Origin of the sequence: Methylomicrobium album BG8 (assembly GCF_000214275.2) — a bacterium.
Classification (GTDB): Bacteria; Pseudomonadota; Gammaproteobacteria; order Methylococcales; family Methylomonadaceae; genus Methylomicrobium; species Methylomicrobium agile.
This window is the reverse complement of the sequence record NZ_CM001475.1, coordinates 1717580-1775250: the sequence shown is the minus strand read 5'-3', so window position 1 is coordinate 1775250 and position 57671 is coordinate 1717580. Positions and strand designations below refer to the sequence as shown.

Genomic DNA, 57671 nt, shown 5'->3' with positions numbered 1-57671 from the left:
TATTTGAGTATATTGAGGTCTTTTACAATCGCGAGCGGCTCCATTCCGCCAACGGTTATATGTCGCCCGTAGATTACGAACTGCAGCTAAAAACTGCTTAACTTTGTGTCCGGTAAGGTGTTGACACATCAGAACCGTACTTTGATTCGCTAAAACTTGGATGTTGAAAGTGTTCCCCACGAGCGCGGGGATGAACCGTTCCATCGTGCATTGGATATGCGGCTGTCAATGGCCAATAATTTTGAGCCAGTTTCGGCCATTAAAATTGAGCCACTTTACCAGGATTAAGATGGCTGATTCAGTTTTGTTTTGAGTCGGTAACTTTCTCCTCCGAGCATAAAAATGTGGGAGTGATGGATAATGCGGTCGACGATCGGCACGGCGACGTTATCATCGTGGAAGAATTCGCTCCACTGGGTGAAGTCCTTGTTGGTGGTCAGGATGATCGACCGGTATTCATACAGCGCATGGATGAGCTGAAACAGGTTATGCCGACCTTGCTTGTTCATCGGTAGATACCCCAGTTCATCGATGATCAGCACATCGAACTTGAGCAACTGGTTGATCTTCTTTTTTAATTCGCCTTTGAGTTCGGCCACTTCCAGGGTTTCCATCAGGCTGAGGGCGGTGTGGAAGCAGACTTTGTAGCCGGCGTCGATGGCTTTCAGACCGATGCCGATGGCCAGATGGGTCTTGCCGACGCCGGGCGGTCCGATAAAGACGACGTTGTCGCGGTTGTCGATAAAGCCGAAGTCGAGCAGGCTGTTGACCTCGCGTTTGCTGATCGTGGTCTAGAACCGGTAATCGAACTCTTCCAGGCTTTTGTGCAGCGGAAAGCCGGCGCGTTTACGGTTTTGCTCGATGCGCTTGCCGTTGCGTTGTTGCTTTTCGTGCAGGACCAGGCTTTCGGCAAAATGCAGATAGGAGCTTTCATGGGCTTCGGCTTGGTTCAACAGTTGTTCCAGAGCGTCGGCAATACCGGCCAGGCAGAGACTGCGGTACTTCTGGGCGACGCTGTTAATGGACGCTATGGCTCACTCCCTGGCCAGTGGGGTGGCCATGCAGGGCGGCATAACGGGCCAGGACGGCCGAGCCGGACTGGTCGCCGGCTTTACCTCGGCCGGTGTGATGCGTTCAGGGTGTTGCTGGTAGGCGGCCAGCCGTTCCTTAAGGCCGGTGGCGGTTAGGCGCGGCGTGTCGAGGAGCCGTTGCCAGAGCGCTTCCGGCAAGGCACCGTGGCAGCGTAGGTGCTCGGCCAGCACCTGTTTGGCGCCCGCCAGCTGGTCTTTGTAGATTTTCGGCGAAGAGGCTTTCAGCACCGTGCAGAGCGCCAACGCCCGATCGGGGTGACCCAACAACTGTTGCAGTTCCTGTTCCAGCGCTTCGACGCGCAGGTCCCTGTCGCGGTAATGATGGGTGTTCTTGAGGATCTGCCCTTTGTCCAGACACACGCCATGTTCGGCGATCACTTCGCCGCTGCTCAAGTCGCTGATGCGGAGCTGGCCGTCTTGTTCGCAAACGCCAACCCGCGCATTTTGATACGCCATCGGCACCGAGTATTTATTCGATTGCCAGGCGATCAGGCCGGTCTTGTCGGCTTTACGCGTCACCACGACGGCCGCTGCGGCATCGAGACAGGACGGGGGCAGATACGGCAACATCCTGGCTTTTTCCTCACGCGCATACAAGGCACGCGGAGACTGGCCAGTGCTGCCGTGGCGGCGTTGATTGGCGGTGCGGTCCAGCCAGTCGGCCACATACTGCTCCAGATCACGCCAATCGACGAAGGTCTCGCCGTACAGCCCGTTGTGTTTAACGTATTTGACCCCGGCTTCAACCTTGCCTTTGCTTTCCGGATCATAACCTTCACAGGTCCGGATATGAAACCCGGCGGCCGTCGCATACTGATGGAAACGCTGATTCAAGGTTAACTCCCGGAAAACCTCATTGATCACCACCCGCTTGGTCTGATCGTACACGCATTCCTGCGGCATGCCGCCAAAATAGCGGAAGGCCGCATCGTGCTGGTGAATCAACATGCCGGTATCGGTCGGGCGCTGGGATACCGATACATGCAGCAAGCGCGAATAGGACAGCACGAATACCGTGAAATACACCGTGGTTTCTCTACCGCCGATCATCACCCCGCGCAGCTCGCCGCCGTCGACCTGGCACTGCTCGCCCGGGATCATATCCAGCACCGGTTCGTAATAGCGGGACTGTTTGAAGCTGATCTCCTGCTTCAACGCCTGGATATAGCGCCGTACCGACCGGTCGGACACCGCCATATCATCGACTTTGGCCTTCAACTTACGCAGCACTTTCACGGCCGACAGGCCCGGATAGGTTTGCAGCTGTTGAATGATGTAGTCGCGGTGATCGTCCAGTTTCTTGACGCGGTCCGTGTCGGACAACAGGGTCGTAATCGCCGGTTCCGGTAGCTTCAAATACTTGCTGACGGTGTTGCGGGAAATCCCCAATGCTTTGGCAATCTGCCGCTCCGATAAGCCATTGCCATGGTTGTATAACGCTTTGATCTGATGGATCACGATCCACTCCTTCATGCCGGTCCCTGAACAAAAATCAGGGACTGTGGCAAATACTTTGAGAAAAATAAAGTCTGAAAAAGTGGCTCAAAATTGTTGGCCAATTTGGCTCAGTTTAATTGGCCATTAACAGCGGCCATGGCGGTGTTCCCCACGAGCGTGGGGGTGAACCGCTCAGTGGCTTTTATTCATCTAAATTACTGTAGTAACCTTTGGTGCTAGCTAAATGGTAGGTGGGCCATGGAGAAGGTCTAAAGAGTGTTAAGTGTTTGACCATAACCAGGCATCGCTTTGGCCAAGCGAACTGGTGACCATTGGTCTGTTGTTCGCTCTCAAAGGTGTCGGCAGTCGTGCCTTCTACCGCTGGCTGACACGCAATTGCACGGCTTGCTTTCCCACCCTGCCCGAGCGTACCCGCTTGTTTCGCCGCCTGAAGACGCATTGGCAGTGGGCTCAGCTGTTTCTTGCCCAACCCCGTCTGCTCGGCGTCATCGACAGCTACGGCATCGAACTGATCCACCCGATACGCCGGGGCCGCAACCCCAAGGGTTGGGGGGAACCGGGTATTTTCAACCACCGCTGGATCGTGGGCGGCAAGTTATGCCTGGCCCTCAACCATTTGGGCCAAATCATCGGCTGGGCCTGGGCGATCGCCAATGCTCACGATACGTGGTTCCATCCGATCGTTGAGGTCTTTAAGGACCGTTGCGTGATGTTGGCTGATACCAGTTTCCATGCGGCAAAAGGCGATCCGCCCAATCTCAAGATCTGTCCCCGAGTCCAGTGGAATGGCAGAATGCTAGTGGAAACCGTTTACTCGATGCTCACCGTCGTTTCCCATACAAAAAAAATGCGCCATCAAACGGCCGACTATTTTCAGGCCCATCTCGCCATGGCGGTAGCGGCTTTCAACCTCTTGATCGCTTGGGACGGCTTGCCTGCGCTGAACGATGGGTTCGTTCCTCTATCCATCGCGGGGTTCAATCTTTAAATAAAAACCAGCACCAAAGGTTAATAGACAACTGTTACAGTGTCCAGCGCCACCTGTTCAACGGCGTCATTGCCAGGTTTATTGGTATTCTTATGCCTACTATGGCGCATTTGAACCCAGAATTTCAGGCTGACGTCAATGCGTAACTTCTATGTAATATTTTAATTTCCTGCAGCAAACTAATGAAATTGAAATAATTACCCTATGCCAGCAAAAAAATATCGCGTAAAACTGACTGAAACCGAACGAAGGTAGTGCGGGGCAATTCGTCTTTCCCACAAACGCCATGGCATCACCTGCTCCATTTCCTGTAGAAATCGTTGACGCCGCGTTTGCTTCGGCTTCTTCACAAACAGCGTAGCGCTCAGGCCAAGTTGCTTTATGCGGGTATCCTCTCGAAAATGGCGGTAAGGATATCTTATCGCAGAGGTTGGACTTATTCAGAGTTTCCTTTAGCCATCCCGACACCGTGTCTCGATCGACCGCAAAGGTATCCGCTAACTGGATTAAACGGTAGCGCTTACCACTCAAAAGCACCGCATACGCCCGCTACCAAAAACGCGGCCACGAGACATAACGAGAAGCCTCCAACAGCGGGCGCTGCTCCGCTTCGCTTAATCGATTCACATACTTCATTGATCGCTCTACAACCTGCCATCACATACCCTGATTTTACCCGGTTTTTTATGCATACCTACTTAGAGAACAAATGACTTGATATTTTAATTTAATTTTAATATAAAGAACGATTAATAAATTTTTTACGTCTAAAAATAGCACTCAATTAATGTAATCTTAATTTTTTACTGATATATTAAAAATTGAATGATATATGGCGTTTGTTTTAAATTGATGACCTTGTAATTAAGCCTTTGTCTATCTGTATAACCAGTCTTAGGATTTACTTCTATTAATTTAATATTTTTTTATAAATCCAACAAATAAGCTAGGCCGGTTTGCATTCCGAATGCTTTCTTCCCTTTCGGTGCCCTCTGCAAAAACCAATACAAAAGCTTGGTTTATTAATCAATCTATTATATCCGAAGGTATAAAAGCCAAAAAACCGGAATGGTCGAATAACTATACATTCCAGACTCTATGCGAATTTTTCAAAAACTTCACTTGGAGAGTTACCATGCCCAGACCTCCTAAAAATTCCGCACGGGGCGGCTCCGGAAAACGTACCGCCGAAATTCCGAAATCCTCTTTCGAGCACATACCCGATCCCGATCTGGAAAACCGTCTGATTGACGAGATTGCGGATGTTCTAGTCAAACTGCTCGAAAGACATTGTTCGCTTACCGGGGAACAACGGAAATTTCTGAGCGAGGGTTATCCGGAGTCTGCCCGGCTACTTCGAGACGTTCATCCCAAATCGCACGGCTGCGTAGAAGCAGTCTTCCAAATTGATCCTGAGCTGCCGAAGGAATATCGGATTGGTTTGTTCGACAAGCCCGGAAAACGCTATGAATCCATCATCCGGTTTTCCAGTACGGTCGCCCTGGTAAGTCCGGATATCGACAAAACCGGAAAGCATGGATGCCGCGGCATGGCGATCAAAGTGTTCGATGTCGAGGGAAACGTATTGAGCAAAGATCAAGGAGAGAACAACCAGGATTTTTTGATGATCGATCAGCCGAATTTCACGTTTGCGAATATCGAGGATTATCATCGGCTGCATCGGATTCCAGGCACGCACAATGACAGGCCGGCAGTTTTTTTTGCCCCATGCTGTCTCCGGGATCCGAGGCTGGACGATATCGAGAAAAAAGCAGTCATGAAATATATGGAGGAGGAAAAGATCGAGTCCGACGACATTCAGTCCATCCTGTCAACCTTCAAAATCGTGCAGTCGATCCAAACCACGCCGATAGCCAATCCGTTAGGCGTTTCTTATTTCAGTGCCGCGCCGTTTCTTTTCGGGCCCGACCGCGTGATGAAGTTTTCCGCCCGTCCTCGTATCGAAATACCGCCGACCAGAGTTCCCCACCCGTCCGCAGACAACTATCTCCGCAATTCGCTCATCGAGTCCCTGAAAGGAAACGAACCGCTCGTTTTCGATTTTCGCGTCCAAATCAGAAACGATGTATCTGAAGCCGATATTGAGAATGCCACAACGGTATGGGACGAAAAAAAATACCCGTTCGTCGAAGTGGCCAGGATTACGATCCCTTCTCCGCAGGAGATCGACAGTCCCGAAACGATCGCCCGTTGCGAACGATTGGCGTTTACTCCGTGGCACGCCCTGCCCGAATACCAGCCGATCGGCGGCATCAATCGGCTACGAAAAAGGATTGATGAGATTTCGGCGCAATACAGGCTGAACAAATAACTCAATAATTCCCTTTTGGGGTTCCCGCGCCCTGCCCGGGAACCCCATTTACAACCTCGGCGAGCAATCGCCGCCACTCTCCTTTATAGAATTTTCAAATATTCCAGCAACGCGGCCTTTTCCTCTTTCGACAGCTTCGTACCGAACTCATGGCCGCAGCGGCTGTTGCCGGATTTGGCGTTGGCACCTTCGCAATCGGTCGTTTTCAGCACGTAATCGAATTTGCTTTGCTCGACCGCCAGCCCGACTTTTTCGGGATCGTAGGCCGGACCGATTTTGAACTCGGCAGGGCGGTTTTCGACCGGTTCCAGCAGCGCCGCCAGCGTCGGCACCGAACCGTTGTGCAGGTAAGGCGCGGTTGCCCAGATGCCCTCCAGAACGCGCGATTCGTAGGCAATCGCAGGATTCGGATCGGTGAATTTATCCTTGCAGCGGTACCCGTCGGTTGGGGCCTTGGCAGCCGTCGGCATCGAATGATACATGCCTTTCAGCACCGCATTTTCCGGGGTGACCATGTCCGCCTGTTGTTTCCGCAGCTGATCGGTAATTTCCTTAAGTTTGCCGTTCTTGACGTCGCCGGCCAACCGCTCGACGAGTCCGAGCTTGGTTTGCGCCTTCAATTCCAGATCGAGCGCTTTCGGCGAGGCGGTATATTGCAGGAGCGTTCCCATACCGACCAAGCTCAAGACCTTGACCGCATTTTCGCCCTGTGCCTTCAGCGGCTGTTCGAGGAACGGAATCTTCGCTCCGGCCAGCACGCCGGTATCTACGGTCAACGCAAACAAGTCGAACTCTTTCGCGTCGGTGCCGACATAACACAGCGGCGTCGCCCAGGTTTTATTCAAGGCGCGCGGCACGCCATCGCGAATGCCGTGACAGGCCGCGCAGCCGCCGTTTTCGGTCTGGGTTTTGCTTTCGTAAATCCGCTTGCCCCGAGCGGCCAGTTTCGCATCGACCGCCCACTTTCCGGTTTTCCAGGGCCATTCCGGCGGGCCGATTTTCTTGACTAGGTTTTCGACCGACTTAAGCCCGTCGAAATTGGCCGAATTGTGCCGCAGATAATCGTAGCCGAGAATCCGCCAGGGCACCTTTTGCGGATAGAAATCCGCAAACACGCCAAGTACTTCGCCGTAATTGCGCGATAATCCCAGTAATGCATTACCGTTGTCCGCAAAGCCCGGCCACTGGGTCTTGTCCTGGATTGGGGCGTTCCAGACGAACGGATAGCGCACCGGCGTGTCGGCCAGCCGGATATTCGAGCGAATGATATGATCCGGTGCCGTGCCGATATCCAGCCCGGTCAGCCGGTTCAGGATCATCGCCACTGCATCGAGGCGCACAGGCCCCCAGGGCTTGTCCTTCGGCAATGCGATGCTCATGATCGTATGATAAGGCAGGTACCAGGTCTCGACGTTCTGCCGCAGCTTCGACTTTTGCTCAGCCGAGGGAACGCCGCCCAACACAGCGGCCGCGAAATCATCGAAGGATTTCTGATCGTCCAAGATCTGCCCGACCGCGCTGTCCAGATCGGCCGCGAAACTTTGAAAGTCGGCGATGGCCGGTCCGCCGTCGATCCGGTAGCCCTGGCCGTCCACCTCGATTTCCCGGGTATGGCAGGCGGAACAGGTCATCCCGACCGAACTGCCGTTGGTCGTAAAGCCAACCGGTAAGCCCTTGATCTTGCCGGCGGGATTCGGCAAATAACCGTAGCGGGACAGGCTGTCCTCCAAAAACGGCTTGCCGTTCAGCTGTTTCAGCGCCTGGAACCACTGTAGCGGCATGACTCTGGAGCCCTGATCCTGGGAATAATATTGCAGGCGCGCCGCCGCAGTCCACTGCTCGCCCTGCTCCGCATAAATCGGGCCGGGTGCGGCATTGGCCGGCTGTAGTCCGGGCAATAGGCAAGCCGCGGCCGTTAACGTAACGGAAGAAAGATATTTCAATCTGAATAGCTGGTGTCGCATTGTCATGGAATTTTCCCCCTGTCGATCAATAGGTTGTTATTGTTTTAGCGGACGAGAAAGCCGTTCCAAGGCGCTTCCTCAAGAAGTGTTGCCGGCCGAAACCGGTTCGTTGAAAACGCTCAGCATTATACGTCAGCTCGCGCTCGGGGTAGGAAATTTATCTAGTAAACGGCATAAGGAAATTAAACCTTAAGGATGTGGCTAAAAATAACCTCCCGGCATGCCGTCCGATCATTCCTGTTTTCAGTCGTAGGGTACGTTGCGCGTACCCTGAGGAATTGAAAAGGTACGCACTCGGCAACTGCTTCATGCGTTGCCCTAACTCCCGCATCCCTGCAGTCGAGCGTACCCTGCAACGGTTTGTGCTCTTTGAGGGTATAACCCAAGCCGGGGATATGACGATAAGTGCTCGGCGGGGGAACGAGAGGGAGTGATGTCGACCAAATCCTAAGCATAAAGCGCGCGGTAGATCACAGTACAGTAACTGATCTCGTTCAAAGCCAATGCTTACCCAGAGTGGAACCGGAAGGGATTATTTTCGAGTGGATTCGGCAGCGTTCCAGCACTGAAACCATACCGGCGTGCCCGGCTCGGAAACAACGACAGCGCCAAGCGAGCGTTGCCGCCGGTCTCCGAACTTTGTAAATGAACAAATTACTTCAGGGTATTATTTCCTGTCGTCCGCGGTCATCAATCTCGCAGCCAGCGCATGATCGGAAAACCGCTCCAGCGCATGACCGACTTCTCGGCAAACGCCGCCCTGCGCTTTATAATCCCGGCTGAAATCGTGGATGAAATCCATCACGGTATGATCGATCAGATAGCCGTCCGTGAAATCGAAAATGACGGTCTTGCCTTTTTCCAAACCTTCCACGGCGTGTTTCAGCGGCAGATAGTTCGAAAACAGGGCCGAACCCGACAATTTGACGACAATCGTATCGGTTCCTGTCTGCCGGATGGAGAAATGGATTTTGAACATGTTTTTCAGCCACACCCCGCGCACAAGGTGGATGACCAGTTTAGCGGCGATGCCGAGCGTGACGCCGATCAGCAAATCGGTCGCCAATACGCCGATCATCGTAATCAAGAACAAACCCAACTGCTCGGCGCCGATTGCCCAGACCTGGCTGAAAGTTTTGGGCGAAGCGAGCTTGAAGCCGGTGTAAACCAGCAGCGCCGCCAGCGACGCCAGCGGAATGTTATGGATCAGGTGCGGAAACAACACGACGAACGCCAACAGGATCAGACCGTGGAAAAAATTGGCCCAGCCGGTCCTGGCGCCGTACTGGATGTTGGACGAACTTCGCACGATCTCGGCGATCATCGGCAATCCGCCGATAAAACCGGCGACCGTATTGCCCAGGCCGACCGCCGCCAGATCGCGGTCGAGATCGGACTTGCGCTTGTAAGGATCGAGTTTGTCGACCGCAGTCGCGCTCAGCAGCGTTTCGAGGCTGCCGACCAGGCAAATGCTGAGCACCGCACCCCAGAATTTCAGCGTCAGCGCCTTAGAATAGTCGGCAAGCTGGAAAAAGGACGACCATTCGTCCGGAATATCGACCAGAAACCGCGGCGCGATCGCATGCGCATGGCCGGCTTGCAGCTCCGAGTCCGACAGAAAGGGATGCCAATGCTCATGTTGCACCCCGAAAATCTGCCCCAGCCCCATCCCGGTCAGCAGCACGACCAACGGGGCGGGAACCGCTTTCAATTTCGGCTGTTTGAGCCGCGGCCAGAAAATCAATAGGGCCAGTCCGCTCAGGCCGATGAAGGCGATCACCGGATCGGGATTTAAGAGGCTGTGCGGAATCTGCGCGATTGTCGCAAAAATGCTTCCCTCCGCGGGGCTGGTACCCAGCATGACATGGCTCTGTTTGGCGATGATGATGATCCCGATCCCCGCCAGCATCCCGTGCACGACCGCAGGCGGAAAAAACGCACTGTACTGGCCGGCCTTGTACACGCCCATCAGCACCTGCAAAGCGCCGGCCAGCATGATCGCGGCCAGCGTATAGCGGTAGCCGGCCAAGGGATCGCCATCGCCCAGCGCTTGCGCCGCACTGAAGATCACCACGATCAAGCCGGCCGCCGGGCCATTGATCGTCAGATGGGAACCGTTCACCCGCGACACCAGGAGCCCGCCGACGATGGCGGTGATAATGCCCGCCGACGGCGGGAAGCCGGAGGCGATCGCAATGCCCAGGCACAACGGCAAGGCGATCAAAAACACAAAAAAACCGGCGAGCACATCGCTGCGCCAGTTCGTCTTCAAGGCATCCAGGCCGGATGATGGCGGCATTCCAGATTGCAGGGTCATTAAATAAAGAACCTCGTTAAGGTGAAATAGGATAGCCTTTTACAGCGCTGCAAAAGGCTGCATCTTTTACGATCGCTCTTTTAAACGAGCAATCATCACATCCGCAAATTCGCTGCATTTGACCTCGGTCGCGCCCTCCATCAGCCGGGCGAAATCGTAGGTGACCTTTTTGCCCGCGATCGCGGCGTCCATCGCCCGAATCACCGCGTCGGCCGCTTCGGTCCAGCCCAGATAACGCAGCATCATTTCGCCGGACAGAATCAGCGATCCCGGATTGACCTTGTCCTGATTCGCATACTTCGGCGCGGTGCCGTGAGTCGCCTCGAACACCGCGGCACCGTTCTGATAGTTGATATTGCCGCCCGGCGCGATGCCGATCCCGCCGACCTGCGCGGCCAGCGCGTCGGAAAGGTAATCGCCGTTCAGATTCAGCGTGGCGATCACGTCGAAGTCGTCCGGCCGGGTCAACACCTGCTGCAGCGTAATGTCCGCGATCGCGTCCTTGATCAGCAGCCGGCCCGCTGCCAATGCGTCGGCCTGCTCCTTATTCGCGGCCGCTTCGCCCTGAGCCGCCCTGGTTTTTTCCCACTGCAACCAGGTATAAGTCTGCTCGGGATATTCCCGCTCGGCCAGCGCATAAGCCCAGTTCCGGAACGCGCCTTCGGTAAACTTCATGATATTGCCTTTGTGCACGATCGTGACGCTTTTACGCTGATTCATCAGCGCATAAGAGATCGCGGCCCGCACCAGGCGCTCGGTGCCTTCCTGCGAAACCGGCTTGATGCCGATGCCCGAGGTGTCGGGAAAACGGATTTTCGCATAATGCTTCGGGAAATGCTCTTGCAGCAAAGCCAGAAAACGCCGGTTCTCTTCGCTGCCCTGCTCGAATTCCAGCCCCGCATAAATGTCTTCGGTGTTTTCCCGGAAGATCACCATGTCGACCGACTCGGGCTTTCTGACCGGCGACGGCACGCCTTTGAACCAGCGGACCGGGCGCAGGCAGACGTACAGGTCGAGCAATTGCCGGAGCGCCACATTCAGCGAACGGATGCCGCCGCCGACCGGCGTGGTCAGCGGCCCTTTGATCGACACCCGGTAATCGCGGCAGGCCTCGACGGTCGCATCCGGCAGCCAAGTGCCGAACTCGCGGAAGGCTTTTTCGCCGGCAAAGATTTCGAGCCAATGGATTTTGCGCCGGCCGCCGTATGCGTTCGCGACCGCCGCATCCAGCACGCGCACGGTCGCGCGCCAGATGTCGGGCCCGGTGCCGTCGCCTTCGATGTAAGGGATGATCGGATTGTCCGGAACGGCCAGCCTGCCGTTCTGCATGGTAATCGGAACGCCGCCGGGGGGCGGAATCAGCGTGGGACCTGTCATAGGCGTCTCCTTTGCAATCGTGGGCTGACGGGACCGCCGCATCAAACGGGATCTGCGGCGTATTGGAATCGCTTTGGCGGCATCATAACAAAAAGCGATTGGCTTTGTCTTAGCCGTTGAGGTATCTTCGTACCGGCTCCTTTCGAAGCTTCGGCAGAGGCGGCGGATTCGTCCCGAAAGAAGGACCGCGAAATGGACTCGCAAAAAAGTTGTCGACAGTCGATAAGGGATTTCACAGTGCACACACCTCGGAAAAAAGGCGGGAGATCACGCCATTGAAACGCTTGTTTTTTGCCCTCTGGCCCGTCCCTGAAATCCGCGCAAGATGCGCGGCGGTCTCCGCCGCGCTGAAAACCGCCGGCCGGCCGGTGCAAGCGGATAACCTGCATGTGACGCTGGTTTTCATCGGCAGTGTCGACGAAACGGTCGAAGCGAAGCTCATTGAGGCGGCCGGAACGGTGGACTTCGCGAAGATTTCAATCCGTTTCGACGCGCTGGATTACTGGCGCAGGCCCCAAATCATTTGCCTGACCGGCAAACCGGAAGATACCGCAGCAACCTCGCTGGTCGATGCATTGAACCGGATCGCCGCCGCGCTGGAAATCCGTACGGACGACCGGCCTTATCAGGCGCACGTGACGTTGCTCAGAAAGGCCAAAGCACTGCCTCCGCTGGCCTTCGAACCGATCGTCTGGCAGTCCGGCGCTTTCTGCCTGGTCGAATCCCGCTCGACACCGGAAGGCGTCGTCTACCGGGTGCTGAAAACCTGGCAAACACCGACAAAAGCCGGAGCGGAAACCGAACCCCGTCCCGGATTAACAAATCCGGACGGCGGCATTATAATCGGCGATAACGCCTCCACCCACCGCCCCTAAAACGCCATGCCCTATCTGAAACTGAACACGAATGTCGACGTCGACAACGCCAAATCCCCCGAACTGCTGAGCCAATTGTCGCAGTTGGTCGCCGCCGAAACCGGCAAGCCCGAACGCTATGTGCTGGTCGAACTGAACACCGGCAAGGCGATGCTGTTCGCGGGCAGCGCCGAACCCTTGGCCTATCTCGAATGCAAAAGCATCGGCCTTTCGGCCCGTCAGGCGAAATCGCTGTCCGCTGCCTTGAGCCGGCAGCTCGAAACGGCCCTGGCGATTCCTGCGAACCGGATCTATATCGAATTCGGCAATTGCCCGGCCGAATTCTGGGGCTGGAACGGTTCGACGTTCGGCTGACGGGAAAGCACTTCACCGGAGAAAACCCACCATGAACGACAAAGCATTGGTCGCGCAGCATGCGGCGCAGAAAATCGAAGACGGTATGATCGTCGGTCTCGGCACCGGCTCGACCGCGAATTGCTTCATCGAAGCGCTCGCGAAGCGGCATCAGGAGGGATTGAACATCAAGACGATCGCCAGTTCCATGGTCAGCGCGATCAAGGCGCGCGAACTCGGGCTGCCGCAGATCCCGATCGAACAGTTGTCCGGCCTCGACGTGTATGTCGACGGCGCCGACGAAGTTACGCAGGATATGATCTTATTGAAAGGCCGGGGTTACGATCTGATCCGCGAGAAACTCCTGGCCGGCGCGAGCCGGGAATTCTGGGTGTTGATCGATCCGGGCAAGCGCGTCGGCCGGATCGGCGAACGTTATCCGATCCCGGTCGAAGTGATTCCGTTCGCCTGGCGGCTGGTGAGGGAAAGCCTCACCGCAGTCGGCGGCAAGGCCGAACTGCGGCAGACGCCAAACCAGGACGGGCTGGTAGTAACCTCGCACGGCAGCCTGGTGCTGGATACGGTTTTTCCTGAAGCGTTCGACAGCCGCAAGCTGGATGCGGTGCTGAATGGGATTCCGGGAGTCGTCGAACACGGCATTTTCAGCCGTCTGGCCAGCGCGGTGTTTTGCGCCCAGGATGGGCAGGTGGAAGAGCAATGGGCTTGAAATAGGGCGATCCCGTTCCCGCGCGCCTGCGCGGGAACGAAGCGCTTCGATCAGAAACGCTCTTTTTCGATGATTTTGCCGTCGCCGCCCACCGAGACCGCCCACCGGGTACCGGAGACATCGAGGGTAAAATCGAATTCCTCTCCCGCCCCGTTCGGATTCGCAATTTGAATCGCTTCCTCGATTTCGTGGTTCGGGAATTCGGCCTTCAGATTCTCCAGGGTTCCGGGCGGCAACAAGCCGGAGGGGTCGATGACCGGCGCGCTGACGAAGAAATGGCCGTTCTTTCGATAATATTCGATCAGCGATTCTTCACCGTCCTTGAAATGAATCTGATACAGTTCTTGATTGAAGTGCTTTTTGGGCAGCACACTGATGTCCGCCGCATTCGGATGCTTTTTATACAATTGATCGACGACCGGCGCCGGCAAACCGTCTTTGCCTAACACCTCCGCATGAACCGGAAACGCCGCGAACGCCGCCGCAGCCAGCAATGAACCCAGGAAAAATTGACGCATGATACTCTACCTAATCAGGAATTTATTGTAATTATCGATTTGTTGCGGCATCGGAGAAAGCAGACCACAACGCCGCTTGTTTATCGTTTATAAAAAACGGCCGAAATTATAACCAATATTCGCCGGTTATCGGATAAGCAATATCTTCAAGACGCCCACTCACTCGTTCTTAAGGACAGATTTTCGAAATCCCGATGTCGAAGTTCTCGCATGCAAAATCATCCCCGTTCGGTTCCGAACAAGGAATAGCTTTGTTAAGTCTGGCCGGCATCGGCACTCACCTGTGGCTCCGCTATGCATCCGCTGCCGGCGGCCAAACCTATCGACTATCACTTTCGGCTTCGTTCGGTCCCGAGCCTGAACCTGTCTTCCGTTACGGTTTCGACGCCGCCATTGCGCTAATGCAGTTCCCCTTAATCTCTGTACTCGTTCTGGGCGGTGTCCCGTTGCTTTACCGCCTGCTGGCGAAAATGCTGCACGGCGATCTGGGCGCCGATCTGTTGGCCGGCACATCGATCGTCACCTCCGTGTGGCTGGACGAGTGGCTGGCCGGCAGTCTGGTCGTGCTGATGCTGTCGGGCGGGGCGGTGCTCGAAACCTATGCGTTGCGCAAAGCCTCTTCGGTACTCGAAGCGCTGGCGAAGCGAATGCCGTCGATCGCGCATAGGAAAACCGGCGAGGCGCTGGCCGATGTCGCGGTCGAAAAAATCCAGGTCGGCGATACACTGGTGATCCTGCCGCATGAAATCTGCCCGGTGGACGGCACCGTGCTCGAAGGCACGAGTACGATGGACGAGTCCTATCTGACCGGCGAACCGTACTTGATGTCAAAAACCGCGGGTTCTCCGGTTTTGTCCGGCGCGATCAACGGCGACGCCGCGCTAACGGTACGCGCCGATAAACTGGCGGCGGACTCGCGCTATGCGAAGATCATGGAAGTGATGCGCGCGTCGGAAAACTCTCGTCCCAAAATCCGGCGGCTCGGCGACCGGCTCGGCGCCTCGTACGCGCCGCTCGCGCTCGCGATTGCGGCGGCGGCCTGGTATTTCAGCGGCGACGTGGCCCGCTTTCTGGCCGTGCTGGTGGTCGCAACCCCCTGCCCTTTGCTGATCGGGATTCCGGTAACCCTCATCAGTTCGATCTCGCTGGCCGCTAAGCGCGAAATCATCATCAAGAACCCGGCGGTTCTGGAAAATCTGGGCCTGTGCCGAACCGCCATTTTCGATAAGACCGGCACCTTGACCTACGGCCGTCCGTCCCTGGTCGCGATCGAGACCGATCCCGCCTTCGACGAGCGCGAAGTCCTGGCGCTGGCGGCAAGCCTCGAACGCTATTCGAAACATCCCTTGTCGGGCGCGATTCTGAAAGCGGCAGAGAAAACGGCGCTCCCTCTGCGGCCGGTCGAGCAAATCACCGAGCGGCCGGGTCAAGGCATTTCCGGCCTGGTCTCGGGCAAAAAAGTGGCGATCACCAGCCGCAAATCGTTTATCGCCCGTTCTCCCGATGCGCTCGCGCGTTTGCCGGAAATATCGGGCGGCCTGGAATGCATCGTGCTGGTCGACGGGCGGTATGCTGCAACGCTGCAATTCCGCGACGAAGTCCGCGCGGACAGTTCCTCGTTCATCAATCATCTTCAGCCGAGCCATTTGTTCGACAGGGTGATGCTGGTTTCGGGCGACCGGGAATCCGAAGTCCGTTATCTGGCCGAGCGGGTCGGGATCGATCATGTATATTCCGGCCAAAGCCCGGAACAGAAACTGGCGCTGGTCAGGGCCGAAACGGAGAATGCCAAAACGGTGTTTCTCGGCGACGGAATCAATGATGCGCCGGCCTTGACCGCCGCGACGATCGGGATTGCGTTCGGGCAGAACAGCGACATTACCGGCGAAGCGGCCGATGCGGTCATCATGGACAGTTCGCTCTTGAAAGTGGACGAACTGTTCCATATCGGCAAAAGGATGCGCCGGATCGCCCTGCAAAGCGCGATCGGCGGCATGGTATTAAGCACGGTCGGAATGGGAGCCGCCGGGATGGGCTATCTGAGCCCGGTCGCCGGGGCTCTGGCGCAGGAATTGATCGATGTGATCGCGATTCTGAATGCGCTGCGCGCCGCGCTGCCGCCGAAATCGCTGTCGGATTTCTGAACCTATTACGCAAACGTTTAGCGATAAAAACGATTGCCCCCGTAATAGCCGCCGTTCTGCTTGAGGTCGCGAATGTCTTCCGAAGCCCGCGTGAGCTTTGCCTTCAGGATCTGTCTCTCCCGCCAGTCCAGACGGCCGTCCCGTTTGAAGCGCTGTTCGACTCGCTCGATATGCTGCTGCTGACGCGCCAACTGCTGATATTCGCGAGGCGTCAACTGTCCTCTTGCCAACCCGCTTTTGATGCGCTGGCGCTGCTGCCACTGGTCGGCGTTGATTCTGCCGCTTCCCCTCTGGCCGTAAAAATCCGCCCCGCCATGATAATCCTGGGAATGCGCCTCTGCGGTGCCGATCAGGAACAAGCCGCACAACACGCCCAAAATTTTTGTCTTTTTCATGATCTGTCTCCTTTGTTGATGACGGCGACAGATTAACCTCGGCAAGTTGAATCCGAACTGAACGATTTTAAAAATGATAGAATGCCGCGCCATGAGCGCAATCACCCTACAACCCCGAATTTATACCGTCTCGGAACTGAACCGCGAAGCCGCGCTTGCGCTCGGCGAACATTTTTTGATGGTCTGGGTCGAAGGCGAAATCTCCAATCTCAGCGCGCCTTCGTCAGGCCACTTGTATTTCTCGCTGAAAGATGCGGGCGCGCAGGTGCGGTGCGCGCTGTTCAAGAATCAGCAGCGCGGACTGCGCTGCAAACCTGCCAACGGGATGCAGGTCATCGTCAGGGCCGAGGTCAGCCTGTACGAGCCGCGCGGCGATTACCAATTGATCATCGAGCGGCTGGAAGCGGCGGGCGACGGCGCCCTACGGCGGGCTTTCGAAGCCTTGCGCTGGAAACTGTCCGCCGAAGGCCTGTTCGATCCGTCCCGCAAAAAACCGCTGCCATCCCTGCCGCGGGCCATCGGCATCGTCACCTCGCCGACCGGCGCCGCATTGCGTGATATTCTCAGCGTATTAAGACGGCGCTTCCCGGCCATTCCGGTGATCGTTTATCCGGCCTCGGTCCAAGGGGCCAATGCCAAACTCGAAGTGGCGGCGGCAATCGATACCGCCAACCGGCGCGCGGACTGCGAGGTGCTGATCGTCGCGCGCGGCGGCGGATCGCTCGAAGACCTGCAGGCCTTCAATGAAGAAATCGTCGCGCGCGCAATTGCCGCGAGTTCGATTCCGGTCATTTCCGGAATCGGCCACGAAACGGATGTGACGATCGCCGACTTCGCGGCGGACCTGCGCGCCGCCACCCCGACCGCCGCCGCCGAACATGCCACGCCGGACCGGCAGCAGTGGCTCAACGGTTTCGTGCAATCGGAAAAACGCCTCGAACAATTGCTGCAGCGCAAACTGACAGGCGCGCACCAACGCCTGGCATGGCTCGATAAACGCCTGAAACAGCAACATCCCGGACAAAAGCTCAGACGCAACGCGCAGCGGCTGGACGAACTGGCGCTGCGCCTGACGCAAGGAATGCAACGCAAGCAGCAACAGCATCTTCATCAGCTTGCCGCCGCAAACGCCAAATTATGGCGTTTCAACCCGGCCGCGCGGATACGCAGCCAGCAGCAGCGGCAACAATATCTGGTACAGCGCCTGCAGCTCGCGATGCAAAACAAACTGGAACAAAACCGGCTCAAACTGGCGAACACCCGCCAGACCTTGCACGCGGTCAGCCCGCTCGCGACCTTGAATCGGGGCTATGCGCTGGTAACGGAGGCGGAAAGCGGCAGCCTCGTGCGTTCGGCGCGGCAGCTCGCGGTTGGCGACAGAATCCGAATCCGGGTGGCGGACGGTCAATTTGTCAGTGAAATCGTCGATCGCTGAGCCAGCCGCTGGCGGCAAAATCCGCAGCCGCGGTTATTTTTTCCAGAATTCGGGCAAGAATAGAATGATGATCGAAAAAATCTGCACCCGTCCGAGCAGCATCGCAAAAGTGCATACCGCGGTCTGGAAATCGGTCAGACTGGCATAAGTGGTAGCCGGCCCGACCTGATTCAAGCCGGGACCGGCGTTGTTGATACTGGAAATCACCGCGGACAGGGCGCTGATGAAGTCCATCCCGCTGAACAGCAGTGTGAACACCAGGATCACGATGCACATGAAATACAGGAAAATAAAGCCGGTCACCGAAGTCACGATCGAATTCTTGATGATCTGCTCGCCGATTTTTAAAGGCCGTATCGCATGCGGATGAATGAATTTGAACAATTCGAGGCGCGCCTGCTTCAACAGAATGATCGTCCGGATCATCCGGATGCCGCCGCCGGTTGAACCGGAGGAAGCCGAGATACAGCTCAGAAACAACATCCACATCGGCACGAAAATCGGCCACTGATTGAAATCCTGCGTCGCGAAACCGCAAGTCGTCGCAATCGTGACCAGATTAAAGGTCGCATGGCGAAAAGCGATCCAAAAATCGGGATAACTGCCTTCCTGCCACAATATCGTCGCCGTCATGACGCAACTTCCGAGCATCAGCACCAGGAAACTCCGCGCCTCCATATCGACCGCATAGGGCTTGAGCGAAAGTTTCCGTATCGCAATGAAATGAGTCGCAAAGTTGACTGCCGCGATCAACTGAAACACGGTCAGCACGATCTCGATCGGCAACGAGTTGAAATAACCGACGCTCTGATCATGCGTGGACATGCCGCCCAGACTCATGGCGGAAAAGGCATGGCAAATCGCATCGAACCAGTTCATTCCGGCCAGTTTCAACGCGATGATGCAGACGACCGAAATTCCCGCATACACCATCCACAAGGCTTTCGCGGTCTGCGCAATGCGCGGGGGCAGATCCGATTCCTTGACCGATCCCGGCGTTTCGGCGATATACAGCTGCATCCCGCCGATACCCAATATCGGTAAAATCGCGACGGCGAAGATAATGATGCCCAGGCCCGCGATCCAGCTCAGTTCATGGCGCCAAAGATTGATCGATACCGGCAATTGATCGAGCCCGCTCATCACGCTCGAACCGGTTGTCGTGAGGGCGGAGACGACTTCGAAATAGGCGTCGATGAAACTCATGCCGGGAAAATAATACAGAAGCGGCAAGGTACAGAATACGGGCGTTGCGGACCAGGTAATCGCGACCAGTAAAAACCCGGTCTGCCGCGATACTTTCTTGGGAACGCGCAGCGTCGGAAAAAACAGCGCCGCACCGGACAGCAAAGTAATGCCCGTGCCCCGGAAAAAAGCCTGCGTCGCGCCGTCATCGGCAAAATAGGACGTCATCAGGCTGGTCGCCATCAGGCCGCTGAAGCCCATTGTGACCAGACCGAAAATATGGAAAATCGTCAAAATCATGGGGTTGTCCGTGCGGTATGAAGCCTCGGCCATTCCTCTAAACCCATCGAAAAATCGAGAAGAACCGGAGGGAGAGTTTCAAAAGGGGTAGGCGCGAGCGAAAGCTCGCGAAAATCGTCCATGGCTTCGGCGTTATCAGACCTTATGCAACGGCTGAAAGATTTTTTCGATATTGCTGACCAGTTTTTTGTCCATCGCGAACATCACCACATGATCGCCTTCCTCGAAGATCACGTCGTGATGGATCGGAATGACTTCGCCGTTCCGTATCAGGGCGCCCATCACGATGCCGGACGGAAAATGAATACTGTCCACGCGCCGTCCGACTACCGAGTTCGGATCGCTGTCGCCGCTGTAATGCGCGATCGCCTCGATCGCTTCGGCGCTGCCGCCGCACAATGAACGCACCTGCACCACGTCGCCTCGGCGCACGTGCTTCAAAATGCTGCCCAGCGTTTCCTGGTTCGGCAGCACCGCGACGTCGATATCGGTATCGGCCAGCAGCTTCGTATAGGACTTATGATTGAGCAGGCAGATCGTCTTGCGCGCACCCAGGCTTTTCGCCAGCGACGCCGAGATGATATTGACTCCGTCGTTTTCAGTAATCGCGCAAAACAGGTCGGTACTGCCGATCGATTCGTCGATCAATAAAGCTTCGTCGGCGCAATCGCCGTTCAGTACGACCGTTTTTTCGAGCTCGTTGGCGATCTTGTTCGCGCGTTTCGGATTGAGTTCGATGATCTTGACCTGATGGTCGTTCTGCAGCGCCAGCGCCAGCCGCTTGCCGACATGCCCTCCGCCGGCAATGATGATCCGCTTCAACGGCGCTTCCAGTTTACGCAACGATTTCAGGACCTGCCGGACCTGCTCGCGCGGAGCGACCAGGAAAATCTCGTCGCCGGTTTCGATCGTCGCGTCGCCGTTCACGACCAGGGGCTTGCCGTCCCGGAAGATCGCGACAATCCGGATTTTGGCATCGGATAAATGCTCTTTGAACGAACGAATCTTTTTACCGGTCAGAAAGCCGTTCGGCACCACTTTGACCGAAAACAGCCGTACCAGCCCTCCCGCGAAATCGGAAATGTGCAGCACGCCGGGAAACTCGATCAAATTGCGGATCGACTCCATCACGATCTGCTCGGGGCTGATCACGATGTCGATCGGAATGCCGGCCGGGCTGAATAAATTCGGGTTCTTCATGTAATCGATCGCACGCACCCGGGCGATCGTTTTCGGGCGACTGTACAGCGCGTTGATAATCAGGCAGGCCAGCATGTTGGTTTCGTCGCTGTCGGTCACCGCGATCACCATGTCGGTATTATGCACGCCGGCCTGTTCGAGTACGCTCGGATGCGCCGCATTGCCGCTCACCGTCGCGATATCGAAGCGCTGCTTCAAGGCGTCCAGGAGCTCGGGCTTGAAGTCGATCACCATGATATCGTTTTCTTCGCTTGCCAAAGCCTCGGCGACCGACGAGCCGGTTACGCCCGCTCCGAGAATGAGGATTTTCATAATCGACTTATTAATGAACCAATCAAATCAAATTTGGCGCGATATTATAAATATCGTGCTGAATATTTCATTAAAATTATCCGCCTACCTCGACGGCATGCAAAGCGCCGCTGCGGTAGCCGGCAGATTTACCGATACGAATCAATCGCCTGTTGAAACACGGCCGAATGTGCGCTGCGATAAAACACATCATTAAAGCCGTTAATTTCTGTAACCCGTGCGGATTTCATGGGGTAGCCAGACGGCTGGCCAGCTCATGGGGAGCCATTCTCGTTAACGGCTCCAGCAATCCTGCGGTTCAGGAAGCATTAAGTTTGAAGCCAGATAATAACGCCCGATCGATATGCGCCGTTCAAACGATTGAGGCCGGCTTTCGCCCATGAAAATAAACTGCGATGATATGGGTCGTCCGTAGTGGACCGGGAAAGGCTTTTCGAATATCATCCCCAGCCAATTTTTTCACAACAATTTCTTTAATTAACTATGAATAAACTTTATCGATTCGGACAAATTACCTCACTCGCCTCTGCCGCTTTGATCACGGGATGCCTGGGGGGAGTCCCCGGCAGCTATCCTGCGCAGGGCTACCCGACCTCCGGTTATCCCAATCAAGGATATTCGTACGGCGGCTATCCGAATACCGGTGCACAGACAGGGCTCGGCTCGATTTCGGGGACAGTCATCGCGGCCATTATTCAGGGCATGGCCGGCAGCGTTCTCAACGGACAAATCGGCTCGCAGCTCGCGCCTGTCGACCAGAACTTCCGCCTCCAACAATTGGGCGGATTATTGCAAACGGGCAATATCGGCCAGTCGCAGCAATGGCTGAACCCGCAAACCGGAAGTCAAGTTGCGATCAATCCGATCGGCCAGCTCAGCTTGAACCCGCAAACCCAGCAGAAATGCCAGAATCTCGAAGAAACCGTCATATTGCCGGACGGCAAAAATATCCGCGAAAAGCGGACGGCTTGCCTCGATCCAACAACCGGAAAATGGAATCTGGTCAAGTAAGAGCCGAAACACCCTCGCTGCACCGTTTGCGCTTTTGCCGGCCGGTGAGTCATCCCGTACATCTCACTCTATTCGAGGGCATGGTATGATATGGCGAATTTTCCGGTTTTTTATTCTACTCAATCCGATTGCCCTGCCCGATGAACGATTCCTTTCTTTCCACAAAGCCCATCCCGAACGAAGAACGCCTGATCATGGCCCTGGATGTGCCCGGCTTCGAACAAGCACGCGCCCTGGTCGAAAGGCTCGGCGACAGCGTCGTGTTTTACAAGGTGGGGATGGAATTGTTCATGTCGGGCGATTATTTCGGCTTCATCGAATGGCTGAAACAGCGCAATAAGAAAGTCTTCGTCGATCTGAAATTTTTCGACGTACCCGCAACGGTCGGACGTGCGATCAAGGCGTTGAGCAGCAAAGGCGTCGATTTCGCGACCATTCACGGCAACGACGCGATCATGGAAGCGGCCGCCAAGGATAAGGGCCCGCTGAAGGTTTTGGCGGTCACCGCCTTGACCAGCCTGGACCGGGGCGACCTGAACGACCTCGGTTTCCAGTGCGACGTGCGCGAACTGGTGCTTTCGCGCGCCCGGCGCGCCTTGCAGCACGGCTGCGACGGCGTCGTTTCGTCCGGGCTCGAAGCGCCGATGCTGCGCGAGGAGCTGGGCCAGCGCCTCTTGGTCGTCACGCCGGGAATACGGCCGGTCGATAACCGCGAAGAAGACGATCAAAAACGGGTGGCGACCGTCGAAACCGCCTTCCGGAACGGCGCCGATTATATCGTGGTGGGCCGGCCGATACGCGACGCCGCCGATCCGAAAGCGATGGCCGAAAAAATTCAGGGACAGATTCGCGATCAATTCCGTTGAGCCGGTGTTTCTGTTGCTCGCAAATGCTTTGCCCGACCGTGCGTTAATGCGGGGAAACGATGGTACTTGACCCCGCCTTTTCGACATCCTATCCGGTCGCGTTTTTGATGGGGCTGTTCAGCAGCGTCCATTGCATCGGGATGTGCGGATCGATTATCGGCACGCTGACGCTCAGCTTGAGCGCCGAAATCCGCGCCAGAAAATCCTCGCTGCTTCCCTACGTCTTCAACTACAATGCCGGGCGCATCCTGAGCTATGCACTGGCCGGCGCCCTGGCCGGCATGATCGATCTGCTGATTTTGCATTCGGTCGGGCGCATACAGGGCTACCGGCTGCTGCAAATCGTTTCCGCGGTGATCATGACCGGTTCCGGCCTTTATATTGCCGGCTGGTTTCCGCGTTTCGCCTATGTCGAAAAAGCCGGCCTGCGGTTGTGGAAGCTGATCGAACCTTACGGACGCAAACTGATCCCGGTCAAGAACCGCTGGCACGCCTTCCTGTTCGGGATAGTCTGGGGCTGGTTGCCGTGCGGCCTGGTCTATGCGGCGCTGGCCTTGGCCGCCACTGCCGGCAGTATTCCGCACAGCATGCTGACGATGTTTTTTTTCGGACTCGGCACTTTACCGGCTGTAATGGGTATCGGTATAATGACAGGATCATTGGTGCGGTTATCCAGATGGCGCTATTTCAAGCAGGCTGCAGGCCTGATCATGATTGCGCTCGCTTTGTTCGCCGCCCTGCCGTGGCTGAATCCGATGGCTTACACGGCGCATTCCGCAATTCATTGAGAGGATCCACTTATGAACCCTTTTAGCTCGATCATTGGTCAATCCCCCGCATTGGAATCGTTGTTGCGCAGCGCCGGCATCGCCGCCATGACCGATGTCACAATCTTGATCAAGGGCGAAACCGGCACCGGCAAGGAAGTATTGGCGAATGCCCTGCAAAAAGCCAGTCCGCGCGCGCGCAAGCCGTTCATTACGCTGAACTGCGCCGCACTGCCCGAGACCCTGATCGAATCCGAGTTGTTCGGCCACAGGAAAGGCGCTTTCACCGGCGCGATTGCGAACCAGCAGGGCCTGTTCCAGGCCGCCGACGGCGGCACCCTGTTTCTGGACGAAATCAACTCGTTGCCGATTTCGATCCAGGCAAAGCTGCTGCGCTTTCTGGATTCGGGCGAATGCCTCGCGGTCGGCGACACGAAGCCCTATAAAGTCAACGTGCGCGTGATCGCCGCGACCAACAGCGACCTCGTCCAGCAAATCGCCGCCGGCGAATTCCGGCAAGACTTGTATTTCCGGCTGAATGTGGTGCCGCTGGAACTGCCCTCCCTGGCCCAGCGATCCGAAGATATCGGGCCGCTGATCAACCACTTCCTGAATGTATTCTCGAAAACGCATTCAATCGATGCCCCCAAATTCAGCCGGCATTCGCTCAAAATCCTGAAGGCTTATCCGTGGCCGGGCAACATCCGGGAATTGCGCAATTTGTGCGAACGGCTGTGCATTTTGCTGGCGGGCAGAACCATCGAACCCGAGAACCTGCCGTTTGAATTTACCCGCGGCGTGGATGAAGAACGCAATCTCGAAACCGGCTTCAAGCTTCCCGAAGGCGGCGTGCAATTGGACACACTGGAAGCCGACCTGATCTATCAGGCCCTGAATCGGACTCATGGCAACCGCAGCCAGTCGGCACGATTGCTGGGTCTTTCCCGGGATACACTGCTTTACCGGATGCGCAAGCACGGCTTCGCCGCGCAGTAGAAATGTACCGGGGGAAAGCCCTCCGTCCCATTATTAAAATAAACCATCCGCAAACCGGCTTAAGACAGGGCTGCCCGATCGTTCATCCACATTGCGCGACCTCGGGCGGCGACAACGGGGCAAATACGTCCTTCCCCCTCCTCTTATTTTGCATGTAGGGTACGCTGTGCGTACCTTTTCACTCCAATGGTACGCACAGCGCACCCTACAGCAGCGGCTGACAGCTCAAGCTAGGCAAGAAGATGGGCTAACGATAAGCGAGCACTCGGCGGGGAAGTAATGATCGACCAAATTCTCAGCAAACGGAACCAGCAATCGCCTTCGCGTCCTTCACGTCGCCAGACAGCGGACCCACTGCACGGTAATATTGTCGCTCTTGCCGCTTGCGCGCAACAGCGAGAGTCTGGCTATTTTTCCCAAGTCATCCAGTTCGGTTTGGGGTTGCGCCAGCTGAACCAGTTCCTGAGCTTTCACATTTTCCCAAAATCCGTCGCTGCAGAGAACAAAGGTTTCTCCCGCCTGCGGAGCCGGATAGACATTGATTTCGACTTCATGCCCCTTCGCGACGTTGATGCTGCGCAACAGGCAATTCTGCTCCGGATGGCCGCCCATTTCGGCTTCGGTGATTTTGCCTTCTTCCAGGAGGCCCTGCAGAACCGAATGATCCCGCGTCCGCCAGACGACCCCCTGCGGATTCAGCCGGTACACCCTCGAATCGCCGCAATGCGCGGTTAACACGCACGTTTTGTCGAGATAAAGAATCGCGCAGGTGGTGTGCGCCTGCAGAGCCTCCGGATCATGCGCCGACAACTGCCGCATTTCTTCGACCGCCGCATCCGTCCACAGCGACATCGTGGCCGCCGGTTTCCCGCGCATCAAGTCCGCAAAGGCTTGGGTATTCTTGATCAGTCCGTGGCAAAAGAAACGCGACGCTTTTTCCCCGGCATAATGTCCGCCCAGACCATCGGCGACGACAAACACGGCAAAGTCGCGGCCGATCCGGTAAGCCATGCAGTCCTGGTTGATCTCCCGGTCGCCCGGCGAAGTCAATTGGTGATGGACCAGCTTCATACGATGCTTTAACGGCCGGATAACCGGCTTTGCACCATCAACCGTTTCAAATCCCCGACCGCCTGAGCAAAGCCGCTGAACAATGCCCGAGCAACGATCGAGTGCCCGATGTTCAATTCGACGATTTCGGGAATCCGGCAGATAGCCTGGACATTATGGTAATTCAGCCCATGTCCTGCGTTGACCTGCAAGCCGGCGCGGTCAGCCAGGCGCGCGGCTGTCCGAATGCGTTCCAGCTCCAGGGCGCGGGCGGCCGGAGTCGGCGCTTCCGCATAGCGGCCGGTATGCAGTTCGACAACCGGCGCACCGGCCTTGACCGCGGCTTCGATCTGCGCCGCTTCCGGATCGATGAACAGGGATACCTCCACTCCGACGGCCACCAGCCTGGCACAGACCGAGGCGATGTGAAGCAAATTGCCGGCCACGTCCAATCCGCCTTCGGTCGTCAATTCCTCCCGTTTTTCCGGCACCAGGCAGCAGGCGGCCGGCTTGAGCTTTTCCGCGATGCCGACCATTTCTTCGGTCACCGCCATCTCCATATTCAGCCGGGTCTGGATCATTTCCTTCAGTAAAAACAGGTCGCGATCCTGAATGTGCCGGCGATCTTCGCGCAGATGCGCGGTGATGCTGTCCGCACCGGCCTGCTCGCCCGCCAGGGCCGCCTGAACGGGCTCCGGATACACGGTGCCGCGCGCCTGCCGGACGGTAGCCACATGATCGATATTGACGCCTAATAAAATTTCTCTGCTGTCCATGAATTACAAACGTTTGATGATTTCGTTGAGAACCTTGCGGCTGTTCAGCGGTTTTCCGTGCAGCAACTGATCCAATACATGCCTCAGCAAAGCTTTCGCCTCCGCCAGCACATCCGGATCGCTGAAATTCCGAGCCTGAATCGCCAGCAAGCTTTTTCCGGTATAAATGCCCTCAGCAGCTTCGACCGGACTCAGTTCGGCGCCGAGGTGGTATTTTTTCGACAGTTCCACCGGCTTACCGTGCTGCATGTCATACGCAAGCTGCAATCCGTAGCCGGATTTCTCGATCAAATTGAGTTCGAAGTTTCGCAGCACCGCTTCGAGCGGGCCGCCCTGCCGCAAATCAGCCAGACATTGGCAATAATCGGCAAACAGTTCGGGGTGCGGATCGTCCTTGTGCAAAAAAACTTCGATCAATTCGTTCAGGTAGAAACCGCAGTACAACGCCAACCCGGTCAACGGCCGAAACGGCTCCGCCAGTTCGGCATCGGTCAGGGTCTTTAATTCCGCCTTGCCGAGATAGCTCAGCCGCAACGGGATGAAGGGTTGCAAGAGGCCCTGCGATTTCGATCTGGCCTTCCGGACGCCTTTCGCCAGCAGCGAAAGACGTCCGAAATCCTGGGTAAACGCTTCGACGATCAGGCTGGATTCGCGGTAGTCCCGCTGCTGGAGGATATAGGCAGGTTGCAGGAAGACCCGGTTTTCAGTCATTAAAGCCGAGGCCCTGCAAGGCGCGCTCGTTGTCGGACCAGCCCTTTTTGACCTTCACCCACAGTTGCAGATAGACCTTCCGATCGAGCAGCTTTTCGATATCCAACCGTGCATCGGTGCCGACTTTTTTCAGCATCTCGCCATCCTTGCCGATCACGATCGTTTTCTGCGCCGATCGTTCGACCCAGATCACCGCATAAATCTTGGTGATGCCGGGCTGTTCCTGAAACAGCTCGATTTCGACGGTCAACGTGTACGGCAACTCGTCGCCGAGCCGGCGCGTCAGTTTTTCGCGGATGATTTCGGCGCACAAAAAGCGCTCGGGACGGTCGGTAATCTGGTCTTCGGGATAGATCAGCCCGCCTTCGGGCAGCAATTCGAAGATCGCTTTTTCGAGCGCGTCGAGATGGGTGTTTTTAAGTGCCGAAATCGGCACCAGATGCTTGAACGGAAAACGATGCTGCGCCTCGGCGAAAAACGCCAGAATCTGTTCCTTGTCCTTGATCCGGTCGACCTTGTTAACGGCCAAAATGACCGGCAAACCTGCCAGCTCGAGTTTTTTGAAAATTACCTCGTCATACTCATGAAAAGACAGGCCGTCGATCAGCCAGACCACCACGTCGACACCGAGCAGAGCGGTATCGGCGGCCCGGTTCAGATAGCGGTTCAAGGCACGCTTGTCGCTTTGGTGCATGCCGGGCGTGTCGAGATAAACGACCTGTCCGGCCTCGGTCGTATTGATCCCGACGATCCGGTGCCGGGTCGTTTGCGGCTTGCGCGAGGTGATGCTGATCTTTTGTTTCAGCAGATGATTCATCAATGTCGACTTGCCGACATTCGGGCGCCCGATCAGGGCTGCGAAACCGCATTTCATTGACCTTTATTCTCCAGCAATTGCAGCATTTTTTCGGCTGCCGCCTGTTCCGCCCGTTTTCTCGACACTCCGGTACCGATACTGGCATCCTTGAGCAACGGAATCGTGCATTTGACCTTAAAAGTTTGCTGATGCGGCAAACCGGACATGGTCAGCAGCGTATATTCGGGTAGTTCCACTCTTTTGGACTGCATCAGTTCCTGCAGTTGCGTCTTCGGATCTTTCTGCCAATTGTCCAGCGTCAGGGCCTGCAGTTTTTCCTGAAACAAATGTCTGATCCATTGCTTGCAGGCTTCGATGCCCTGGTCGAGGAACAAGGCGCCGATCACCGCTTCCAGCGCATCGGACAGAATCGACTCGCGCCGGAAGCCGCCGCTTTTCAACTCGCCGGATCCCAGCAGTAGATAATCGCCGAAGCGGTGTGCGCGCGCCAGCTCGGCCAGCGAAGCCTGATTGACTAGATTGGCCCGGAGCCGGCTCAGCACGCCTTCGGGCGCCTCGGAAAATTTCTCGTACAAAATCTCCGCAATGACGAACCCCAGAATCGAGTCGCCCAAAAATTCCAGGCGTTCGTTATTTTTCGCACCGGCGCTGCGGTGGGTCAGCGCGGTCGAAAAGAGTTCGGGATTATTGAATGTCAATCCCAGGTTACGGGATAAAATCTTCGGTTCCCTGATCACACGCCGCGGTCCCCGCCAGCTTCTATCATATCGTGAAATTCGACCAATACGCTGAGATTGTAGGCCATCGGCTCGACGACCTCATATTCGATCTCGACCTTCACAGAGTTGCTGCTTTTGCTGATCTTAATGTCCCCCGAATCAATGAAGTCGACATAACCGATATTGAAACGGTTACTGAGGCTGCGCCGGATTTCCGATTCGCTCATGTTAGGAAATGCGGGGTCTTTCTTCAACGCGGACAGGACGCCGGCGACCTTGTTGTGATTCAGATAAATCGGCCCGATCTTCAAAATCAGAAAGACGAAAAACCCGAAAATAAAGAGCAGAACGCACAACGAAATAAACGTAAGCCCCCGCTGATGTTTCGGCAATGTTTGCATGACGGCTCCGGATCGATAATGAACGAATCCATTAAGTCTAGTTTATTTTAACGCCGTGCCAATGCGGTCGAAACCGACGCCTTTATGCTGCCAATCCCAGCTCATCCAGATGAAAAACGCCTTGCCGACCAGATTCTGCTCGGGCACCATGCCCCAGTAACGGCTGTCGTTGCTGTTGTCGCGGTTGTCTCCCATCACAAAATAATGGCCCGGCGGCACCACGAATACCCCTTCCACGGAGGGAGCTTCCTGGCGGACCAGGATTTTATGCTCGACGCCGGTCAAATCCTCGTTCAGCTCGACCGCTCCACTCATATCCTGACCCTGCCCAAAGCCTTCATAAGTGCCGATAGGTTTCTGGGCCACCGGCATATCGTTCACGAAAAGCGTTTTGTTGAAATAGCCGATCCTGTCTCCCGGCAAACCGATCACGCGCTTGATGTAATCGACCGTCGGGTCTTTCGGAAAGCGGAACACCACGATATCGCCGCGCTGGGGTTCGTTCAAATCGACCACTTTTTTATTGATCACCGGCAGGCGAATCCCGTACGTGAACTTGTTCACCAGAATGAAATCGCCGATCAGCAAGGTCGGCATCATCGAAGCGGACGGAATCCGGAACGGTTCGGCAATGAAGGAACGCAGCAGAAACACGATCAGCACGACCGGGAAAAAGGAATGCGCATATTCGACCAGCCAGGGTTCGTTTTCCGCATCGTAAGGTTGGCCTTTGCTCTTTAAATAGGCGGCGTAGCCGCCCCAGATGACGCCCGTGACCACCGTCGCCACGAGCAGAAAAAACGAAAAATCGTAGTCCATCGCTATCCAGTCGAGTAATGATTAAAAAATGGTGGGACCGCTCATTCCTTGTTCAGTTGCAGGACCGCCAGGAAAGCCTCCTGGGGTATTTCGATATTACCGACCTGCTTCATCCGTTTCTTGCCGGCCTTTTGCTTTTCGAGCAGTTTTTTCTTGCGGGTGATGTCACCGCCGTAGCATTTCGCGGTCACGTTCTTGCGCATTGCCTTGACCGTCGAACGAGCGATGATCTTCGCGCCGATCGCGGCCTGGATCGCAACTTCGTACATCTGCTTCGGAATCAGATCTTTCATTTTTTCGACCAAGTCGCGGCCGCGGCTCTGGCTTTGGTCGCGGTGCACGATCACCGATAGCGCATCGACCTTGTCGCCGTTGATCAGCACGTCGAGCTTGACCAGGGGCGCTTCCTGGAAGCGCAGAAATTCGTAATCGAACGAGGCGAAGCCGCGGCTGACCGATTTGAGCCGGTCGAAGAAATCGAGCACCACCTCGCTGAGCGGCATTTCGTAATGGATCGATACCTGCCTGCCCACGAACTGCATGTCTTTCTGCACGCCGCGTTTTTCGATGCACAGATTGATGACGCTGCCCAGGTAGTCCTGCGGCACGAAAATATTGGCGCGGATGATCGGCTCGCGGATTTCTTCGATCAAACCCGCTTCGGGCAATTTGGCCGGGTTGTCGACCATCACGACTTCGCCGCCGTGCGTCACGACTTCATAGACCACGGTCGGCGCGGTCGTGATCAGATCGACGTCGTATTCGCGTTCGAGCCGCTCCTGCACGATTTCCATGTGCAGCATGCCCAAAAAACCGCAGCGGAAACCGAAACCGAGCGCCTGCGAGGTTTCCGGCTCGAACTGCAGCGCCGCATCGTTCAGATTCAGCTTTTTCAACGCTTCGCGCAGTTCCTCGTAGTCGTCCGAGCTGACCGGATAGAGCCCCGCAAACACGCGCGGCTGCACCTTCTGGAAGCCGGTCAACTGCTCGGCGGCCGGATTGTCGGTCCAGGTGATCGTATCGCCGACCGGCGCGCCGAAAATGTCCTTGATACCGGCCACCACGAAACCGACCTCGCCGGTATCGAGGAGTTCCTTTTCCAGCCGCTTCGGCGTGAATACGCCGACCTTTTCGACCAGAAACGACTTGCCGGTCGACATGATCGTAATCTTCTGTTTGCGGCGGATGCTGCCGTGCACGATACGAACCAGCGATACCACGCCAAGGTAGCTGTCGAACCAGGAATCGATGATCAAAGCCTGCAGCGGCCCTTCGGCATTGCCGGTGGGCGGCGGGATTTTGGTGACCAGTTGCTCCAGCACATCCTGCACGCCAAGCCCGGTCTTCGCGCTGATCTTCAAGGCGTCGTCGGCCGGAATCCCGATCACATCCTCGATCTCGGCGATGACCCGCTCCGGCTCGGCCGAAGGCAGGTCGATCTTGTTCAGGACCGGCATCACTTCCAGACCCTGCTCGATCGCGGTATAGCAATTGGCCACGCTCTGGGCCTCGACGCCCTGCGCCGCGTCCACGACCAGCAGCGCACCCTCGCAGGCGGCCAGCGAACGCGAAACCTCGTAGGAGAAATCGACATGGCCCGGCGTATCGATGAAATTCAGCTGGTAAGTTTCGCCGTCCTTCGCCTTGTAGTCCAGCGTGACGCTCTGCGCCTTGATCGTGATCCCGCGTTCCCTTTCGATGTCCATCGAGTCGAGCACCTGCGCGGACATTTCCCGATCGCTGAGCCCGCCGCAGATCTGAATGAAACGGTCCGCCAGCGTCGACTTGCCGTGATCGATGTGCGCGATGATCGAGAAATTTCTGATATGTTTTAAATCCACTGCGTTTTCTAATCTGTCAATGAAACTGAACGGAAGGCGGGATAAATCAGGAATGATCGTCCAATGACTTTGGAGCGTGCCGAACCGCGCCCGAATAAACCTTGCATTATAACAGAACCAAGCCGTGTATGACCCGACTTTCACAGCGCGGCCACTCATCGGGTGAAACATTTTGAGGATGGGCCGGCCTTATTGTTCCGCAAAGGCATTCCGGAAAACCGGAAAAGGGCCAGCCAGTCAAAATATACACAAGCTATTGATATTAAAATAAAAACATATTTACGCGCCAACCCGGGAATGCGGTAGCCGTGGCGCAACCGCCGCTTTGCTTTTGCTTAATTCCTACTTACAATAATGTAAAAGCCAGCCGATGCCCTTCCCGCGGAACGATCCGGCGGTACGGGATTTAGGCCTTTTCCTATTGAAAAATAACGATTCCAAAACCCATAAAGCCCCAAGACCTCATGCAATACGCCATTGCCGATCATCATTCAGACATCATGGTGAACCGCCTTCACGACTTTACGGTTACCTGGGCGCAACGGATTGTCAAACGCCACTGCCTTGAAACCCGCGTCAAAAACATCGAACTCATTTCCGCCGATGTCGGCACGACGACCCGCGTACGCCTGGCGGTCGACCACGACGGTCCGGAATCGCTGCCTCGCCGCTGGTTTGTCAAAATTCCCTCGCTGGCCTGGCGGGCCCGGCTGATCACCGCCCTGCCCCGGCTTTTGCACGTCGAAACCCGGTTTTACCGCGACATCGCCCATGCGGTTCCGCTGGCCAGACCCGCGCTCTTGGCCGCGCAGAGCCGATTCGGCAAAGGGGCCACGCTGGTATTGTCCGACATCGCCGAAAGCGGGGCTCTGCCCGGCCGGGCCGGCGAAGCCTTGACGCTGCCTCAGGCCGCCGCCGTCGTCGAGCAGCTGGCCCGCTTTCATGCCGCCTTTTGGGGCATTCACCACGATCGGAACTACCGCTGGCTGGGCGGCCCTATCCGCCGTCTGGAAGACACGCTGGGCACGTTGATGGCAGTGCCATTGATGCAGTTGGGTCTGGAAAAAGCCGCAGGAGCCGTACCCGCCCGTTTGCACCGGGCCGCGCTCCATTACGCGCGCCACCGCCGGCGGATCATGCAGTTCCTGAACGGCGGCACCCAAACGCTGATCCATCGCGACTGCCATCCCGGCAACTTTTTCTGGAGCGACTCGCAACCGGGATTCCTCGACTGGCAACTGGTCCGGATCGGCGAAGGCGTCGCCGATATTGCCTATTTTCTAGCGACGGCGCTGGAGCCCGAACTGCGGCAAGCGCACGAGCGTCCGCTGCTGGATTTATACCGGCAGACGCTGGCTGCGCACAAGGCCGCCGAAACTGCGCCGGACCTACTCTGGCAGCGCTACCGCGCACATCTTTCCTACCCTTTCGAGGCGATGGTCGCCACCCTGGCGATCGGCGGCATGATGGAAGAAAACGCCAACCTCGAAATGATCCGGCGCGCCGCATGCGCCATCAGCGACCTGGACGGATTCGAGGCACTAGCGGAGGCATAGGTCTTGATACGCTGCCGGTCATCATGAAGGTCAGCCGAAGACAGCGCAATCGCTTCTCGCCTTGATGGCAATGCCGTTAAGATAAGCCGGAATCGGGCCGCTTCATGGCGTGACAAAGCCCGCTTTGTCAATCGGTTTAATGAGTTGCAAAGCTAGCTTTGCAACTCATCAGAGCCTCCTTAACGGCATTGCCACTAGCGATGGATTGCATTTTCCAATTGATGCGCAAGCCATTCATGTCGCTTTCGGCATCCTGACGCCGGGAAAATCGTTCGCGCCCATTCTTCATAGGGCTTGACGTCACTAACAGCGTTTATCTCGCTCTCCAAGATATCTTGCAATCCTTTGTATTCCGGATCAGAATCCGAAGTATCCCTGACTCAAAGGTGGCGGCAATGTTGAGAATGGTTTTCGAGATTGTAATGGCGCTGGCGGTTATTTTATCTCTGGTGTTTTTTACCAAGATGGGCTCGCTGGATAATCAAGCCGACGACGAAGACAAGCCTAGCGACAACAGCGAGTAGAGACCTTCTTTTAAGGTCAGAGCCATGTGTGGCCGATCCACAACCGCATACCGGCGATTCTCGTCCGCAGATTGAAACGCCTGGCTGCAAACGAAATTAAGCCGCCTGTACGGCAGTGAACGATCACGTCTTGAAACAGGCTCTCGACATCGATTTCTAAGCTACCTGTACGGCAGTGAACTGCTGCTGCAGCAATAGCCGGGCATTCTTGTATTTCTAAGCTACCTGTACGGCAGTGAACGCATTCGTCCGGAAAAAAGCGATCATCAAAGATTTCTAAGCTACCTGTACGGCAGTGAACTATCTCCGGATGCCACATTGCCGGCAATGGTATTTTCTAAGCTACCTGTACGGCAGTGAACGCGGCCGGGCCATCATGGCGCGGCAGCGTGAATTTCTAAGCTACCTGTACGGCAGTGAACCAGGACCATAACGCCGAGTCGATCAAGTCACTTTTCTAAGCTACCTGTACGGCAGTGAACGCTCCTTGGTGATGTTGTCGTAGAACGTGCTGTTTCTAAGCTACCTGTACGGCAGTGAACTTTGAGTGTTGGCTTCCATCTGTGTTCCTCTTTTTCTAAGCTACCTGTACGGCAGTGAACTCGGCGGATGGCCCTATGCCCTCCGCCTTGCCTTTCTAAGCTACCTGTACGGCAGTGAACCAGTTGAACCCGGCACATTCCCGCTGGTTGATTTTCTAAGCTACCTGTACGGCAGTGAACACTTAGGGCCAATGGATGAGGCTTTGTTGAGCTTTCTAAGCTACCTGTACGGCAGTGAACGCCTCAATCATCCGCTGGGTCAGGATTCGCTTTTTCTAAGCTACCTGTACGGCAGTGAACTCTGACCTATGCCAATCAGCCGCTTTCTGTCTTTTCTAAGCTACCTGTACGGCAGTGAACGCAGTCTCGACCTATCAACCAGATGGAGATCGTTTCTAAGCTACCTGTACGGCAGTGAACTAAATGCGTTCAGTTCCGTCTTCGAGCTGGATTTTCTAAGCTACCTGTACGGCAGTGAACAACTTTTCTTTGCACGCCTGACGGAAACGTCTTTTCTAAGCTACCTGTACGGCAGTGAACCGTCGCGGGAATGGCGCTTGTTCGCATCGGTTTTTCTAAGCTACCTGTACGGCAGTGAACGCCACACCGGAGCGACTGGACGGCAAAGGCTTTTTCTAAGCTACCTGTACGGCAGTGAACTTGCGATAACCCTTTTTTCAATCTGTATTCACTTTCTAAGCTACCTGTACGGCAGTGAACATAAAAGCTGGGAGTTTGTTGATTGTTAGACATTTCTAAGCTACCTGTACGGCAGTGAACGCCTTGCTGACAAACGTACTGTATTCGTCCTTTTTCTAAGCTACCTGTACGGCAGTGAACTCTCGGAGGAAGCGGAACGCCCAACGATTCCATTTCTAAGCTACCTGTACGGCAGTGAACTCAGAAGGGCGTCAAGGTCACCGATCAGGAAGTTTCTAAGCTACCTGTACGGCAGTGAACGCCTCCAAGACGGCGCGCAGGGGTTCATGCAGTTTCTAAGCTACCTGTACGGCAGTGAACTTACCACCCCCAGGTCAAGCCCGGCGAGTTCCTTTCTAAGCTACCTGTACGGCAGTGAACACTATCCGCGCTGGCAACAGCTTTCATCTCCTTTTCTAAGCTACCTGTACGGCAGTGAACGTTACTGGTTCCGTCCGTTGCCAGTTGCGAAATTTCTAAGCTACCTGTACGGCAGTGAACGGTGTCGGGAATTTGCATCCTTGCGGGTTACTTTTCTAAGCTACCTGTACGGCAGTGAACAGCAACTTCTGATAAATCCACATTCAATTCATTTTCTAAGCTACCTGTACGGCAGTGAACGCGCATCGATGGCGGCTGGGTCTGCGAGGTGTTTTCTAAGCTACCTGTACGGCAGTGAACAGTCGTCCAAGCCAATTGGCGCGAAAATCCCTTTTCTAAGCTACCTGTACGGCAGTGAACATGATTAGACCATCAGAAGAAAAAATTTCAACATTTCTAAGCTACCTGTACGGCAGTGAACGCGCAATGGTCGATTGTCGCGCTGCTTGGGGCTTTCTAAGCTACCTGTACGGCAGTGAACGATTACTCGATGGCGGTTTCTCGGTCGTTTATTTTCTAAGCTACCTGTACGGCAGTGAACAGCACGAATCGATCGCCCAGCAAGCCGCCTTTTTTCTAAGCTACCTGTACGGCAGTGAACTTACCGGGCGGCGTACCCGAGGGCTGATAACTTTTCTAAGCTACCTGTACGGCAGTGAACGTGTTTAATTTCAATAGCCTGGAGGCGACATGTTTCTAAGCTACCTGTACGGCAGTGAACCCCGAGGCAGCGATCTTGCTGGAATCCCCCGATTTCTAAGCTACCTGTACGGCAGTGAACTCATACATGGTCAGCATCCAATGTATCGTTGATTTCTAAGCTACCTGTACGGCAGTGAACAACCACGCGATGGTGTGTATCGAGGACTTGCATTTCTAAGCTACCTGTACGGCAGTGAACTCAACGGGTCAGAGTTCGCGGCATCGGCAACGTTTCTAAGCTACCTGTACGGCAGTGAACATTCACAGGAGAGAGAAATGAGCAATTTGCCTTTTCTAAGCTACCTGTACGGCAGTGAACGCAAAAACCCGCGCCTGGGCGGCGCACGGGCTTTTCTAAGCTACCTGTACGGCAGTGAACGCTCCCGCAGCAGGCGTCAAGGACTGGCGGCATTTCTAAGCTACCTGTACGGCAGTGAACGATGATTTTTGAATCGGTAGGCGGATCTTTACTTTCTAAGCTACCTGTACGGCAGTGAACGTGACGAGGAAGAACTCGTCACGTTCCTGAAATTTCTAAGCTACCTGTACGGCAGTGAACACCCAGCCGGTGCCATCAAGCTCCTGCAGACTTTTCTAAGCTACCTGTACGGCAGTGAACGATAGGCCAAAAACAGGGCATCCGACAGAACATTTCTAAGCTACCTGTACGGCAGTGAACTTCTCCCCATCCAATTTGCACCACACCTGATATTTCTAAGCTACCTGTACGGCAGTGAACTGCCTGAGTGCTTCCAGGTTGTCGCTTCCGTATTTCTAAGCTACCTGTACGGCAGTGAACTTAGAATTTTTTTCACAACATCACCCCTGTATTTTCTAAGCTACCTGTACGGCAGTGAACCGTTCCGCAGGGATGGGAGGCAGCGATCAAATTTTCTAAGCTACCTGTACGGCAGTGAACTTCCCGGCATCGGTGCCTTTCAATGCCTTATTTTTCTAAGCTACCTGTACGGCAGTGAACCCGAGCGCGTCCAGGCCGCCAGCGCATTTATCTTTCTAAGCTACCTGTACGGCAGTGAACGCGACCACGTTCATTGTGGGCGGCGTCATTATTTTCTAAGCTACCTGTACGGCAGTGAACATTATTTGCAGCAGCATTTCATCATGATTCATTTTCTAAGCTACCTGTACGGCAGTGAACTTCGACATGGCGATCAAGGAAGTGAACGACAATTTCTAAGCTACCTGTACGGCAGTGAACACATCGACGGCGGATACAACGGGTGGGCGTCTTTTCTAAGCTACCTGTACGGCAGTGAACTTATTGATGCCGGAAAATTTCGTAAGCGAGCAGCCGTACCACATAGCCAGTCTGTCGGCACTCTGGTTTAGTCTATTGAGCGGAGAGGCAGTAATTCGTCGATACGACTGTTAGGCCAGGTAGGCAGTTTTTCGAGGGTATCTTTTAGCCAGGCCGAAGGATCGAGGCCGTTGAGCTTGGCAGTGCCGAGCAGCGTTTGGATCACGGCCGCTCGTTTTCCGGCACGTTCTGATCCTGCAAAGAGCCAGTTCTTTTTACCCAAAGCGATCGGTCGGATACTGTTTTCAATCGGGTTGTTATCAATCGGCAGATCACCGGTTTCGGCATAACGGCTGAGAGCGATCCAACGTTTCAAGCTGTAATCAATCGCTTTGGCCGTGGCGCTGTTGGGCGCGGTTTGAATGCGGGTGCGTTGCAGCCAGTCGTGTAGATCGGCCAGTGCCGGCAGGCTTTTCTGGGCGCGCAAGGCTTGACGCTCAGCGGGCGTTAGGTCACGACCTTCGGCTTCGATCGCATAGAGCACCGCGATCCGGTTCAAGGCTTCTTGGGCGATCGGGCTCTGACTGGCCTGTAACAGGTCGAAGAACTTCCGGCGCGCATGCGCCCAACACGCCAGTTCGATGCACGGTTCGATCAGGCGTTGATCCTCGGGATGCGCACGGGCCGCCGCAAACAGGGCTTTATAGCCGGCATAGTCGTCGACCACGAGGTGGCCTTGCCAATCGCCTAGAAACTGCCCGGCATGCCGGCCGCTGCGGCCGGCTTGATAGTCGAAGACGAGGATCTTGGGGCCCGGCTGCAGGTCGTTGCTGCGGTAGGCCCACAAATAGGCCTTTTTCGTTTTGCCGTTGCCGGGATCCAGCTGGGGGACCGGCGTCTCATCCGCATGTAAACTATCGCGTTGCAACAGCTGCCAGGCCAAACGGTCGGACAAAGGCTGCAAGGCGACGCCGAGACGTCCGACCCAGTCGGCCAGGGTGGAACGGGATAAGGTCACGCCGTCGCGGGCGGCGATTTGTTCCAAGCGGTAGAGCGGCAAATGATCCTGGAATTTGCTGATCATCACCCAGCTCAACAAGCCAACCGCGGCCAGACCGCCATCGATCACCGCCGGCGGAATCGGCGCCGCCGTGACGGTCTCGCAGCTCCGGCAGGCGTACTGCGGACGGATATGGCGATGGACGAAGAACTTGGCCGGCTCGACATCCAGTTGCTCGGTCACATCTTCGCCGATCTTGACCAACTCCCGGCCGCAGTGCCCGCAAGTGCAGGATTCCGGTTCGTGCCGGTGTTCGATGCGGGGCAAGTGAGACGGTAACGGTTGCCGGCCGGCGCGCAGGCGTTTGGGGCGAACCACCGTTGCACAAAGGCTGGCATCTTGCAGTTGCTCAACTTCGGCTTCAATCGCCGAAATATCCGTGTTCCAGGTTTCCTCGAACACATCCCGCTGCAAGGGGGCCAAGGCTTCGCTCTTGGGGCTGAAACGAATGCGTTTGTAATAGGCCAACTCGTGCGTCAGCGCGGCGATTTTAATGTCTTTGCTCTGAATGGCTTTGGCATCCCGCTCAGCCTGTTCAATCAGCGCTTGAAGCAGCGCCGCCACTTCGGTTTTAGCCGAAGGTTCCAAGTGCAACTGATCGAGTTTGGCGAGGGGGTTCATGGCTGTCATTATACCGCAGAAACCCCCTGAATGCCTTGATTTTGCTGGGTTGCAGCAGCTTTTAAAGCCGCACTTTACACCCGCCATGCTGCTGATGGCTCTGCCGAGAGACGTTGCCAATCGACACCGGCGGCCAACCACTGCCACTGGGCCGGACTGAGCGCAAAGACCGGATCAGAGGCCTTGGGCCAAACAAAACTGCCGCGATGCAAACGGCGCTGGCACAGCCACACGCCATTGCCGTCCCACAGCAACAGACGCAAGCGGTTGCCGGCCCGGTTGCGGAAGATGAAGGCCGACCCGGCACCCGGCGAATGCCCCAGGCTGTGCTGGACGATCGCGGTTAAGCCATCCAGGCCGCGCCGCATGTCAACCGGCGCCACCGCCACCCAGATCTGCGCCGGACTCGCGATCAAGCCAGGCATCGTAACAGTTCCGCTACCCAACTCGCCGGTGTTGAAGCCGGCAATTCCAGGCGATGGCCTTGGCGACACTGCAACACCAGACGCTCGATGGAGGGGGCGGCGTTTTCAACGCGGACCGGGATTAAGGCCAAGGGTGAGGCGCCTCGACCCTTGCGGTAATCCGATAGCCGTGCGGCAAAGGTACGACTGTTAAGGCTGTGTTGCCGGCAATAAACAGACTGCTTTAAACCACTGCTTTGCCAGGCTTCGATATGATCGAGCCATCGTTTCGATAATGCCATGATTCATCCTCACCAAAAATAATAAGGATGAACTGTCCGGTATTGCTTGAACAGATGGGACGGCTAGACGCTTACAAAATTTCCGGTATCATTTTTTCTAAGCTACCTGTACGGCAGTGAACCTTGTCGTTTTGCGTCTGCCCCCAGCCCTGTTTTTCTAAGCTACCTGTACGGCAGTGAACCCAGCAGCCACGCCTTGAGCAAATAGCTCTTGTTTCTAAGCTACCTGTACGGCAGTGAACGCGTGGTGTACACGCTACCCCCTCCGGTAGAATTTCTAAGCTACCTGTACGGCAGTGAACACATGCTGCGCGAAGCCTCGGCGGGGACTGCATTTCTAAGCTACCTGTACGGCAGTGAACCAGAAGCGCTTAGAATGGGTCGAAACGTACGCTTTCTAAGCTACCTGTACGGCAGTGAACCACCCACCAACGCTTTTCCGCTGAGGCTTTGCTTTCTAAGCTACCTGTACGGCAGTGAACCGCACGCCATCCCCGATCGAGCGGGGCAGGCTTTTCTAAGCTACCTGTACGGCAGTGAACAGGTGCGTATGATCGATTATTACGAGGCTGTATTTCTAAGCTACCTGTACGGCAGTGAACCAAGGCGTGGCTGCTGGGAAAAGCCAGTCCGATTTCTAAGCTACCTGTACGGCAGTGAACGGAACACACGACGGCCTGAGAGATGGATCGCATTTCTAAGCTACCTGTACGGCAGTGAACTGCAAGACAAGGATTTCTACCAAAACCTCAGATTTCTAAGCTACCTGTACGGCAGTGAACAGTGGACAGCTCCGTCTGTCCACATAACAACATTTCTAAGCTACCTGTACGGCAGTGAACACGTAGAGTCGGCCGGGTGGACTTTGATTGAATTTCTAAGCTACCTGTACGGCAGTGAACAATAAGCGGCCTGACCAATATGATCATGTGTGTTTCTAAGCTACCTGTACGGCAGTGAACGCAATGATTACGGGCGCGCGAGAAGGTCAGAATTTCTAAGCTACCTGTACGGCAGTGAACGGACTCATACGTCACGTCATATACACGATCGTTTTCTAAGCTACCTGTACGGCAGTGAACAAGAACCATTCCTGCGAGATCGCTATGAGGTCTTTCTAAGCTACCTGTACGGCAGTGAACGCCATGATCCTCGGTGCCGTGCATCTTCACGCTTTCTAAGCTACCTGTACGGCAGTGAACCAAATACCGGCGAGCGCCGGTAGGATCTACGATTTCTAAGCTACCTGTACGGCAGTGAACCGCTGCTGTCGCTCAGGGCATTCTGGGACATATTTCTAAGCTACCTGTACGGCAGTGAACATATACACGGTCGTGAGTTACGCCATCATGTGTTTCTAAGCTACCTGTACGGCAGTGAACTGTGGGAAGGAGGCTTCATTGCGGCTATGTCTTTTCTAAGCTACCTGTACGGCAGTGAACCCAAGGATAAGCGCATTGAGTACGCGTTTATCTTTCTAAGCTACCTGTACGGCAGTGAACCTCGATACGCTGCATCGCCGCGCCTGCTCCCTTTTCTAAGCTACCTGTACGGCAGTGAACTGCCTGCGCGATTTGGATAGCGCAATTTGTCGTTTCTAAGCTACCTGTACGGCAGTGAACAAAGGCTTGTTCCAGGATTCGTCGCAGATCAATTTCTAAGCTACCTGTACGGCAGTGAACAACAGCGGCCCGTCAGGCATTGCGCAGTAAATTTTCTAAGCTACCTGTACGGCAGTGAACTGCCAGTTGCTCAGCGTCTGGAGCGATACACCTTTCTAAGCTACCTGTACGGCAGTGAACTGTATGCTCAAGCTTCTGCGGTGAATTGAATCTTTCTAAGCTACCTGTACGGCAGTGAACGATGTCTTGGTGCGAAGTTGCGGCTCTGTGTTTTTCTAAGCTACCTGTACGGCAGTGAACAGTTAATAACCCCTCGTATTTTTCGCACAAGCTTTCTAAGCTACCTGTACGGCAGTGAACGTCGGGTTGCCGAATGCAATCCAGATGATTTCTTTCTAAGCTACCTGTACGGCAGTGAACTCCAAAACACTCGCGGAACCGGCCGATATTGCTTTCTAAGCTACCTGTACGGCAGTGAACCAGAAAACTGCATCCGAAGGCGTTTTGATCGATTTCTAAGCTACCTGTACGGCAGTGAACTCGCACCAAGACATCCCCCGAGGTCGGCAAGTTTTCTAAGCTACCTGTACGGCAGTGAACCATCGCGGCCTGCTGCTGCGCCCTCTGCTCACTTTCTAAGCTACCTGTACGGCAGTGAACGTCAAATAGCCGGACTCACGCAACACCTTGTTTTTCTAAGCTACCTGTACGGCAGTGAACGCTTTGTTCGCCATTTCCGCCATGCTCATCATTTTCTAAGCTACCTGTACGGCAGTGAACCATCGAGCGTGTCACGGTTGGCATAGAACACCTTTCTAAGCTACCTGTACGGCAGTGAACCAAATCGAGGACAAGGGGCAGGTCACTATCGATTTCTAAGCTACCTGTACGGCAGTGAACGTGTGCTGACGGCTGCCGGAGACGAAACCATCTTTCTAAGCTACCTGTACGGCAGTGAACTTCCAGTCGGACGCTATCGCATACTCGCCGGCTTTCTAAGCTACCTGTACGGCAGTGAACCTCGAAATCAACCCGAGACTGCTTGGTCTCCATTTCTAAGCTACCTGTACGGCAGTGAACGAAAAACGAGCGCTCGAGCTGGCTCGCTCATTTTTCTAAGCTACCTGTACGGCAGTGAACTTTCACCCGGTAAAACGCTGGCTCAACGATGTTTTCTAAGCTACCTGTACGGCAGTGAACTGAGTTCGCCGGCCATCGAGCCTTCGCCGGTGTTTCTAAGCTACCTGTACGGCAGTGAACGAGTCGAGGATTTGGCTTTCGGTTGGGATGACTTTCTAAGCTACCTGTACGGCAGTGAACTGCAATACTATTTGGGGAAAAAATTTCCGTTTTTTCTAAGCTACCTGTACGGCAGTGAACTCCCGGTACGCCGCCGCGTGGGTTTCCTCGCCTTTCTAAGCTACCTGTACGGCAGTGAACACGGATGCGCGCCGCCGCGCTGGCGCTAGATTTTTCTAAGCTACCTGTACGGCAGTGAACACCGACATACTTGGACAACAATTGGTTTTCGATTTCTAAGCTACCTGTACGGCAGTGAACGGACTAAAAACCGACATGTGAATACTTTCATCTTTCTAAGCTACCTGTACGGCAGTGAACTACCTGGCCGCGCGAAACTTCAGGGGATTTATTTTCTAAGCTACCTGTACGGCAGTGAACTGTGTGGTATAACTGGCGCGGCTTACCCAGCCTTTCTAAGCTACCTGTACGGCAGTGAACTGCTTGGGGCGGCGGCGAGGTGAGGTGAGGTGTTTCTAAGCTACCTGTACGGCAGTGAACTTGTTCCATTTTTGCACCGTGGTCCTTTGCATTTTCTAAGCTACCTGTACGGCAGTGAACTGCCTCCGATGTTCAGATATCAACCTTGGATGTTTCTAAGCTACCTGTACGGCAGTGAACGTACCACCACCGATGCCAGACTATCACCCGATTTTCTAAGCTACCTGTACGGCAGTGAACGGTCGAGGCGACCACGGCGCACGGCCGGTACCTTTCTAAGCTACCTGTACGGCAGTGAACGAGTCAATTTGCGCGGCGCGACCGAGACGGCTGTTTCTAAGCTACCTGTACGGCAGTGAACTGTGGATCGACTTCAATTTAGATAAGCATAACAATACCTTGGACGGAATTTTCCATTTTTACCAACGAAAAACCCATCTAAGACAACTAATTGATTTTTCTGTATTTTTAAAAAGCTATTTCCGGCATTGGTCAAAAAACGGGAACGCTGCTTGAATGGCTCAATCCATAGGTGCTAAAACCGCCTTTCGTCGGTTCACCGGTTTCCACATACTCAATAAACAAACGGAATCTTTCCCCGCTACTTTGGCTTTTCATCCATACGAAAGGCGCCTCGATGCGCTGCTCCACGCAGTTTTCGAACGTTGCAATCGCCAGTTCGATACCGATGTTTTCCCGTTCGGCTTTGCGCCTTGCCAGTCTCGCCAGTCTGGCGCTACTGCTTTTCGACTGGATGCGCCGGTAATAGGCATAGGTTCGAACGCGATCGGGAATGGCGCGGATTTGAGTCAAGTGGACATAATCGCTGAGACGGCTTAGCCATTCCCGTACATTGCACTGTTCGAGCTGGCGTTCCGTTTCGGCCAACAGCCGCAGCTTATGGCCCAACCGGCGATTTTCCGCATCGTACGCCGGTAGCGCGATGCCGATCGGCACTTTGCCGTCGGCGTCCTGCATTTCCACTAACGCCAGATGCACCTGTTGATAGACTTTTTCCCATAAAAAATGCAGGCCGATTTCGGCATCGGGCAACAAATTGATGTCCTGATAGACTTTCATGCTCAGTCCTTGCCGCTCTCGCCGAAAACGCCGCCGCGTACCAAGACCGCCATCACATAGTGTTCGTCGTTCTCGGCCAATTTTTCGCCGCGCGCGAAGCGGTCGAACAGCGTGTAAAAATCGGCTTTATCCTTGGGCGTGCGGTAGGCTTTGCCCAGATTGGTGACGGCACCGTAAGGCTCTATTGCGATCGGCCCAATTTGCGCCTCATCGTAGCCTGGATACCAGGTATCGATCGTGCGCAAGGCGTTGCCGATTTTCTGCGAATGCATGCCAGCGATGCCGTCGATCTCATAAAGGATTTTGCTTTTTTTCGATTTGCTGCTGCCTTTGTCCAGCACCAGTTCTTCGCTCGGATAAACGTCCTGCGCCAGACCGACCTGCGCGTACGCGTTGACTTCCAGCAACAGGAATTCGGTTTTGCCGGATAAGGCATCCGCGATTTTGCCGGCCAATTCGGCAATTTGCGGATCGGGATTGTCGAAATACCGGGTACTGACGGCCTTGGCATCGAATAGCCATGCGGATCGATCGCCTTGATTCAACACCTTGACCGCAACCTCGATCTTTTCCGTGCCGACCCGGTTGCGCCACAAAAAACGACCGTTGGCGATATTGGCCGCATAACGTAAGGCCAAGTCGCGGAAACCTTCGCTATCGATATAAGCTTTTGCGGATTTGGCATAGCTGGCGTTGAATTCGGCGCTGTTGCAGGCCGAAGGTTTTTCTACGCCGCTCAGGATTTTCAGCGTGAAAGTCAATTTCAGCGTGTCCTGATCGCTGCCCAGCGCGCAACTGTCGACGGTTTGCAGGTTGGGCTTTTCGACTTCTGCATCCAATTTGGCGGGATCGTCCTGCAAGGCTTTTTTTAATCGGTTGGAGATGGTGCCGCGCACCGATTTTTCTTGCAGCTTCAAAGAGGTCGCTTGTTCGGCTCGCCGCTCCCAGGTCGTGCCGTATAAACGTCCGTCCGAGGGAACCAGTTTTTTTTCGAACGCCAATACGGAAGCGGAAACAATGCTATTTTTGGCCATGGTCGGTTTTCCTTGCGTTATATGCGGTTGTTTTGTTGACAAAGATAAAGGTTATTTTCGGCGTCGTAGCGGGTATGCCAAAGCAGGTCGTCGAGACGCTTGATCCGGTACGGCATCACGAACTCGCCCAGCGTGACCAGGCTTTCGGCAAAACGGTGCGGCGTATCGGGATCGCGCTGGTTTTCGGCGAAGCCTAATTCGGTAATGCCGTGAAAGCCGGTCGCAATCGGCACCAGCCAGCCCTCGGCTTTACGCTTGGCGGTCCATTCGCCTTTGCCGTTGCCTAAAGGCCGGCTGCGGTGTTCGACTTTGAGATAACTCAATAGGGCGTCAATCGCATCCTGACCGTTCCGCATCGCTTCGGTCATCAGTTCGCGGCGTTCCTGCAACACGTAGGACGGCATCAGTTTGCGGGTCAGTCTGGCCAGTTCGTTGTCGCCGTCGATGGTGAGCGTTTCCGGCGTTTTGAACGACAGGATGTCGCCGCCGGCCAGTTTCAATCGATAAAGCCGGCTTTCCACGGCCTGGGTGAATTCCGCAATATCGCCCTGACCGACGCCCTGGCACTCGATCGCCAACGATACGGTCAGATGGCAACGGGCTTCTTCGATGAAAGACGGACGCTCACCGGTTTTATCGAGCGGGTTGCCGGTGCCTATGATCGAATGGACGAAATCGCCCGACCCTTTATAGGTTTGCTGATCGATCCGATGGCAGGCGACGGCGGCGCGGGTAAAACGCAAGCCTGCGAACGCGCCGGCATTCAGTTGGCGCTGCAGGGCATGGATACCGCCGAACCAGGCGGTCATCGCCGGAAAGCCGAGGGTGTAAGGGCTGGACAGCGCATTGGCGTTGTGGATTTTCAGTTGTGGGACGATCAAGAACCGGTTCATCGCAAAAGCTCCTCATGCTCACCGAGCACTTTTCTAATGTGCTTCAGTTCGTCGTCTCCCAGCGCAATCGCTTTCTCCGCACCGATGACATTCCGATAGGCGATACGGAACCAATCGGCCAGACTCACGATGATTTCGGCGAGCCACTCGTCTTCCTGCTCGCGCCACGCATCGAAAGCGGAATCCAGCCAGATCTTTTGCGCCAACGGCAAGCGCGTGTTTTCGGACCAGCCCGCCGTTTCCTGTCTTAATTGCCCAACCGTTTCGAGCACGCGTTCGGCGATGGAAATGATCCAGTCATCCCGACCGTCACGGATATCGATGTTGTTGGGTTTTGCCATAAACAGTCGGTGCAATGCCAAGAACTCTTCCCGGTACGGCTTGAAGTACAAGCTGTCCTTGAAGAAACTGGATTTCGGCCGCCGGACGACGCGTTGCGCCAAAACCGGGGGCAGCGAAGGCAGCAAATAGGCAATGCCGCCGTTTTGGTTGTTCAGTACGCTGATGTTCTGCGGCTTGGTGCCGCCGAAACCGATCGCGGCCAGATTGTAAATCTCGTCGCAGCCATGCTCGTTATGCGCTTGATTGCGACGGTCGTCGCGGGCTTGTTTGGCCTGTTCCGAAAAACGCATGGCGTTGATGCGTTCTTTCAGTTTGAACATCAGGCCGGAAGGCGTCAGAATCGACAGCAGGTGATAGCCGCCTTCGATCGGAAAATAGACTTGTTTGATTTTTTCGGAGGTCTTAATTTTGGCGATTTCATCGGGTTTAATTGCCATCAGACCCTTTTGCAGTTCAGCAAAAGATGTGGCGGCGAGATTGAATTGCCGTCTGATGAGTTCGCTATTCTGTTCGAGATGCTCTAATACCGTTTGCCCGTCGCTCAACGGCAACGAAAGGAATTTGAAAACGTCCAGTGCGGCAGCATTACCGAACACGTCAAAATCGGCATCGGCATTGCCGCTGCGCAAATAGCCATCCCGCTTGTGCGGAGGCGTCGATATCACGGGACTGATTTTGACACCGGGATGGGTAAATTTGCCCGAATGGCTGACTATCGACAACCAGGCTGCACGTTTGGCCGCATCCGGAATCCAATTTTCCGGAGCGAATTTTTCATCGGCTTTCGTTTCGACGTCCTGACGTTCGAATTCGGTCTTGGCGGATTTGAGTTTGTCCTTCAGCCAGGCGGCTTTGCGTTCGGTAAGGAACGACTGTATAGCGGGGTCTAACATGCTCTTGTCCTTCTCAAATAGAGTCGAAGCTGAGTTTATTACAGAAATAAATGAATTACAATATCCTGTATAATTTTATTTGTATTATTATAATTTTTAAATTATGATATTCTTCTGCCGAAAAGCAGCTTAGAAATGTATTAATTTGTTTGTATTGATTTATTACACTGCCGAGCAGGCAGCTTTGAAATTCAAAGATAACTTGATAAGTAAACATGCGTAACCGTTTTTAAAGTCATGGGCAACAAGGGGCGTTGACAAAGGCGGCGCGGCGTAGGTCGCGAGTCGGCTTTAAAATCAGTTAAGCGTTTTTACTTAGTTATATGTACCTACTAAATAGGCGATTCTTGTATTATTTGTAGGTACAATATCACCGAACTTGAACAAAGGGTGATATATGAAAAGCGAATCAAACCATCAAAATATTTTAAAGGTCCGCATGGATGCGATGACCTTGGAATTACTGGAACGGGCCAGAAGCTATGTCGATTTGGATAAAAGTAAATTCATACGGCAATGTATCCGCGAAAAAGCAGAGGCGATTATTGCCGAGCATGAGTCTACGCACTTTGGCGAGGAAGATTGGCAGGTGTTTTTCGAAATGCTGGATAGTCCGCCAGAACCTACCGAACGCATGAAAAAAGCAGTCTTCACTTATAAAAAAATAATTGATAATGAAGAAGTTTGAGCTTTTGGAACCCGAGAGGCACGACCGAAAATCGTTCGATTGCGGCGTTCCGGCGCTGAATCTGTATTTGCAGCGTTTCGCCAATCAGGACCAAAAGCGCGGCCTGAGCCGTGTTTATGTGCTCTCGGAAGGCCGGCATATTATCGGCTATTACACGATCAGCGCGGACTCCGTTGCTACCGATGCCTTGCCGGACAAGGCGAAATTCGGAGCCTATGCGAAAGCGCCTTTTTTATTGTTGGGGCGTCTCGCCGTCGACAAGCGTTTCCAGGGCCAAGGTTACGGCGATGCCTTGATTTTTCATGCCTTCAAAACTACCGCGGAAGCGGCGGAAAAAGTCGGTATCCTGGGCTTCGTCGTCGAAGCAAAGGACGATCGAGCGGTTTCTTATTACGAGAAGTTTGGGTTCATCAGGTTGATCGCCACCCCAAACCGGCTGGTGCTGCCTTTCTCGGCAATGAAACCGCTGCTTTAACGATCGTCGATCTTCCAGAATCCCAATTGTTCGCCATACGCGAAGCGTTTGCCGTTGTTAATATCTTTTTCAGAGACTTCTACGTTGATCTCGCCGTAGCGTAAAGCCGTCCCCAGCAGCGATAGTCCGGATTTTTCGGCTTGCTGTTCGAGCAGTTCCCGATAGTCGCGGTGCAGCCACCAGCGTTCCTTCTCCCGGCCAGTCAGTTCCACACGAGACACTTTGTAAGTCTTTTCGACGGTATTGATGCCGTCTTCGCGCGTTTTTTCGACAAAGCGGGAGTTGCCTTTTTCGTCCGGCACATCATACAAAGTTTGTTCGCACGTCTGTTGGCGGAACGGCGTCAGATTTTGCGGCAAGCCGGTCAACCACCAACAGCCGTCCAGCCAACCCTGCAAACTTTCGGGGCCGCATTGCGCATAAGCGGTCAATAGCGACTGAATACGGCGATGTTCCAGATCGGCCAGATTGTTTCCGGGCTGCGGCTTGGGACTGCACCGGATACGCGGCAGGGCGTCGATGCTCGACAATTGTGTTGCCGGAATCAGCTCCGATAAATCGTGCGTATTCAAGCGGTTGTTTTTGTCCTCATAACCAGGGTAACAATAGGCAGGTTCGCCGTCCGCTCCGAGCAAGGCCCGCAGGTTGTATCGCAGCAGCGCGATGTTCGGTTCCGAGGGCACGAGCTCCCGATGACGCAGCACGCGTCCGGCCAACTGGATGATCGAACGGTAAGAAGACGGCTCCACCACGGCCCAATCGAAATCGTGATCGCGCCCCACTTCTTCGACCGGCGTTGCGACCAGGATAAAGATCAGATTTTCCGCAAGACTTTCATGAAGATGTCTTCGAATGACAGGGTCGTTGCAACCGGCGTCGGGACGGTTGCGCTTTAGCACGTCATCCAGATGCCGTTCCTGGTGATGGCGCAATAGCAACACCTGCCGGCTGTGGTAGGCCATGACGCGGATATCGATGCCTTCGGGCCAGTCGGCCGCCGCCAGATAACGGGCCAACTCGACGCAGGGCGTAACGTTGGCCATGCGCACGACGCCGAACGATACCCGCTTGCCGTGGTCGGGCTCAAGAAAGGCATGGCGGCAGTGCAGGCGCACGATCGTTTGCGTAATCGCAGCGAAATAGGATTGCTTGAGCCCGTCTAAGTCGCCGCCCGGCCCGGGACATTCGACCATTTCGCCGATGCGCTTGACCTGCGTTTTATCCGGGTTTTGCAGGTTGGCGCAGCGTTTTTCGATAAAACCGGCGTGCGCTTGCCGGTAGCCGCTCAAATCGGCGTTTTGCAGCGTTCGAACCCGGCTGTCGAATTCGTCGATCCAGGTGCAGCCGATTTGGCTCTTGACTCTTCGGCTTTGCGCAAACAGCCGCCAGCCGCTTCGGTAGGCGTTGAAATAGCCTTCAGCCAGATCGGGCGGAATGGTGGCCGAAGAAATCATCACCTTCCGTCCCAACATGCCTGCCAGATGGATCAGGCGGCCGATCGCGACCAAATCGTCGCCGTCAAAGTCATCGATCTCGTCGATGACCAGATCCGAAGACATCAGGCGCAAGCACGGTAAAATGTAGCGGCCGCCGCGCCGGGTTTCGGTTGCCGCCATCAGATGGTCGACCGTACAGGCCAAAACCGGCGCGTAGAGAAATTTTTGTTTGCGTTTGTCGATTCTACCGCTCCGATCGGTCCAGACGGTACCGAGCGCACTGAGCGCCTCTTCGGGAATATCGAAATCCACCTCGTTGTCTTCCCACAACGCTTCCGCTGATTCCGAGCCGCCTTGTTGGTTAGCGGAGGCGTCCTCTTTCAAACCCTGTTGCGCCTGCGTATGCAGTTCCAGCACCGCCCGCGAACCAATCATGACGGCCAGTTCACTGTTATCCAGGCCGATGCGGCTCCGGTATTCGTCGCCGGTTTGCAAGGTCAGCGTGCGCAGACCCAAGGCCAGCACGTAGCGCAGACTGTCGCCGCCTTCGGACAAGGACTGCATGATTTTGGCGTTGGCCAGGGTTTTACCGCTGCCGGTGCTGGCCATGTTGACCGCGAAAAATCCGTAGCGCCCGCCGTCGGCATTCGCTTCGGTTTTCCAGGCTTTGATTTTATCCACCGCCTGATCCTGCCAGCGAAATCTTTTGTCCGTGCTTTTCTTTTTCAGGCGTTTGACATCGTAAACCGGCGGCGGGTCGCTTTCGAACAGCGGCAAACGGCGCGCGATCGTGGTGGCGCATTTGCCGACGCGTACCAAATGTTCGTCCAGGCGCTGCTTGAGATCGGCATTTTTATCGGTATTGGCAAATAAGGGCAGATCCTTGGGCCAGTTGCCGTCGGCATCCTGCGAAGAATACTGGTGATCGCCCAACATCAGGCATAAACGCGCATGGTGCAGCAACAGGCGGTAGCTGCCGTCGGCCAGCGCCGCTTCGACTTGCGGCAGGCGGGCCAGCAATTCGCCGGCCCATTTTTTCAGTTGCTCCAGCCAAGCTTGGGAATGGGCCAACAAGCCGTCGGAAAAGGTCAAACAGTCGCCTTGACGGTTTGCTTCGGCTTCGTTGCGATAAGCCCATACGGCGGTAATGCGCTTCAACGCCTGTTGCAGGCTTTCGGCCGGCGTACTGCGCCATTCCCTGGCCACGTCCCTGGATTTGAAGTCCGGTAGTTTGTGATGCGTTACGACCAGCCAGGCAATCAGGCATGCCACGTCAGGCAGGGCAGCCATCGGTTTGTCGTCGAGGCTGCGCACTTTTTCGGCCAGAGCCGTTTCGTCGACAACGCCTTCCGCCAGGCGTTTCAACCATACCGCATCGCTCGGCTCGCCGTCGATCATGGCCGCCAGCAGCAACACCGAAACCCACTCGTGGCGCAACGGATCGGGCGGCTTTTTCGCGCGCAGTTTTTGTTGGAACCACAGCGACGCCTTGCCCCAATCGTGAAACAACGCCGCCAGCGCGGCCAGAGTTTTGATCAACGGCAAATCATGCCAATCGTTTTCCCTGACTCTGCCGGCGATTTCCTGCCGGGTGGTATTGACCGGCACGATGCCCTGCGCATTGAATCGGCTTCGATTGCCGACGATCCAGACCAGTTCGCTGCGGCCGCGGCTGCGCAGCCAATGGCAGGCGACGGCGGTATTCTTGGAAGCGGTTTTGCGCAGCAGTTTTCTGACCGCATCCAGGCCATCCTGGGTAATTACCGTCTGCCAGGTACGGTCGCCGATCCGGTTGGCGAAACTGTCGAGCACGCGCCGGGTTTTATCGAGCGCATTTTTCTCGCATTGCGAGACGAATGTCACCATCATAAAAGGCGACCTTCCAGGCTGAGGTTTTTGACCGTATCGAACATGAAGTCCAGCGCCTTATGTTCTGCAAAACTTTGCAGGCACTGCTGGCGGAATTCCTGCTCGTTGTTCCGTTCTTTGGCGCAAATGAAGGCCCAGGGCAGCACAAGCGTATCCTTGACCAGATCGGCGACATCGAACACCAACGCGCCGCGCCGGGTTTTGCCGTGCATGACCGCAAAGCCGTGCGGAATGCCGAGGACCCAGAGTGTCGTCGCCGCCAAGCCGTAGGCCAGATAATTGCCGTGATTCAAAAACGCGTTGGCGTCGTCTTCTCCGGCATGGTCCCGCGTAAACCCGTCCGTTCGGGTGGCCTGGGCCGCGATTTTATACAGATTTTTGGTCAACTGCGCTTCAATGGTCAGTAAATCGGTCACACTCGGACTTTGGGTTATTCTGGCGTTGAAGCTGTTCAAAGCCCGTTCCACGTCCGCATCGTCGGCATAAAACCCGTAATTTTGCAGTTCCCTGTCTTTTCCCCAGACCCGCTGCAAATAATCGAGCCGAAGCCGCTGCAACCGCTTGGCAACTTGCAGGCGCTTGCTTTCATCGAACCAAAACGACAGCCAGCCTTGCACATATTCGGTCGGCCGGTATTCGCTTTGCGGCGACAGCCATTCCACTTCATTGCCAGCCAGTAACGGCGTTCCGCCGCCACCGCAAAAACCGATCAATACGCCTGCCGATGCCAGCATTCTGACGGCGGCCTGGGTGATGGACGTACCGGTCCCCAACAAAATCACGGTAGTATTGGCAATCGGGATATTCCAATACTGTTTTTCTTCTTTGCCTTCGGTCAGGTAAAGCACCCGCCCGTCTTTCTGCATGACGCGGCATTTTTCCAGGTAATAGATGTTGGCGCGTTTGGAATGCAGAATGGCTTTTAAATCGGTGAGTTGCTCCATGGCTTTATATTTTTTCACAATTTGAGTTTGTCCCCGATATCCACAAGGCGGCCTTCGCCGCCGCAGCGGAATGGCGTGCGCAGCTTCTGCCGAAGTCAGCCTTTCGTTCGGTGGCAAATAGATCATCGGGACATTTAATTGCTCGGCCCTTTTAACCGGCGCCGACAGTCTAACAAACCAACTACATCCCGGCAATGATCGGGAAACCGCCTTCGAATCTTTGGAGCGCTGCTCTGCAATCTGAATCGATTAGCCACGGGCGGATATGCAGATCTCGATACGGATCGCTTACGGCAAGGTACTTTGCAGCCTGATCTTTTTCAAAGCCCGTAGGGCGGGCCGGCGAGGGAAACCCATCGTTCGCGATTGATGCGCTGCGCAAGGTTCAGCGCCTCTTATCAAGATGTACCGGCGTGTTGGGTTAACGGTAAAGCGGTTAACCCCACCTGCCCGGCTTCAGCCAAGCCAGGAATCTCAATGTAACTTATCGATTTATTTCCTGTCATTGGTTGCGTAAAGGCAATGAAATTGCTCCTGCCGCAATGATGAGGAGGAAGTATGAAAGTAATAGTTGGGTTAGCGGGTTTGTTCGCGATTCTTATCAATAGTCCTTTATCTGCCTGCGATATTGTCAATAAACGGGATATTTATGTAGCCGACCGAATCGGTGTGGCGGGTAATTGTTCAAACAATGGCGAAAAAATCGAATGTTACGAGGTAGGCGAATACTATGGCGGCCTGACCTGCGAGGGGCCCATAGGAACCAACAGCGGCTACAATTTAAGGGACCTGATCTACGCTGTTTGCGCCTGTTCGTCCGAAGATCAGGAAAGGATTGACGAGCAGATGAACCAGGAACTCGAATAGCCCGGATTGTGCTCCGGACGAAACTTGTCGATTCAGTCGACGGCTGGAAGGCGGTTTCGTGTGCGCAAATCACTACCGTTCCTGGTAAAGAGTATCTTTTCCGCAGAAGAGGAGCTAACCGCTGATCCCGATAAGGTATTAGGCTGACTCTGTAGGAGCGAGCGATAAAAGCAATCCCGGAGAGCGTGGCGCAATAGGCAGCGCATGAAACCCGGTCTTCGGCGAAATACTCGTCCCATGCTGACGGCTTTTCGCTATTTGAATTGGATCTTGAGGCAGGAAGCACCCGCCGGCATCCGCTTCCCGTTCGAGAATGAAAGGATCTCCAATGCTCGGCCTTTTGCACGGTGTGGGAAATTGAACAAACCGCCACTTCCGGCAAAGCCAAGGGAACCGCGTTCGAATCCTGAATAATCGTCTCGTCAATCTGATAGGGCTTCGGGGAGCCGGAAGATAGGTAGCGTTCGACGAGAATCGATCGATGCAGACGCTTTGAAAAAAATAGCCTTATTTCTTGAACTCCAGCCTAACGATATTGTCTAATTCTTTTAGAATTGTAAGCACCGGACTCAATGACAAGTTCATTGCGATCGTGGCGACCGGATTAAGGATACAAACGCCCGGCGCTTCCCAAAACCCGAGCCAGGGCGTTTCGGAACCGTCAGCCGGACCATTCCACTTGTCATTCACCGTAAGCGGAGCATTCATCGATGGTTGCCGAAGCCTCTTCCGTCTCGCATATCCTGCCGCTGCTCGTTTATTTCGGGGCCATCCTCGCCATTACCGCCGTCATGCTCGGCGGCGCCTATTTGCTGGGCCAACGGCATCGCGCGCCGCGCGCGGAGGAACCCTTCGAGTCCGGCATCGTACCGACCGGCGACGTGCATCTCCGCTTCTCGGTGCAGTTTTATCTGATCGCGATCTTTTTCGTGATTTTCGATATGGAAACCGTCTTTCTGTTTGCCTGGGCGATCGCCGTGAAGCAGACCGGCTGGACGGGCTTTATCGAAGCGTCGATTTTTATCGGTATTCTGATCGCGACGCTGATCTATCTTAATGCGATCGGCGCGCTCGACTGGCGAACCCGACGGCAGCGCCTTGAAGCCGCCCACCGCCAACACTTGGGAGAGAAGCATGCATTGGACCTTGACCCGCGCCGAGGATGATCCCGCCCCGCAACCGGGAGGACATGCCAATGAGGAAACCCTGCGCCAGAGCTTTCTGCTCGCCAGGCTCGAAGACATGGTCGCCTGGGGACAGGCCCATTCGGTCTGGCCTTTCAATTTCGGGCTGTCCTGCTGTTATGTGGAAATGGCGACCGCCTTCACCAGCCGGCACGACATGGCCCGCTTCGGCTCCGAAGTGATCCGGGCGTCGCCCCGCCAGGCCGATCTGATCGTGATTTCGGGCACGGTATTCCGCAAAATGGCACCGGTCATCAAACGGCTCTACGACCAGATGCTGGAACCGCGCTGGGTGATCTCGATGGGCTCCTGCGCCAATTCCGGCGGCATGTACGACATCTACAGCGTGGTGCAGGGCGTGGACAAGTTTTTGCCGGTCGACGTGTATGTGCCGGGCTGCCCGCCCCGCCCCGAAGCGCTGCTGCAGGGACTGATGCTGCTACAGCAGGCGATCGGCCGGGAAAGGCGGCCTTTAAGCTGGACCGTCGGCGAGCAAACGGTCATCAAACCGGCCGAAAAACCCAGCTACCGCGATCTGCTCACCGAGGCGAGGATGCGCGCTCGCGAGTTGAGAAGCCCGGACGAACTCTAGCCCCAAGGTCAGCATGAAGGCTTGGAAGGATAAACATCGATGAACGCCGAGGCAGGCAATACCGTGTATTCTCCCGCCGCCTCCGAGATCGCCGAGGCGCTTGCCGAACGGCTCGGAGTTGCCGGCCTTATCCCCCAACCTACCGCCGACGGGATCACCACCTTGTGGGTTCCCCGCGAGAAGCTGCGCACGATCCTGCACTGTTTAAAACACGAGCTCCTCTCTCCTCATGTGATGCTGTTCGACTTGACCGCGATCGACGAGCGCCAGCGCATTCACCGCCAAGGCTTGCCGGACAGCGATTTCACGGTCATCTATCATCTGCTTTCCTTTTCCCGAAACGAAGATATCCGGCTCAAGGTAGCCCTGCGCGAAAACGATCTGCTTCTCCCGACGGTTTTGGACCTCTGGCCGTCGGCGAACTGGTACGAGCGCGAGGCCTGGGACATGTTCGGGATCGTCTTCGAGGGCCATCCGCATCTTCGCCGGATTCTGATGCCGCCGACCTGGGAAGGGCATCCGTTGCGCAAGGATCATTATGCCCGCGCCACCGAAAAGGAGCCTTTCACCCTTCCCGACGAACGCCAGGACATCGAACAGAATGCGTTGCGTTTCGTGCCGGAAGACTGGGGCATGAGCCGGCGCAGCGAAGAGAGCGATTTCATGTTCCTGAACATGGGGCCGAACCACCCCAGCGTCCACGGCGTGTTCCGGATCGCGCTGCAATTGGACGGCGAAGAGATCATCAACGCGCTGCCCGACATCGGCTACCACCACCGCGGCGCGGAAAAAATGGGCGAGCGGCAGTCCTGGCATACCTATATTCCCTACACGGACCGGGTCGATTATCTGGGCGGTTCGATGAACAACCTGCCTTATGTGCTGGCCGTCGAGAAACTGGCCGGGATCGAGGTTCCTCCGCGCGCGGAAGTGATCCGGGTAATGGTCGCCGAATTCTATCGGATCGCCAGCCATCTGCTGTTCTACGGCACCTATGCTCAGGATATCGGCCAGTTGTCGCCGATTTTTTACATGTTTATCGATCGCGAACAGGTCTTCGACATTCTGGAATCGATCAGCGGCGCCCGGATGCATTCGAGCTATTTCCGGATCGGCGGGGTCGCGATGGATTTGCCGAAGGGCTGGGACAAGCGGATTCGGGAGTTTCTCGACCGTTTTCCGGGACGGCTCGACGACTACGACAAACTGGTGATGCGAAACGGCACGATCAAACGCCGCACGCAAGGCGTGGGCGCTTATAACACCCGGGAAGCGATCGACTGGGGCGCGACCGGGCCGGGGCTCCGGGCGACCGGCTTCGGCTGGGATTACCGGAAGGCACGGCCCTACTCCGGCTATCAGAACTTCGAATTCGAAATCCCGATCGCGCAGAACGGCGACTGCTACGACCGCTGCGCGGTGCGGGTCGAGGAAATGCGCCAAAGCGTCCGGATCATCCGGCAATGCCTGGACAACATGCCCGAAGGGCCTTATAAGGCCGAACACCCGCTGACCACGCCGCCGCCGCGAACACGGACGCTGCACGACATCGAAACGCTGATCCAGCATTTCCTGAACGTGAGCTGGGGCCCGGTGATTCCGGCCGGCGAAGCCGCCGTCACCGTCGAAGCCACGAAGGGTCTGAACGCGTACTACCTGACCAGCGACGGCAACGGCATGTCCTACCGCACCCGCATCCGCACCCCCTCTTTCCCGCATTTGCAGATGATACCGATGATGTGCAACGGCATGATGGTCGCCGACCTGATCGCGATACTGGCCAGCATCGATTTTGTAATGGCCGACGTGGACCGTTGAGATGAAGGCAGAAACGAATACACGCGCTTTGAGCGCAACCGAAATCGACGAGATCAACGCCGAATTGCCGCACTATGAAGACAAGTCGGCCGTCTCGATCGAAGCATTGAAGATCGTTCAGAAACACCGCGGCTGGGTTTCCGACGACAGCCTCACCGCAATTGCCGAATACCTGAAAATATCGCCCGCGCAGTTGGAAGGGGTTGCGACCTTTTACAATCTGATTTACCGCCGGCCGGTCGGCAACACCGTGATTCACGTCTGCGACAGCGTCAGTTGCTGGATGCTCGGCGGCGACCGGTTGCGCGACAAGCTGTGCCGGCATTTGAACGTCAAGCTCGGCGAGACGTCGCAAGATGGCGAATACACCGTTTTGCCGATCGTTTGCCTGGGCGCCTGCGACCGCGCACCGGTCGCGAT

45 protein-coding genes, 3 pseudogenes and 2 CRISPR repeat arrays (2 of these 50 running past the window's edge) are annotated in these 57671 nt (G+C 55.4%); of the genes and pseudogenes, 22 read left to right on the top strand and 26 right to left on the bottom strand.

The genetic code is table 11. The features are described 5' to 3' along the window. A pseudogene (locus METAL_RS22105) lies at positions 1–101 on the top strand (IS3 family transposase); its annotated part reaches 587 nt to the left of the window's first position; the annotation flags it as partial. 183 nt (positions 102–284) lie between these two features. On the opposite strand, the pseudogene istB reads toward METAL_RS22105, so the two are convergent. Further along, a pseudogene (istB, locus tag METAL_RS07625) lies at positions 285–1031 on the bottom strand (IS21-like element helper ATPase IstB). Next, a pseudogene (gene istA / locus METAL_RS07620) lies at positions 1018–2549 on the bottom strand (IS21 family transposase). The pseudogenes istB and istA overlap by 14 nt, the downstream one beginning before the upstream one ends. Before the next feature lie 262 nt (positions 2550–2811). Between istA and METAL_RS07615 the strand changes: the two are divergent. Then, on the top strand, positions 2812–3537 hold the full coding sequence (locus METAL_RS07615) for a hypothetical protein (RefSeq protein WP_005371132.1): 726 nt from the start codon (positions 2812–2814) through the stop codon (positions 3535–3537). 1135 nt (positions 3538–4672) lie between these two features. Continuing rightward, entirely contained in the window at positions 4673–5869 is a 1197-nt protein-coding gene (locus METAL_RS07610) for a catalase family protein (protein ID WP_005371130.1), read from the top strand. An 83-nt stretch (positions 5870–5952) separates the two neighbouring features. On the opposite strand, the gene METAL_RS07605 is transcribed toward METAL_RS07610, so the two are convergent. From METAL_RS07605 to icd, 3 genes are all read right to left on the bottom strand, one after another. Further along, positions 5953–7839, bottom strand: a complete 1887-nt coding sequence (locus tag METAL_RS07605; RefSeq protein WP_005371128.1) for a di-heme-cytochrome C peroxidase — start codon at positions 7837–7839, stop codon at positions 5953–5955. A 661-nt stretch (positions 7840–8500) separates the two neighbouring features. Then, the gene (locus METAL_RS07600) at positions 8501–10150 is read right to left on the bottom strand and encodes a SulP family inorganic anion transporter (RefSeq protein WP_005371127.1); all 1650 of its coding nucleotides are present in this window, start codon (positions 10148–10150) and stop codon (positions 8501–8503) included. 66 nt (positions 10151–10216) lie between these two features. Further along, positions 10217–11527: an NADP-dependent isocitrate dehydrogenase gene (gene icd, locus METAL_RS07595; protein ID WP_005371124.1), complete on the bottom strand. Its 1311-nt coding sequence runs from the start codon at positions 11525–11527 to the stop codon at positions 10217–10219. A 275-nt stretch (positions 11528–11802) separates the two neighbouring features. On the opposite strand from icd, the gene thpR reads away from it, so the two are divergent. Genes thpR through rpiA form a run of 3 tightly spaced genes read left to right on the top strand, consistent with a single transcriptional unit; the run spans position 11803 to position 13462 of the window. Further along, entirely contained in the window at positions 11803–12402 is a 600-nt protein-coding gene (thpR, locus tag METAL_RS07590) for an RNA 2',3'-cyclic phosphodiesterase (protein ID WP_005371123.1), read from the top strand. Between the two features lie 6 nt (positions 12403–12408). After that, positions 12409–12756: a phenylpyruvate tautomerase MIF-related protein gene (locus tag METAL_RS07585; protein WP_005371122.1), complete on the top strand. Its 348-nt coding sequence runs from the start codon at positions 12409–12411 to the stop codon at positions 12754–12756. A gap of 31 nt (positions 12757–12787) precedes the next feature. After that, entirely contained in the window at positions 12788–13462 is a 675-nt protein-coding gene (gene rpiA / locus METAL_RS07580; RefSeq protein WP_005371121.1) for a ribose-5-phosphate isomerase RpiA, read from the top strand. Positions 13463–13512: 50 nt separating this feature from the next. On the opposite strand, the gene METAL_RS07575 is transcribed toward rpiA, so the two are convergent. Then, the gene (locus tag METAL_RS07575; protein ID WP_005371120.1) at positions 13513–13980 is read right to left on the bottom strand and encodes a hypothetical protein; all 468 of its coding nucleotides are present in this window, start codon (positions 13978–13980) and stop codon (positions 13513–13515) included. A 194-nt stretch (positions 13981–14174) separates the two neighbouring features. Here METAL_RS07575 and METAL_RS07570 point away from each other — a divergent pair, with 194 nt between their 5' ends. Further along, positions 14175–16124: a heavy metal translocating P-type ATPase gene (locus METAL_RS07570; protein ID WP_005371118.1), complete on the top strand. Its 1950-nt coding sequence runs from the start codon at positions 14175–14177 to the stop codon at positions 16122–16124. Between the two features lie 17 nt (positions 16125–16141). Here METAL_RS07570 and METAL_RS07565 read toward each other — a convergent pair whose 3' ends face one another. Beyond that, positions 16142–16519 carry a hypothetical protein gene (locus METAL_RS07565; RefSeq protein WP_005371116.1) on the bottom strand — a complete coding sequence of 126 codons (378 nt, stop codon included), beginning with the start codon at positions 16517–16519 and terminating at the stop codon, positions 16142–16144. A 91-nt stretch (positions 16520–16610) separates the two neighbouring features. On the opposite strand from METAL_RS07565, the gene xseA reads away from it, so the two are divergent. Further along, complete coding sequence (gene xseA, locus METAL_RS07560) at positions 16611–17954, top strand: exodeoxyribonuclease VII large subunit (RefSeq protein WP_005371114.1); 1344 nt, start codon at positions 16611–16613, stop codon at positions 17952–17954. A gap of 33 nt (positions 17955–17987) precedes the next feature. On the opposite strand, the gene METAL_RS07555 is transcribed toward xseA, so the two are convergent. Continuing rightward, positions 17988–19439, bottom strand: coding sequence for a TrkH family potassium uptake protein (locus METAL_RS07555; RefSeq protein WP_031431444.1), 1452 nt, complete (start codon positions 19437–19439; stop codon positions 17988–17990). Between the two features lie 135 nt (positions 19440–19574). Continuing rightward, positions 19575–20951 carry a Trk system potassium transporter TrkA gene (gene trkA, locus METAL_RS07550; protein WP_005371110.1) on the bottom strand — a complete coding sequence of 459 codons (1377 nt, stop codon included), beginning with the start codon at positions 20949–20951 and terminating at the stop codon, positions 19575–19577. A 13-nt stretch (positions 20952–20964) separates the two neighbouring features. Here trkA and METAL_RS07545 point away from each other — a divergent pair, with 13 nt between their 5' ends. The 5 genes from METAL_RS07545 (at position 20965) to METAL_RS07525 (ending at position 24591) form a co-directional block, all read left to right on the top strand. Beyond that, the gene (locus tag METAL_RS07545) at positions 20965–21147 is read left to right on the top strand and encodes a hypothetical protein (RefSeq protein WP_031431443.1); all 183 of its coding nucleotides are present in this window, start codon (positions 20965–20967) and stop codon (positions 21145–21147) included. 287 nt (positions 21148–21434) lie between these two features. After that, positions 21435–21962 carry a hypothetical protein gene (locus tag METAL_RS07540; protein WP_005371108.1) on the top strand — a complete coding sequence of 176 codons (528 nt, stop codon included), beginning with the start codon at positions 21435–21437 and terminating at the stop codon, positions 21960–21962. Positions 21963–22102: 140 nt separating this feature from the next. Beyond that, positions 22103–22828 (top strand): orotidine-5'-phosphate decarboxylase, encoded by a 726-nt coding sequence (gene pyrF, locus METAL_RS07535; protein WP_005371104.1) that lies wholly within the window; start codon positions 22103–22105, stop codon positions 22826–22828. Between the two features lie 59 nt (positions 22829–22887). Continuing rightward, positions 22888–23616: a sulfite exporter TauE/SafE family protein gene (locus METAL_RS07530; protein WP_005371103.1), complete on the top strand. Its 729-nt coding sequence runs from the start codon at positions 22888–22890 to the stop codon at positions 23614–23616. 12 nt (positions 23617–23628) lie between these two features. Beyond that, positions 23629–24591: a sigma-54 interaction domain-containing protein gene (locus tag METAL_RS07525; protein WP_005371101.1), complete on the top strand. Its 963-nt coding sequence runs from the start codon at positions 23629–23631 to the stop codon at positions 24589–24591. Positions 24592–24921: 330 nt separating this feature from the next. Here the strand turns inward: METAL_RS07525 and METAL_RS07520 are convergent, their stop codons facing one another. From METAL_RS07520 to lepA, 8 genes are read right to left on the bottom strand one after another with little or no spacing between them, the layout of a single operon-like run. Continuing rightward, complete coding sequence (locus METAL_RS07520; RefSeq protein ID WP_005371099.1) at positions 24922–25662, bottom strand: PP2C family protein-serine/threonine phosphatase; 741 nt, start codon at positions 25660–25662, stop codon at positions 24922–24924. Positions 25663–25670: 8 nt separating this feature from the next. After that, complete coding sequence (gene pdxJ, locus METAL_RS07515; RefSeq protein WP_005371097.1) at positions 25671–26417, bottom strand: pyridoxine 5'-phosphate synthase; 747 nt, start codon at positions 26415–26417, stop codon at positions 25671–25673. Positions 26418–26420: 3 nt separating this feature from the next. Beyond that, complete coding sequence (gene recO, locus METAL_RS07510) at positions 26421–27128, bottom strand: DNA repair protein RecO (protein WP_005371095.1); 708 nt, start codon at positions 27126–27128, stop codon at positions 26421–26423. Next, positions 27121–28002, bottom strand: a complete 882-nt coding sequence (era, locus tag METAL_RS07505; protein WP_005371093.1) for a GTPase Era — start codon at positions 28000–28002, stop codon at positions 27121–27123. The genes recO and era overlap by 8 nt, the downstream gene beginning before the upstream one ends. After that, complete coding sequence (gene rnc / locus METAL_RS07500; protein ID WP_005371092.1) at positions 27999–28682, bottom strand: ribonuclease III; 684 nt, start codon at positions 28680–28682, stop codon at positions 27999–28001. The genes era and rnc overlap by 4 nt, the downstream gene beginning before the upstream one ends. Further along, complete coding sequence (locus METAL_RS07495) at positions 28679–29065, bottom strand: DUF4845 domain-containing protein (RefSeq protein ID WP_005371091.1); 387 nt, start codon at positions 29063–29065, stop codon at positions 28679–28681. The genes rnc and METAL_RS07495 overlap by 4 nt, the downstream gene beginning before the upstream one ends. A gap of 42 nt (positions 29066–29107) precedes the next feature. After that, positions 29108–29884, bottom strand: coding sequence for a signal peptidase I (gene lepB, locus METAL_RS07490; RefSeq protein ID WP_005371090.1), 777 nt, complete (start codon positions 29882–29884; stop codon positions 29108–29110). Between the two features lie 41 nt (positions 29885–29925). Beyond that, positions 29926–31725 carry a translation elongation factor 4 gene (lepA, locus tag METAL_RS07485; RefSeq protein ID WP_031431433.1) on the bottom strand — a complete coding sequence of 600 codons (1800 nt, stop codon included), beginning with the start codon at positions 31723–31725 and terminating at the stop codon, positions 29926–29928. Positions 31726–32189: 464 nt separating this feature from the next. On the opposite strand from lepA, the gene METAL_RS07480 reads away from it, so the two are divergent. Beyond that, the gene (locus METAL_RS07480; RefSeq protein ID WP_005371087.1) at positions 32190–33281 is read left to right on the top strand and encodes a phosphotransferase; all 1092 of its coding nucleotides are present in this window, start codon (positions 32190–32192) and stop codon (positions 33279–33281) included. A 395-nt stretch (positions 33282–33676) separates the two neighbouring features. Next, the gene (locus METAL_RS21830; protein ID WP_005371085.1) at positions 33677–33805 is read left to right on the top strand and encodes a hypothetical protein; all 129 of its coding nucleotides are present in this window, start codon (positions 33677–33679) and stop codon (positions 33803–33805) included. A gap of 153 nt (positions 33806–33958) precedes the next feature. Then, positions 33959–37408: direct repeats of the CRISPR family, unit length 28 nt; unit sequence TTTCTAAGCTACCTGTACGGCAGTGAAC. 67 nt (positions 37409–37475) lie between these two features. Here METAL_RS21830 and tnpC read toward each other — a convergent pair. The 7 genes from tnpC to csy1 all read right to left on the bottom strand — a co-directional run bounded on the left by tnpC (position 37476) and on the right by csy1 (position 47378). Further along, a complete protein-coding gene (gene tnpC, locus METAL_RS07475) occupies positions 37476–39068 on the bottom strand; it encodes an IS66 family transposase (RefSeq protein ID WP_005371083.1) in 1593 nt (530 codons plus the stop codon). A 74-nt stretch (positions 39069–39142) separates the two neighbouring features. Beyond that, the gene (gene tnpB / locus METAL_RS07470) at positions 39143–39493 is read right to left on the bottom strand and encodes an IS66 family insertion sequence element accessory protein TnpB (protein WP_005371080.1); all 351 of its coding nucleotides are present in this window, start codon (positions 39491–39493) and stop codon (positions 39143–39145) included. Continuing rightward, positions 39481–39774 carry an IS66 family insertion sequence element accessory protein TnpA gene (gene tnpA / locus METAL_RS20615; RefSeq protein ID WP_005371078.1) on the bottom strand — a complete coding sequence of 98 codons (294 nt, stop codon included), beginning with the start codon at positions 39772–39774 and terminating at the stop codon, positions 39481–39483. The genes tnpB and tnpA overlap by 13 nt, the downstream gene beginning before the upstream one ends. Before the next feature lie 94 nt (positions 39775–39868). Beyond that, positions 39869–43497: direct repeats of the CRISPR family, unit length 28 nt; unit sequence TTTCTAAGCTACCTGTACGGCAGTGAAC. 131 nt (positions 43498–43628) lie between these two features. Beyond that, the gene (gene cas6f / locus METAL_RS07465) at positions 43629–44216 is read right to left on the bottom strand and encodes a type I-F CRISPR-associated endoribonuclease Cas6/Csy4 (RefSeq protein ID WP_005371077.1); all 588 of its coding nucleotides are present in this window, start codon (positions 44214–44216) and stop codon (positions 43629–43631) included. Positions 44217–44218: 2 nt separating this feature from the next. Continuing rightward, positions 44219–45250 carry a type I-F CRISPR-associated protein Csy3 gene (gene csy3, locus METAL_RS07460; RefSeq protein ID WP_005371075.1) on the bottom strand — a complete coding sequence of 344 codons (1032 nt, stop codon included), beginning with the start codon at positions 45248–45250 and terminating at the stop codon, positions 44219–44221. A gap of 17 nt (positions 45251–45267) precedes the next feature. Continuing rightward, entirely contained in the window at positions 45268–46143 is an 876-nt protein-coding gene (gene csy2 / locus METAL_RS07455; protein ID WP_005371074.1) for a type I-F CRISPR-associated protein Csy2, read from the bottom strand. Next, the gene (gene csy1 / locus METAL_RS07450; protein WP_005371072.1) at positions 46140–47378 is read right to left on the bottom strand and encodes a type I-F CRISPR-associated protein Csy1; all 1239 of its coding nucleotides are present in this window, start codon (positions 47376–47378) and stop codon (positions 46140–46142) included. The genes csy2 and csy1 overlap by 4 nt, the downstream gene beginning before the upstream one ends. Positions 47379–47775: 397 nt before the next feature. Between csy1 and METAL_RS07445 the strand changes: the two genes are divergently transcribed. Together METAL_RS07445 and METAL_RS07440 are read left to right on the top strand one after the other, a co-directional pair. Then, positions 47776–48066, top strand: a complete 291-nt coding sequence (locus METAL_RS07445; RefSeq protein ID WP_005371069.1) for a type II toxin-antitoxin system TacA family antitoxin — start codon at positions 47776–47778, stop codon at positions 48064–48066. Beyond that, complete coding sequence (locus METAL_RS07440) at positions 48053–48541, top strand: GNAT family N-acetyltransferase (protein WP_005371067.1); 489 nt, start codon at positions 48053–48055, stop codon at positions 48539–48541. Before METAL_RS07445 ends, METAL_RS07440 begins: the two co-directional genes overlap by 14 nt. Here the strand turns inward: METAL_RS07440 and cas3f are convergent. Continuing rightward, entirely contained in the window at positions 48538–51846 is a 3309-nt protein-coding gene (gene cas3f, locus METAL_RS07435; protein WP_005371066.1) for a type I-F CRISPR-associated helicase Cas3f, read from the bottom strand. The genes METAL_RS07440 and cas3f overlap by 4 nt on opposite strands. Continuing rightward, positions 51843–52808, bottom strand: coding sequence for a type I-F CRISPR-associated endonuclease Cas1f (gene cas1f, locus METAL_RS07430; RefSeq protein ID WP_245549490.1), 966 nt, complete (start codon positions 52806–52808; stop codon positions 51843–51845). The genes cas3f and cas1f overlap by 4 nt, the downstream gene beginning before the upstream one ends. Before the next feature lie 540 nt (positions 52809–53348). On the opposite strand from cas1f, the gene METAL_RS07425 reads away from it, so the two are divergent. The 5 genes from METAL_RS07425 to nuoE form a co-directional block, all read left to right on the top strand. After that, positions 53349–53657, top strand: a complete 309-nt coding sequence (locus METAL_RS07425; RefSeq protein ID WP_005371064.1) for a hypothetical protein — start codon at positions 53349–53351, stop codon at positions 53655–53657. 710 nt (positions 53658–54367) lie between these two features. Further along, positions 54368–54823 (top strand): NADH-quinone oxidoreductase subunit A, encoded by a 456-nt coding sequence (gene ndhC, locus METAL_RS07415; protein WP_005371061.1) that lies wholly within the window; start codon positions 54368–54370, stop codon positions 54821–54823. After that, the gene (locus METAL_RS07410; RefSeq protein WP_005371059.1) at positions 54792–55433 is read left to right on the top strand and encodes an NADH-quinone oxidoreductase subunit B; all 642 of its coding nucleotides are present in this window, start codon (positions 54792–54794) and stop codon (positions 55431–55433) included. Before ndhC ends, METAL_RS07410 begins: the two co-directional genes overlap by 32 nt. A gap of 39 nt (positions 55434–55472) precedes the next feature. Then, entirely contained in the window at positions 55473–57251 is a 1779-nt protein-coding gene (gene nuoC / locus METAL_RS07405; protein ID WP_005371057.1) for an NADH-quinone oxidoreductase subunit C/D, read from the top strand. Position 57252: 1 nt separating this feature from the next. Further along, positions 57253–57671, top strand: the 5' portion of a protein-coding gene (nuoE, locus tag METAL_RS07400) for an NADH-quinone oxidoreductase subunit NuoE (protein WP_005371055.1). It continues 64 nt past the right edge of the window; 419 of the gene's 483 nt are visible here — the first part of the coding sequence; the start codon lies at positions 57253–57255; its stop codon lies off the right edge, out of view.

Excerpts from the sequence above, each read along its gene's own strand:
- cas3f (WP_005371066.1), bottom strand. The coding sequence starts at position 51,846 with ATGATGGTGACATTCGTCTCGCAATGCGAGAAAAATGCGCTCGATAAA.
- METAL_RS07570 (WP_005371118.1), top strand. The coding sequence starts at position 14,175 with ATGTCGAAGTTCTCGCATGCAAAATCATCCCCGTTCGGTTCCGAACAA.
- pyrF (WP_005371104.1), top strand. The coding sequence starts at position 22,103 with ATGAACGATTCCTTTCTTTCCACAAAGCCCATCCCGAACGAAGAACGC.
- csy3 (WP_005371075.1), bottom strand. The coding sequence starts at position 45,250 with ATGGCCAAAAATAGCATTGTTTCCGCTTCCGTATTGGCGTTCGAAAAA.
- METAL_RS07525 (WP_005371101.1), top strand. The coding sequence starts at position 23,629 with ATGAACCCTTTTAGCTCGATCATTGGTCAATCCCCCGCATTGGAATCG.
- csy2 (WP_005371074.1), bottom strand. The coding sequence starts at position 46,143 with ATGAACCGGTTCTTGATCGTCCCACAACTGAAAATCCACAACGCCAAT.
- cas6f (WP_005371077.1), bottom strand. The coding sequence starts at position 44,216 with ATGAAAGTCTATCAGGACATCAATTTGTTGCCCGATGCCGAAATCGGC.
- METAL_RS07425 (WP_005371064.1), top strand. The coding sequence starts at position 53,349 with ATGAAAGTAATAGTTGGGTTAGCGGGTTTGTTCGCGATTCTTATCAAT.
- METAL_RS07565 (WP_005371116.1), bottom strand. The coding sequence starts at position 16,519 with ATGAAAAAGACAAAAATTTTGGGCGTGTTGTGCGGCTTGTTCCTGATC.
- METAL_RS07520 (WP_005371099.1), bottom strand. The coding sequence starts at position 25,662 with ATGAAGCTGGTCCATCACCAATTGACTTCGCCGGGCGACCGGGAGATC.
- METAL_RS07445 (WP_005371069.1), top strand. The coding sequence starts at position 47,776 with ATGAAAAGCGAATCAAACCATCAAAATATTTTAAAGGTCCGCATGGAT.
- METAL_RS07440 (WP_005371067.1), top strand. The coding sequence starts at position 48,053 with ATGAAGAAGTTTGAGCTTTTGGAACCCGAGAGGCACGACCGAAAATCG.
- METAL_RS07540 (WP_005371108.1), top strand. The coding sequence starts at position 21,435 with ATGAATAAACTTTATCGATTCGGACAAATTACCTCACTCGCCTCTGCC.
- METAL_RS07610 (WP_005371130.1), top strand. The coding sequence starts at position 4,673 with ATGCCCAGACCTCCTAAAAATTCCGCACGGGGCGGCTCCGGAAAACGT.
- METAL_RS07585 (WP_005371122.1), top strand. The coding sequence starts at position 12,409 with ATGCCCTATCTGAAACTGAACACGAATGTCGACGTCGACAACGCCAAA.
- METAL_RS07605 (WP_005371128.1), bottom strand. The coding sequence starts at position 7,839 with ATGACAATGCGACACCAGCTATTCAGATTGAAATATCTTTCTTCCGTT.
- METAL_RS21830 (WP_005371085.1), top strand. The coding sequence starts at position 33,677 with ATGTTGAGAATGGTTTTCGAGATTGTAATGGCGCTGGCGGTTATTTTA.
- trkA (WP_005371110.1), bottom strand. The coding sequence starts at position 20,951 with ATGAAAATCCTCATTCTCGGAGCGGGCGTAACCGGCTCGTCGGTCGCC.
- xseA (WP_005371114.1), top strand. The coding sequence starts at position 16,611 with ATGAGCGCAATCACCCTACAACCCCGAATTTATACCGTCTCGGAACTG.
- recO (WP_005371095.1), bottom strand. The coding sequence starts at position 27,128 with ATGACTGAAAACCGGGTCTTCCTGCAACCTGCCTATATCCTCCAGCAG.
- rpiA (WP_005371121.1), top strand. The coding sequence starts at position 12,788 with ATGAACGACAAAGCATTGGTCGCGCAGCATGCGGCGCAGAAAATCGAA.
- METAL_RS07530 (WP_005371103.1), top strand. The coding sequence starts at position 22,888 with ATGGTACTTGACCCCGCCTTTTCGACATCCTATCCGGTCGCGTTTTTG.
- icd (WP_005371124.1), bottom strand. The coding sequence starts at position 11,527 with ATGACAGGTCCCACGCTGATTCCGCCCCCCGGCGGCGTTCCGATTACC.
- METAL_RS07495 (WP_005371091.1), bottom strand. The coding sequence starts at position 29,065 with ATGCAAACATTGCCGAAACATCAGCGGGGGCTTACGTTTATTTCGTTG.
- ndhC (WP_005371061.1), top strand. The coding sequence starts at position 54,368 with ATGGTTGCCGAAGCCTCTTCCGTCTCGCATATCCTGCCGCTGCTCGTT.
- tnpC (WP_005371083.1), bottom strand. The coding sequence starts at position 39,068 with ATGAACCCCCTCGCCAAACTCGATCAGTTGCACTTGGAACCTTCGGCT.
- METAL_RS07545 (WP_031431443.1), top strand. The coding sequence starts at position 20,965 with ATGAACCAATCAAATCAAATTTGGCGCGATATTATAAATATCGTGCTG.
- nuoC (WP_005371057.1), top strand. The coding sequence starts at position 55,473 with ATGAACGCCGAGGCAGGCAATACCGTGTATTCTCCCGCCGCCTCCGAG.
- METAL_RS07575 (WP_005371120.1), bottom strand. The coding sequence starts at position 13,980 with ATGCGTCAATTTTTCCTGGGTTCATTGCTGGCTGCGGCGGCGTTCGCG.
- tnpB (WP_005371080.1), bottom strand. The coding sequence starts at position 39,493 with ATGCCTGGCTTGATCGCGAGTCCGGCGCAGATCTGGGTGGCGGTGGCG.
- METAL_RS07600 (WP_005371127.1), bottom strand. The coding sequence starts at position 10,150 with ATGACCCTGCAATCTGGAATGCCGCCATCATCCGGCCTGGATGCCTTG.
- csy1 (WP_005371072.1), bottom strand. The coding sequence starts at position 47,378 with ATGTTAGACCCCGCTATACAGTCGTTCCTTACCGAACGCAAAGCCGCC.
- METAL_RS07480 (WP_005371087.1), top strand. The coding sequence starts at position 32,190 with ATGCAATACGCCATTGCCGATCATCATTCAGACATCATGGTGAACCGC.
- pdxJ (WP_005371097.1), bottom strand. The coding sequence starts at position 26,417 with ATGGACAGCAGAGAAATTTTATTAGGCGTCAATATCGATCATGTGGCT.
- METAL_RS07410 (WP_005371059.1), top strand. The coding sequence starts at position 54,792 with ATGCATTGGACCTTGACCCGCGCCGAGGATGATCCCGCCCCGCAACCG.
- era (WP_005371093.1), bottom strand. The coding sequence starts at position 28,002 with ATGAAATGCGGTTTCGCAGCCCTGATCGGGCGCCCGAATGTCGGCAAG.
- METAL_RS07555 (WP_031431444.1), bottom strand. The coding sequence starts at position 19,439 with ATGATTTTGACGATTTTCCATATTTTCGGTCTGGTCACAATGGGCTTC.
- tnpA (WP_005371078.1), bottom strand. The coding sequence starts at position 39,774 with ATGGCATTATCGAAACGATGGCTCGATCATATCGAAGCCTGGCAAAGC.
- lepB (WP_005371090.1), bottom strand. The coding sequence starts at position 29,884 with ATGGACTACGATTTTTCGTTTTTTCTGCTCGTGGCGACGGTGGTCACG.